General features: G+C 66.7%; 59 protein-coding genes and 3 tRNA genes (1 of these 62 only partly in view). 28 read left to right on the plus strand and 34 right to left on the minus strand.

Annotated features, from left to right (window positions below; all coding sequences use genetic code 11):
- Positions 1–82: 82 nt before the first annotated feature.
- The 4 genes from FM104_RS00010 to galU all read right to left on the minus strand — a co-directional run bounded on the left by FM104_RS00010 (position 83) and on the right by galU (position 2,642).
- Positions 83–158, minus strand: a tRNA-Ala gene (locus FM104_RS00010).
- A gap of 26 nt (positions 159–184) precedes the next feature.
- Positions 185–1,057 (minus strand): hypothetical protein, encoded by an 873-nt coding sequence (locus FM104_RS00015; RefSeq protein WP_087129415.1) that lies wholly within the window; start codon positions 1,055–1,057, stop codon positions 185–187.
- Between the two features lie 62 nt (positions 1,058–1,119).
- Complete coding sequence (locus FM104_RS00020) at positions 1,120–1,755, minus strand: GNAT family N-acetyltransferase (RefSeq protein ID WP_179206609.1); 636 nt, start codon at positions 1,753–1,755, stop codon at positions 1,120–1,122.
- Between the two features lie 14 nt (positions 1,756–1,769).
- Positions 1,770–2,642, minus strand: coding sequence for a UTP--glucose-1-phosphate uridylyltransferase GalU (gene galU, locus FM104_RS00025; protein WP_256971446.1), 873 nt, complete (start codon positions 2,640–2,642; stop codon positions 1,770–1,772).
- A gap of 73 nt (positions 2,643–2,715) precedes the next feature.
- On the opposite strand from galU, the gene FM104_RS00030 reads away from it, so the two are divergent.
- From FM104_RS00030 to mscL, 3 genes are read left to right on the plus strand one after another with little or no spacing between them, the layout of a single operon-like run.
- Positions 2,716–3,312 carry a 5-formyltetrahydrofolate cyclo-ligase gene (locus FM104_RS00030; RefSeq protein WP_087129417.1) on the plus strand — a complete coding sequence of 199 codons (597 nt, stop codon included), beginning with the start codon at positions 2,716–2,718 and terminating at the stop codon, positions 3,310–3,312.
- A 16-nt stretch (positions 3,313–3,328) separates the two neighbouring features.
- On the plus strand, positions 3,329–3,601 hold the full coding sequence (locus FM104_RS00035; protein WP_087129418.1) for an FmdB family zinc ribbon protein: 273 nt from the start codon (positions 3,329–3,331) through the stop codon (positions 3,599–3,601).
- A gap of 26 nt (positions 3,602–3,627) precedes the next feature.
- Positions 3,628–4,035 carry a large conductance mechanosensitive channel protein MscL gene (mscL, locus tag FM104_RS00040; RefSeq protein WP_087129419.1) on the plus strand — a complete coding sequence of 136 codons (408 nt, stop codon included), beginning with the start codon at positions 3,628–3,630 and terminating at the stop codon, positions 4,033–4,035.
- Positions 4,036–4,117: 82 nt separating this feature from the next.
- Here the strand turns inward: mscL and FM104_RS00045 are convergent, their stop codons facing one another.
- Both FM104_RS00045 and FM104_RS00050 read right to left on the minus strand, forming a co-directional pair.
- Positions 4,118–4,297 carry a hypothetical protein gene (locus FM104_RS00045; protein WP_087129553.1) on the minus strand — a complete coding sequence of 60 codons (180 nt, stop codon included), beginning with the start codon at positions 4,295–4,297 and terminating at the stop codon, positions 4,118–4,120.
- Entirely contained in the window at positions 4,290–7,946 is a 3,657-nt protein-coding gene (locus FM104_RS00050; protein ID WP_087129552.1) for an ATP-binding protein, read from the minus strand. The genes FM104_RS00045 and FM104_RS00050 overlap by 8 nt, the downstream gene beginning before the upstream one ends.
- Positions 7,947–8,184: 238 nt before the next feature.
- On the opposite strand from FM104_RS00050, the gene FM104_RS00055 reads away from it, so the two are divergent.
- From FM104_RS00055 to FM104_RS00070, 4 genes are all read left to right on the plus strand, one after another.
- The gene (locus tag FM104_RS00055) at positions 8,185–8,706 is read left to right on the plus strand and encodes a methylated-DNA--[protein]-cysteine S-methyltransferase (RefSeq protein WP_087129420.1); all 522 of its coding nucleotides are present in this window, start codon (positions 8,185–8,187) and stop codon (positions 8,704–8,706) included.
- Between the two features lie 170 nt (positions 8,707–8,876).
- Entirely contained in the window at positions 8,877–9,698 is an 822-nt protein-coding gene (locus FM104_RS00060) for a LuxR C-terminal-related transcriptional regulator (protein WP_087129421.1), read from the plus strand.
- 143 nt (positions 9,699–9,841) lie between these two features.
- Positions 9,842–10,183 (plus strand): histone-like nucleoid-structuring protein Lsr2, encoded by a 342-nt coding sequence (locus FM104_RS00065; protein WP_087129422.1) that lies wholly within the window; start codon positions 9,842–9,844, stop codon positions 10,181–10,183.
- 77 nt (positions 10,184–10,260) lie between these two features.
- Positions 10,261–10,334: transfer RNA gene (locus FM104_RS00070), tRNA-Arg, on the plus strand.
- Positions 10,335–10,349: 15 nt separating this feature from the next.
- Here FM104_RS00070 and FM104_RS00075 read toward each other — a convergent pair.
- The 3 genes from FM104_RS00075 to FM104_RS00085 form a co-directional block, all read right to left on the minus strand.
- A complete protein-coding gene (locus tag FM104_RS00075; protein WP_087129423.1) occupies positions 10,350–10,850 on the minus strand; it encodes an HNH endonuclease in 501 nt (166 codons plus the stop codon).
- Between the two features lie 326 nt (positions 10,851–11,176).
- Entirely contained in the window at positions 11,177–12,007 is an 831-nt protein-coding gene (locus FM104_RS00080; protein ID WP_256971429.1) for a M23 family metallopeptidase, read from the minus strand.
- 246 nt (positions 12,008–12,253) lie between these two features.
- Entirely contained in the window at positions 12,254–12,955 is a 702-nt protein-coding gene (locus FM104_RS00085) for a metal-dependent transcriptional regulator (RefSeq protein ID WP_087129424.1), read from the minus strand.
- A 101-nt stretch (positions 12,956–13,056) separates the two neighbouring features.
- Between FM104_RS00085 and serC the strand changes: the two genes are divergently transcribed.
- Positions 13,057–14,166, plus strand: coding sequence for a phosphoserine transaminase (gene serC, locus FM104_RS00090; protein WP_087129425.1), 1,110 nt, complete (start codon positions 13,057–13,059; stop codon positions 14,164–14,166).
- Positions 14,167–14,198: 32 nt separating this feature from the next.
- Here the strand turns inward: serC and FM104_RS00095 are convergent, their stop codons facing one another.
- Positions 14,199–14,753 (minus strand): DUF3027 domain-containing protein, encoded by a 555-nt coding sequence (locus FM104_RS00095; protein ID WP_087129426.1) that lies wholly within the window; start codon positions 14,751–14,753, stop codon positions 14,199–14,201.
- Positions 14,737–15,117: a cold-shock protein gene (locus FM104_RS00100; RefSeq protein ID WP_087129427.1), complete on the minus strand. Its 381-nt coding sequence runs from the start codon at positions 15,115–15,117 to the stop codon at positions 14,737–14,739. The genes FM104_RS00095 and FM104_RS00100 overlap by 17 nt, the downstream gene beginning before the upstream one ends.
- 101 nt (positions 15,118–15,218) lie before the next feature.
- Here FM104_RS00100 and FM104_RS00105 point away from each other — a divergent pair, with 101 nt between their 5' ends.
- Genes FM104_RS00105 through FM104_RS00115 form a run of 3 tightly spaced genes read left to right on the plus strand, consistent with a single transcriptional unit; the run spans position 15,219 to position 18,863 of the window.
- Complete coding sequence (locus tag FM104_RS00105; protein WP_087129555.1) at positions 15,219–15,497, plus strand: multidrug ABC transporter ATPase; 279 nt, start codon at positions 15,219–15,221, stop codon at positions 15,495–15,497.
- Between the two features lie 5 nt (positions 15,498–15,502).
- Positions 15,503–17,188, plus strand: coding sequence for a helicase-associated domain-containing protein (locus tag FM104_RS00110; protein WP_087129428.1), 1,686 nt, complete (start codon positions 15,503–15,505; stop codon positions 17,186–17,188).
- A 31-nt stretch (positions 17,189–17,219) separates the two neighbouring features.
- The gene (locus FM104_RS00115; protein WP_087129429.1) at positions 17,220–18,863 is read left to right on the plus strand and encodes a DNA repair helicase XPB; all 1,644 of its coding nucleotides are present in this window, start codon (positions 17,220–17,222) and stop codon (positions 18,861–18,863) included.
- Positions 18,864–18,875: 12 nt separating this feature from the next.
- Here the strand turns inward: FM104_RS00115 and FM104_RS16390 are convergent, their stop codons facing one another.
- Positions 18,876–19,031, minus strand: coding sequence for a hypothetical protein (locus tag FM104_RS16390; RefSeq protein ID WP_179206610.1), 156 nt, complete (start codon positions 19,029–19,031; stop codon positions 18,876–18,878).
- Positions 19,032–19,176: 145 nt separating this feature from the next.
- Here FM104_RS16390 and FM104_RS00120 point away from each other — a divergent pair, with 145 nt between their 5' ends.
- From FM104_RS00120 to FM104_RS00130, 3 genes are all read left to right on the plus strand, one after another.
- Positions 19,177–19,869, plus strand: a complete 693-nt coding sequence (locus FM104_RS00120) for a response regulator transcription factor (RefSeq protein WP_087129430.1) — start codon at positions 19,177–19,179, stop codon at positions 19,867–19,869.
- Between the two features lie 17 nt (positions 19,870–19,886).
- Positions 19,887–21,617, plus strand: coding sequence for a sensor histidine kinase (locus FM104_RS00125; protein WP_087129431.1), 1,731 nt, complete (start codon positions 19,887–19,889; stop codon positions 21,615–21,617).
- Between the two features lie 116 nt (positions 21,618–21,733).
- The gene (locus tag FM104_RS00130; protein WP_087129432.1) at positions 21,734–22,021 is read left to right on the plus strand and encodes a WXG100 family type VII secretion target; all 288 of its coding nucleotides are present in this window, start codon (positions 21,734–21,736) and stop codon (positions 22,019–22,021) included.
- 74 nt (positions 22,022–22,095) lie between these two features.
- Here the strand turns inward: FM104_RS00130 and groL are convergent, their stop codons facing one another.
- From groL to FM104_RS00150, 4 genes are all read right to left on the minus strand, one after another.
- Positions 22,096–23,712 (minus strand): chaperonin GroEL, encoded by a 1,617-nt coding sequence (gene groL, locus FM104_RS00135; RefSeq protein WP_087129433.1) that lies wholly within the window; start codon positions 23,710–23,712, stop codon positions 22,096–22,098.
- A 125-nt stretch (positions 23,713–23,837) separates the two neighbouring features.
- Positions 23,838–24,425, minus strand: a complete 588-nt coding sequence (locus tag FM104_RS00140; protein ID WP_256971430.1) for a LytR C-terminal domain-containing protein — start codon at positions 24,423–24,425, stop codon at positions 23,838–23,840.
- Between the two features lie 73 nt (positions 24,426–24,498).
- A complete protein-coding gene (locus FM104_RS00145; protein WP_087129435.1) occupies positions 24,499–24,756 on the minus strand; it encodes a DUF3263 domain-containing protein in 258 nt (85 codons plus the stop codon).
- A 9-nt stretch (positions 24,757–24,765) separates the two neighbouring features.
- Complete coding sequence (locus tag FM104_RS00150) at positions 24,766–25,761, minus strand: DUF2332 domain-containing protein (protein WP_087129436.1); 996 nt, start codon at positions 25,759–25,761, stop codon at positions 24,766–24,768.
- A 65-nt stretch (positions 25,762–25,826) separates the two neighbouring features.
- Between FM104_RS00150 and msrB the strand changes: the two genes are divergently transcribed.
- Entirely contained in the window at positions 25,827–26,231 is a 405-nt protein-coding gene (msrB, locus tag FM104_RS00155; RefSeq protein ID WP_087129556.1) for a peptide-methionine (R)-S-oxide reductase MsrB, read from the plus strand.
- Positions 26,228–26,776: a nitroreductase family protein gene (locus FM104_RS00160; RefSeq protein WP_256971431.1), complete on the plus strand. Its 549-nt coding sequence runs from the start codon at positions 26,228–26,230 to the stop codon at positions 26,774–26,776. Before msrB ends, FM104_RS00160 begins: the two co-directional genes overlap by 4 nt.
- A gap of 15 nt (positions 26,777–26,791) precedes the next feature.
- On the opposite strand, the gene FM104_RS00165 is transcribed toward FM104_RS00160, so the two are convergent.
- Complete coding sequence (locus FM104_RS00165; protein ID WP_179206611.1) at positions 26,792–27,730, minus strand: DMT family transporter; 939 nt, start codon at positions 27,728–27,730, stop codon at positions 26,792–26,794.
- 61 nt (positions 27,731–27,791) lie between these two features.
- Between FM104_RS00165 and FM104_RS00170 the strand changes: the two genes are divergently transcribed.
- Positions 27,792–28,457 carry an SOS response-associated peptidase family protein gene (locus FM104_RS00170; protein ID WP_087129558.1) on the plus strand — a complete coding sequence of 222 codons (666 nt, stop codon included), beginning with the start codon at positions 27,792–27,794 and terminating at the stop codon, positions 28,455–28,457.
- Between the two features lie 3 nt (positions 28,458–28,460).
- Here the strand turns inward: FM104_RS00170 and FM104_RS16395 are convergent, their stop codons facing one another.
- From FM104_RS16395 to FM104_RS00185, 3 genes are all read right to left on the minus strand, one after another.
- Entirely contained in the window at positions 28,461–28,619 is a 159-nt protein-coding gene (locus tag FM104_RS16395; protein WP_087129438.1) for a hypothetical protein, read from the minus strand.
- Positions 28,620–28,669: 50 nt separating this feature from the next.
- Positions 28,670–28,742, minus strand: a tRNA-Thr gene (locus FM104_RS00180).
- 57 nt (positions 28,743–28,799) lie between these two features.
- Positions 28,800–29,795, minus strand: coding sequence for a DsbA family protein (locus tag FM104_RS00185; RefSeq protein WP_087129439.1), 996 nt, complete (start codon positions 29,793–29,795; stop codon positions 28,800–28,802).
- A 212-nt stretch (positions 29,796–30,007) separates the two neighbouring features.
- On the opposite strand from FM104_RS00185, the gene FM104_RS00190 reads away from it, so the two are divergent.
- Together FM104_RS00190 and FM104_RS00195 are read left to right on the plus strand one after the other, a co-directional pair.
- Positions 30,008–31,111, plus strand: coding sequence for an ABC transporter ATP-binding protein (locus FM104_RS00190; RefSeq protein ID WP_087129440.1), 1,104 nt, complete (start codon positions 30,008–30,010; stop codon positions 31,109–31,111).
- Positions 31,112–31,209: 98 nt separating this feature from the next.
- Positions 31,210–32,517, plus strand: coding sequence for a DUF4032 domain-containing protein (locus FM104_RS00195; RefSeq protein ID WP_087129441.1), 1,308 nt, complete (start codon positions 31,210–31,212; stop codon positions 32,515–32,517).
- Positions 32,518–32,592: 75 nt separating this feature from the next.
- On the opposite strand, the gene rlmB is transcribed toward FM104_RS00195, so the two are convergent.
- The 4 genes from rlmB to FM104_RS00215 all read right to left on the minus strand — a co-directional run bounded on the left by rlmB (position 32,593) and on the right by FM104_RS00215 (position 36,931).
- The gene (rlmB, locus tag FM104_RS00200; RefSeq protein WP_087129442.1) at positions 32,593–33,606 is read right to left on the minus strand and encodes a 23S rRNA (guanosine(2251)-2'-O)-methyltransferase RlmB; all 1,014 of its coding nucleotides are present in this window, start codon (positions 33,604–33,606) and stop codon (positions 32,593–32,595) included.
- Positions 33,599–35,083, minus strand: coding sequence for a cysteine--tRNA ligase (gene cysS / locus FM104_RS00205; RefSeq protein WP_087129443.1), 1,485 nt, complete (start codon positions 35,081–35,083; stop codon positions 33,599–33,601). The genes rlmB and cysS overlap by 8 nt, the downstream gene beginning before the upstream one ends.
- 79 nt (positions 35,084–35,162) lie before the next feature.
- Positions 35,163–36,347 carry a 2-C-methyl-D-erythritol 4-phosphate cytidylyltransferase gene (gene ispD, locus FM104_RS00210; protein ID WP_087129444.1) on the minus strand — a complete coding sequence of 395 codons (1,185 nt, stop codon included), beginning with the start codon at positions 36,345–36,347 and terminating at the stop codon, positions 35,163–35,165.
- Positions 36,348–36,448: 101 nt separating this feature from the next.
- Positions 36,449–36,931: a CarD family transcriptional regulator gene (locus FM104_RS00215; RefSeq protein WP_087129445.1), complete on the minus strand. Its 483-nt coding sequence runs from the start codon at positions 36,929–36,931 to the stop codon at positions 36,449–36,451.
- 134 nt (positions 36,932–37,065) lie between these two features.
- On the opposite strand from FM104_RS00215, the gene FM104_RS00220 reads away from it, so the two are divergent.
- On the plus strand, positions 37,066–37,572 hold the full coding sequence (locus FM104_RS00220) for a hypothetical protein (protein ID WP_087129446.1): 507 nt from the start codon (positions 37,066–37,068) through the stop codon (positions 37,570–37,572).
- Positions 37,573–37,640: 68 nt separating this feature from the next.
- Here the strand turns inward: FM104_RS00220 and FM104_RS00225 are convergent, their stop codons facing one another.
- The gene (locus FM104_RS00225) at positions 37,641–38,324 is read right to left on the minus strand and encodes a response regulator transcription factor (RefSeq protein ID WP_087129447.1); all 684 of its coding nucleotides are present in this window, start codon (positions 38,322–38,324) and stop codon (positions 37,641–37,643) included.
- Positions 38,321–39,541 carry a sensor histidine kinase gene (locus FM104_RS00230; protein WP_087129448.1) on the minus strand — a complete coding sequence of 407 codons (1,221 nt, stop codon included), beginning with the start codon at positions 39,539–39,541 and terminating at the stop codon, positions 38,321–38,323. The genes FM104_RS00225 and FM104_RS00230 overlap by 4 nt, the downstream gene beginning before the upstream one ends.
- A gap of 187 nt (positions 39,542–39,728) precedes the next feature.
- On the opposite strand from FM104_RS00230, the gene phoU reads away from it, so the two are divergent.
- Positions 39,729–40,430 carry a phosphate signaling complex protein PhoU gene (phoU, locus tag FM104_RS00235; protein ID WP_087129449.1) on the plus strand — a complete coding sequence of 234 codons (702 nt, stop codon included), beginning with the start codon at positions 39,729–39,731 and terminating at the stop codon, positions 40,428–40,430.
- Positions 40,431–40,559: 129 nt separating this feature from the next.
- On the opposite strand, the gene FM104_RS00240 is transcribed toward phoU, so the two are convergent.
- The 4 genes from FM104_RS00240 to FM104_RS00255 form a co-directional block, all read right to left on the minus strand.
- Positions 40,560–41,303 (minus strand): phosphoglyceromutase, encoded by a 744-nt coding sequence (locus FM104_RS00240; RefSeq protein ID WP_087129450.1) that lies wholly within the window; start codon positions 41,301–41,303, stop codon positions 40,560–40,562.
- A gap of 189 nt (positions 41,304–41,492) precedes the next feature.
- Positions 41,493–42,587 (minus strand): CAF17-like 4Fe-4S cluster assembly/insertion protein YgfZ, encoded by a 1,095-nt coding sequence (gene ygfZ, locus FM104_RS00245; RefSeq protein WP_087129451.1) that lies wholly within the window; start codon positions 42,585–42,587, stop codon positions 41,493–41,495.
- Between the two features lies 1 nt (position 42,588).
- A complete protein-coding gene (locus FM104_RS00250) occupies positions 42,589–43,191 on the minus strand; it encodes an FABP family protein (RefSeq protein ID WP_087129452.1) in 603 nt (200 codons plus the stop codon).
- 168 nt (positions 43,192–43,359) lie between these two features.
- Entirely contained in the window at positions 43,360–43,653 is a 294-nt protein-coding gene (locus FM104_RS00255) for a hypothetical protein (RefSeq protein ID WP_087129559.1), read from the minus strand.
- Positions 43,654–43,710: 57 nt separating this feature from the next.
- Here FM104_RS00255 and FM104_RS00260 point away from each other — a divergent pair, with 57 nt between their 5' ends.
- The 7 genes from FM104_RS00260 to pstB all read left to right on the plus strand — a co-directional run bounded on the left by FM104_RS00260 (position 43,711) and on the right by pstB (position 51,774).
- The gene (locus tag FM104_RS00260) at positions 43,711–44,388 is read left to right on the plus strand and encodes a winged helix-turn-helix transcriptional regulator (RefSeq protein ID WP_087129453.1); all 678 of its coding nucleotides are present in this window, start codon (positions 43,711–43,713) and stop codon (positions 44,386–44,388) included.
- 40 nt (positions 44,389–44,428) lie between these two features.
- Positions 44,429–46,591 (plus strand): RNA degradosome polyphosphate kinase, encoded by a 2,163-nt coding sequence (locus FM104_RS00265; protein ID WP_087129454.1) that lies wholly within the window; start codon positions 44,429–44,431, stop codon positions 46,589–46,591.
- The gene (locus tag FM104_RS00270) at positions 46,588–47,526 is read left to right on the plus strand and encodes an NUDIX hydrolase (RefSeq protein ID WP_087129455.1); all 939 of its coding nucleotides are present in this window, start codon (positions 46,588–46,590) and stop codon (positions 47,524–47,526) included. The genes FM104_RS00265 and FM104_RS00270 overlap by 4 nt, the downstream gene beginning before the upstream one ends.
- A gap of 166 nt (positions 47,527–47,692) precedes the next feature.
- On the plus strand, positions 47,693–48,799 hold the full coding sequence (locus tag FM104_RS00275; protein WP_087129456.1) for a phosphate ABC transporter substrate-binding protein PstS: 1,107 nt from the start codon (positions 47,693–47,695) through the stop codon (positions 48,797–48,799).
- 93 nt (positions 48,800–48,892) lie between these two features.
- A complete protein-coding gene (pstC, locus tag FM104_RS00280) occupies positions 48,893–49,858 on the plus strand; it encodes a phosphate ABC transporter permease subunit PstC (protein WP_087129457.1) in 966 nt (321 codons plus the stop codon).
- Position 49,859: 1 nt separating this feature from the next.
- The gene (pstA, locus tag FM104_RS00285; RefSeq protein ID WP_087129458.1) at positions 49,860–50,960 is read left to right on the plus strand and encodes a phosphate ABC transporter permease PstA; all 1,101 of its coding nucleotides are present in this window, start codon (positions 49,860–49,862) and stop codon (positions 50,958–50,960) included.
- A gap of 34 nt (positions 50,961–50,994) precedes the next feature.
- The gene (gene pstB, locus FM104_RS00290) at positions 50,995–51,774 is read left to right on the plus strand and encodes a phosphate ABC transporter ATP-binding protein PstB (RefSeq protein ID WP_087129459.1); all 780 of its coding nucleotides are present in this window, start codon (positions 50,995–50,997) and stop codon (positions 51,772–51,774) included.
- A 12-nt stretch (positions 51,775–51,786) separates the two neighbouring features.
- On the opposite strand, the gene FM104_RS00295 is transcribed toward pstB, so the two are convergent.
- The 4 genes from FM104_RS00295 to sigK all read right to left on the minus strand — a co-directional run.
- Entirely contained in the window at positions 51,787–52,668 is an 882-nt protein-coding gene (locus FM104_RS00295) for an aminotransferase class IV (protein ID WP_087129460.1), read from the minus strand.
- Positions 52,669–52,857: 189 nt separating this feature from the next.
- Positions 52,858–53,487, minus strand: a complete 630-nt coding sequence (locus tag FM104_RS00300; RefSeq protein WP_087129461.1) for a DNA-directed RNA polymerase subunit beta — start codon at positions 53,485–53,487, stop codon at positions 52,858–52,860.
- A gap of 29 nt (positions 53,488–53,516) precedes the next feature.
- Positions 53,517–54,260 (minus strand): anti-sigma factor, encoded by a 744-nt coding sequence (locus tag FM104_RS00305; RefSeq protein ID WP_087129462.1) that lies wholly within the window; start codon positions 54,258–54,260, stop codon positions 53,517–53,519.
- A protein-coding gene (sigK, locus tag FM104_RS00310) for an ECF RNA polymerase sigma factor SigK (RefSeq protein WP_179206612.1) crosses the window boundary here: on the minus strand, positions 54,257–54,315 show its 3' portion. 541 nt of this gene lie beyond the right edge of the window; 59 of the gene's 600 nt are visible here — the last part of the coding sequence; its start codon lies off the right edge, out of view; its stop codon occupies positions 54,257–54,259. The genes FM104_RS00305 and sigK overlap by 4 nt, the downstream gene beginning before the upstream one ends.

The raw sequence follows: 54,315 nt of genomic DNA on the forward strand, positions 1-54,315 counted from the left end.
CCCCGTCAGCCGTCAACACATCAGACAACAAAAAAGCCCTGAGCCGCGACAAGTTCGTAAACTATGTCGCGACTCAGGACATTGGTGGACCCAGGGGGATTCGAACCCCCGACCTCTTCATTGCGAACGAAGCGCGCTACCAACTGCGCCATGGGCCCGTGAACTCAGCTAGATTATCACGCGCTCAGCCCACTGCTCGACGTGCGAGCAGCTCTCGCACGTGAGATTCGATCTCGGCGTCGTCGACGATGCCCATGCGCGCATAGGGAGATTCCGCCTCGGATGCTGCAGCTGCGGGGCGCGCCGGAAGCACGGTGGGCGCAGGTGGCGCGAGTTCTTCCGCGCGGCGTCGCAGTTCTGCGAGTTGCGCTGCCCGGCGCCGCTCGCCCTGGGCATCGATCTCTGCCTGCGCGGCCTGCGCGCGCGAACCGGAGACCGTGACCATCGGCTGCGGGAGCGAACGAGGGGTCCACGGCGCCCGGCCCTGATCGTGCAGCGGCGGAGAGACCCGCGCGGTTGTCGGTGTCGCGACCTTACGAGCAGCACGTCGCACGCTGTGCTGCGCGACGTGGGCCATTCGCGTCAAGACGGTGATGCCGGCGATAGCAAGCAGAGCACCGGCTGCGATCAGCATCCACCCGCCGACGGCGATGAGCTGCCACGTGCCCAGCCCCAGCATGCCGATCGCCAGGATGAATGCCGAACTCGCGGTGAAGCGCACCCTTCGGCGCGCTCGCGCCTGGCGCACCACCGGATCCAAGCGCGTCGCCGCGAGCTCCTGCCGCAGCTGCTCAAGCTCGACGTTCTCCTTCTCGGCCTGCATGCGCTTCGCCAGACGCTGCTGTGCGAGCGCATGCCGAGCGGTCAGCTCCAGTCGCACCTCTTCGGGCGTCTCACTGGTCTCTGCGAGTACCCGCAGTGCCTGGTTCAGACGAACCGCATTGCGCTCGGCCGAATAGTACTGATGGCGGCCGCGCCAGCTGGGCAGAAAGTACAGCGCCCAGAGCAGCACGGCGACGACGACGATCACGCCCCCGCTCAGCACCGGCCCATTCATAAGTCCACGGTAAGCGAGAAGAACACGCCATTCGAAACATCCGGCGCGTGTCGCGCTGAGATTCAGCCGTGCAGCAGGTCCGAGGGCGGAATCGCCGCTGCGCTCTCGGGCGCAGCGCCATGCAGCCAGCGCAGCAGTACACCCCGGGGAACGTCCTCGCGCGTGAGCGCGAACGCGTAATGGTCTCGCCAATCCCCGTCGATGTGGATGTAGCGGCGCCGCAGGCCCTCGTATCGGAAGCCGAGCTTCTGCACGACCCGCAGGCTGGCGTGGTTCTCCGGCCGGATGCAGATCTCCATGCGGTGCAGACCGAACTGCTCGAAGCTGGCGTCGGTCGCCATCGCGACTGCCGTCGGGGTGATCGCCTTTCCGGCGAACCGCTCGCTCACCCAGTAGCCGATCGTCGCCGAGCTGAGCGAACCGCGGGCCACTCCCCAGATGTTGAGCTGCCCGGCGATCTCGCCGTCGTACTCCATGATGAAGGGATAGCCGCCGCCGTCACGATACTGCTGCAGCAGCCGGCGGATGCTCACGCGCATGTCGAACGACGCCGTGCCGCCGGGAATCGTCGCCTCCCACTGCTGCAGCCAGCTGCGATTCAAAAGCAGCTCTCTCTGCAGCGTCCGCGCATCCCGGGTGCGCGCGAGGCGCACCGAGATCGGCCCGTACTGCAGCGGGGCCGGGGCGTCGAGCTGCATGTCTGCTCCCGCGCCTAGAGGCGCTCGGCGAAGTCTTTCAGCCACGGACGCAGGTCCGTGCCGAGATCGTCGCGGTCGACCGCGAGCTGGACGATCGCCTTGATGTAGTCGACCCGATCACCGGTGTCATAGCGGCGACCGCCGAAGATGACGCCGACGACGCCGGGCCCGTTCTCATCGGCAGCCATCTCCTGCAGCGCATCCGTCAGCTGGATCTCGCCGCCCTTGCCGGGTTCCGTGCGCTCGAGGATCTCGAAGATGCTCGATGGCAGGACGTACCGGCCGATCACCGCGAGATTCGACGGGGCATCCTCCGGGGCAGGCTTCTCCACAAGGCCCGTCACCTTCACGATGCCCGCGTCATCGGTCGTCTCCACCGCGGCCGCGCCATACATCTGGATCTGTGCCGGGTCGACCTCCATGAGGGCGATCACGGCGGCGCCGGTCTTCTCGTGCGCGTCGATCATGTCGGTGAGCAGAGTCTCGCGCTCGTCGATCAGATCATCTCCGAGCAGCACCGCGAAGGCGCTGTCGCCGACGTGGGTGCGGGCGCGCAGCACTGCGTGTCCGAGGCCCTTCGGTTCGCCCTGGCGGACGAAGTGGATGTCAGCGAGGTCACTCGACTTCATCACGCGCTCCAGGCGACCATGGTCGCCCTTCTGCTGCAGCCTGACCTCAAGCTCCGGCACGGAGTCGAAGTGGTCGGAGATCGCATTCTTGTTGCGTCCGATGATGACGAGGATGTCGTCGATGCCGGCTCCGACAGCCTCTTCAACCACGTACTGGATCGCGGGCTTGTCGACGACAGGGAGCATTTCCTTCGGCATCGCCTTGGTCGCCGGCAGGAATCGTGTCCCCAGGCCGGCTGCCGGGATGACCGCCTTCATCTTCTTCATGCCGCAAGCATAGCGGCGCGCCGCGCCCCGTCCGGTCCACGAGAACGCAACCTATGATCGAAGAATGCGAAGCGAAGCCGAACAGCAGAAGCGTGCGCTGCGCGCCGAACTTCGCGAGCGCAGGCAGCTCCTCTCCGAGCCGCAGCGCGATGACGCAGCATCCGGTATCGCAGAACAGCTCGATGCGCTGGTCGCGGCACACAATGCGCAGTCCGTTTCCTGTTTTCTCTCCACGACCACCGAACCGGATACGCGGGTTTTCCTGCGTGGAGCGATCGCCCGCGGCGTCCGAGTGCTCCTGCCGATCACCCGCGCCGACGGGCTGCTGGACTGGGCGGTCGCCGACGATGTCGACGACGTCGCAGAGGGACTGTTCGGCCTGCCCGAGCCGACCACCGAGGTTCTCGGTCCGATCGCCGTCAACGACGTCGACCTCATGATCATCCCGGCCGCCGCCATCGACAGCTCCGGAACACGGCTGGGCTGGGGCCGCGGCTACTTCGACAAGACCATCGGTTCGATGGAGAAATGTCCTCCGGTCTACGCGGTCATCTATGATTCGGAAGTACTCGATTCACTGCCGCGCGAGCTGCACGACCAGCCAGTGGACGGCGTCATCACTCCGACGCAGACCATCACGCTCTCGTCCGCACGGAACTGACCAGGGAGCCCTCCCCATGCCCACTTATGCCTATGCCTGCACGACGTGCGACCATCGCTTCGATATCGTGCAGAGCTTCTCCGAAGACTCGCTGACGGTGTGCCCGGAATGCAGCGGCCCGCTGCGCAAACAATACGGAACCGTCGGGGTGACCTTCAACGGTTCCGGTTTCTATCGAAACGACTCGCGTGCGAATGCTGGTGGTCAGAAGAAGGATCCGGCATCATCGAAAACGGATGCTTCAGCGAGTTCCACACCGGCGCCCGCGAAGACCCCGGCCTCATCCTGAGTCCGCACACGAAACAAGGGGTTTCCATGTTCAAGGGATTCAAAGAATTCATCGCGCAGGGCAATGTGATCGACCTCGCGGTCGCGGTCGTGATCGGCGGCGCGTTCACTGCCATCGTCAACGCCGTCGTCTCCAGCATCATCACCCCGCTCGTCGCACTCTTCTTCGAAGCTGACAAGGCCGGAAAGTTTGGTCCGACGATCACCGGCATCTACGGGCAGGACGTGACCTTCCCGCTCGGCGAGCTGATCTCTGCGATCATCAGCTTCATTGCGGTCGCGCTGGTGGTCTATTTCGTCTTCGTCGTTCCGATGAACAAGTTCAAGGAGCGCCAGGCCGCCAAGAACCCGGCCGTCGAAGAAGCCACCCTGCCGACCGAGCAGGAACTGCTCATCGAGATCCGCGACCAGCTGCGCAAGAACGCCCTCAGCTGAATCACTCTTCTTGAAGAGAACGCCCTGCCCTTCGGGTCGGGGCGTTCTTTCGTGCTCCCGCCCGTCTCAGGACGGCTCCGGCTCAATAGTGCGGCGGCACCTCGCGCAGCATCCGATCGTCGTTGGGTCCTGACTCGCTAGACGGTGCGTTCGGCGGTTCATCCGCGCGCCGGTCGGGCACTGGGGTGGTGCCGGGCATCGGGGTCAGCTGCGCCCGTCGCGCACCGGCGACGCGCACGACATGCTGGCGCTCGTCAGTCATCGAGATCGAGCGGCTGGGTGTCATGCTCGGCACGCACGGCGTCTTCTTCGATGCCGAGCACGGTCGCGATCCGGCGGGCCACGGTGGCCGGATCACTGTAGAGGTCGAAGGCGTGCACGCGCACATAGTGCCAGCCGAGACGGCGCAGCACCTGGGGTCGCAAGCGCAGCGTCTCCCGCAGCGATTCGCCGTGCGATTCCGGATCCGATTCGATGACGACGGCCCGGCCGCCGTGCTGCGCGACCAGCGGCAGCAATCCGCGGTAGTCGACGTCGACCGACGCGCCCAGGCGCCGCAGCTCCCGCGCGAGAGCGAGGGTGAGCGGGTCGGCAAGGTCTTCGAGCCGTGCATCGCGTGCGCGAGCGGCGAGTCCGCCGAGAATCGACATCAGCGTGGAGGCGCCGTGCTCGAGACGGCCCTCGTCGAACGCAGACGGACGGATGCAGGAGACGATCACCATCGACCTGCGCGCGCGCGTCATGCCGACCGTCAGCAGCCGCTCGCCGTCTTCCTGCGACAGGTCGCCGAAGTCGCTGAGCACGCGGCCGTGTTTGGTGAGACCGAAGCCCAGCGAGAAGATGACCCGGTCGCGGCTCTCGGCGACCGACTCCTCCAGCGTCAGCACCGCGAACGGCTCGGCGGTGTCGCGGCCGATGAAGTCCGCGACATCGGAGCGGCCGGCGAAGGCGGATGCTACGGCCGCGCGCACGCGCTCGGCGTGGCGCCTGCTGGCGGTGACGACCATGAGCGACTCGGCGGGCCTGTTGATCGCATGCTCCACCACGAGCGTGACCACGCGCGCGACCTCGGCATCCGGACTCTCGACAGCCCCCGATTCGGGGTCGGGTGCGCCCACACCGCGTTCGACGTAGTCGACGGTGAGGCTGCCTCGACCGAGATAGGAGCCGGCCCACGGCAGTGAGACGATCTCTCCGCCGTAGAAGGCGTCGTTGATCAGCTCGGCGAGATCTTCGCCCCCGGCGCGGTAGCTGCGGGTCAGCGTCATCACCGGAAGCAGATCAGCGAGTCGTTCGAACACGGAGACCTCGTCGAACGCGACCTCTGGTTCCCATTCCGCATCCGGCAGGGTCGCCACAGTGAACGGCGTGGGCTTCTGAGTGACCGGGTCGCCGAAGGCGACGATCTGGCGGGCGCGGCGAATGGCCGGCGCTGTCTCAGCGAGGTTCACCGCGGCGGCATCCACGAGGAGCACCGCGTCGAACTCGACGGAATCCGGGATCTCGGGCACCTCGTAAGGCGACGCGATCCAGACCGGGGCGAGCACACGGGTCAGATCCGGTGCTGCCGAGATGATCTCGGCAGTGGTCGTCTCGGCCTGCTTCAGCGCACGACGCAGGTGCGCGGCCTGATCCGGCTCGTCGACGATGGCGATGCGCCACTGGTTGGCGAGGTTCCAGGCGAGCAGCGGACCAGCCATCGCCGTGTGCGCTTCGTCCACAAGACGGTAATCGCGTTCGAGGCGATCGACGACGGCGGTGTTCGCGCCGAGCAGCGAGCGGTCGTCCTGCAGTGCGCGCTCGAGCAGCGACTGCCACCAGCAGAACTCCAGCTCATCCGATACGCGTTCCTCAGGAACATGGCGGACCGACAGATCGGCCAGCAGTGGTCGGAGGCCGAGCCCGGACAGCGCATCGCGGATCTCGGTGCGCTCGACGAGGTTCTCGAACACGGCAGAGCGAGCAGCGAGTCCGGAGAGCGTGCGCACCAGGCGCGCCACCGGAAGGGAGGACAGCGGCTCCTTGCGACCGAGCGCGACGTCGAGGGCTCCCAGATCAGCAGTCACACGCTGCCAGGCGACGTGCACGTCCGCCATTCCCAGCGGCACCTGCGGGGCGACCCCGGCATCGACGTACCGCTGCCACTGGGTGCGCTGCTGCTGGATGCGCAGCAGCGCTTCGTGCATCTCGGAGACGTGTGCACCCGGGCGAACATACTCTTTCGCCAGGCGCTTGAGGCGCCGTCGGTTCGCCGATGACATGCCCGGGGCATCACGGCGAGAGCCGTGAGCCTGAATCAGTTCGCCGAGCGGACGCTGGAAAACGGTGGGGCTGAAGCGGTCGAGCGAGTCGCGCATCCCCTGCAGCAGCTGCAGATAGTCGCCGAGCTCATCGATGGTGGAGAACGGACGCATGCTGGTCTGTGCGATCAGCTCGTAGCCGCGCTCCAGCAGCGCAGGAACCGCAGTTCCGTGCAGTTCTCCCGCGAGCGCGTGCGCACTCTGGGCTGCCTCGGTGCTGTCGAAGCTGACCCCGTACCAGGGCGAATCGTCGGGGCCGAAGCGGAATTCTCCCAGTTTCGCCGCGCGGGTGAGCGCCCGAGCAGCGTCCGTGCGGTCTCCCGCCAGCGCTTCGAGCGTCGTCATCGGCAGCCGTGCGCCGGTCGAGGGCGGAACCGACAGCGACGCGAGTCGGGTCAGCTGTCGCGTTGCCTGCAGAACGGATGCCCCGGTGCGACCCACCGGCTCAGCGAGAGCCTTTCGATAGTCGCGCAGCACGGCACGCAGGCGCACCAGCGCCTCGTCGACCTCGGTCGCCTTGGGCTGCGTGGCCTTCTCACTCCGGCCGATCGCCCGGATGAGGTCGCGACGGACCGTGGGCGGAGAAACAGCGAGTCCGTCCAGACCGATTCCGGCGAGGCGGTGCCGGACGCCTTCGAGGGTCGATCGGCGGGCGGATACCACGAGCACGCGTTTGCCCGCACGCACGAATGCCCCGAGAGCGTTGATCACCGTCTGGGTTCCGCCGGTTCCCGGCAGCGTCGAAACGACGAACGAATGTCCGGCATCGATGCGCGCGAGCACTTCCTCCTGCTCGTTGTCGGCATCCAGCAGCAGTCGCTCGGATGCCGGGGCGCGGTCATCCGGGCTGACGATCGTCGGAGCCGGACGACGGGCCGAGACCAGTTCGCGGTCGCTGGAATGACCGGCGAGCGCGTTGAGCACGGGGTGGTCGAGGTTCACCATGTCGCGCACCATCGCCGCGGCAACATCTGCGAACGTCGAGACGACCAGACGCGGATGCACGGCGAATGTGTCGATCGAGCTGGTGAGGGCGCGCAGCTGGTCGATGACGGGTTGCGGCTTGAATACCCCGCCGTCATACGCGAGGGCCGACAAACGGGCGGGGTCGAGACTGAGCCCGAAGTGGTCGTGGGCGACGCGCACGAGTTCGGGATTCACCTCGAATGCGCCTTGAAGCCTGAGCTCGAAGTCAGCGTGGTGGCGCCGGATCGCCAGTGGGCGAAGCAGCACCGGAGCGGCGAAGTCCGCTCCCCCAACTCGCCACCGGGCGATGCCGACGGCGAGATGCACGGCGTCGATGCCGCGCACGGTGCGCAGCTCGGTACTGCGTGCGGTGATCCGCTCGGCAGCCAGCCGCGCCGTGCGCAGCCCCACTTCATCGCGGAAGAGGTTCGACAGCAGCGTGGAGCGGCCGGTGATGAACTGCGGCAGGCTGCCCGGGTGCGCCTTGGAGATGTCGATGCTCGCATCGGGTGCATCTTCGAAGGTGATCAGCGGCGATGCGCCGCCGAGATCGGCTGCTTCTGCCCGCAGTTCTGTGCGGCGCGCCTCTGCCGCGTGGGCGATGTCGACCCCGGTGGATGAGTCGCTCAGGTCGCCGAGGATCATCGCGGCATCATCTCCCGCATCCTCCGCGTCCTTCGCCTCTCGTCGCCACACATATCAACCCTAGGCGCGCCACGCGCGGGCAGCGGTATCCCGGGCCGATCTGCGCGTATTCTCTGATGCCGCCTCGGAGGCAAGGCCGGAGCCGTTCCCCCCTGCACAGATGTCCCTCCAGCAAGAGTTGTCCCCGGATGCCGGGTTTCCGGAGCCGCGTCCGCGGATACGGCAGCAGGATAGGGGCATGAGCTTTCGATATGACTTCGCCCCGACACCGTTCGGTGATGCACTCGCGGTGTTCTCGGATGCTGGCATCGTCGGTCTCGACCTCTCCGAGGCCGCGGATCCGAGCGTGCCGTGGCTGTTGGAGAACTTCACCCGCCGCCTCGGTGCGGCCCCCGAATACGCGGCTGGCGCTGCGGACGAGCTCGCGCATCTGCTGGCCGACTACTTCGACGGTGCGCCGATCCGCTTCGATGAGCGCATCCGCTTCGATTGGCGGCTCATCGAGGGCTTCTCTCGAGATGCACTGCAGGCCGTATGCGATATCCCCTGGGGAGAGACGATGAGCTACGGCGAAGTGGCAGTCATTGCCGGAAGCCCCGGTGCTGCGCGAGCGGTGGGGTCGGCATGCCGTGTGACTCCCTTTTCGATCGTCGTTCCGGTGCACCGCGTCATTCGTTCGGACGGCACACCCGGTCACTACGGCGCGCATCCCGAGCGCAAACGCTTTCTGCTCGACCTCGAGCGTGGAACGGCGCAGTAGAGAACGAGCGGACCTCGGCGAGTAGGCCGCCGAGGTCCGCTGCATGCGATTCTCTTCGTTGGGCTGTGCCCACGGCCGCGGTGATAAAGTCGACGCTACGAAAGGGGCCCGCGGTGGCGTCACCTCGCACAACTCGACGGTCGGTGAATGCGCGCACTCCGATAGAGCCCATGGAGCAGCTCGTCGCCGAAGGCGTGCGCGAACTGGCGCAGCGCACTCGCTTTCCGGTGGCTTTCGGCGGCCTCATCGAAGACGGCGTCGTCACCGTGACCAGCATCTTCGGAAATCGAACTCCCAGCCTCGAGGGACTGCGCGTCCACCCGGAGCGCGGCCTCGGCGGACGCGCCATGACGGAGCTGCGCCCCCGCATGACGAACAACTATCGGACCTCGCAGCAGATCACGCACGATTACGACATGTTCGTGCTCGGTGAAGGGCTGCGCACACTTCTGGCACTGCCGATCGTCGTGGAGGGCCACCCGCGAGGCGTGCTGTACGCCGGCTCGTGGGAGGAGTCTCAGGTCGGCGGGGTGACGACGGCGCCGGCGATGAGCATCGCCCAGCGTCTCGGCACGGAACTCCGCATCCGTGACGAGGTCGCCCGGCGGGTGGAAGCCGTCGCACCGCCGCCGTCGTTCGATGCACCGCAGCGCGAAGACCTCCGTGAGAGCTTCGCCGAGTTGCGCAGCATCGCCGCCGAGATCACCGATGAAGACCTGTGCGAGCGCATCGCGGTGGTGCAGCGACGACTGCTCGGACTGACAGCGGCTGAGGCAAAGGCGCCATCAGACCCCGGCATCCGACTCTCACCCCGCGAGGTCGACGTATTGGCGTGCGCCGCGATAGGTTCCACGAACGCAGAAATCGCCGTGCGGCTCGGGCTCCGCGAGGGCACCATCAAGGCATATCTCAGTACCGCGATGGCGAAGCTCGATGCCTCTACGCGACATGCCGCCGTTGCACGGGCACGCCGCGCGGGCCTGCTCCCGTGATGGCGAACCGATATCACGAACAGATGATTTGAGGTTGCCTGAATCAGAGAATATCGCTCGATATATTGCAACCATTCTTCCCATTCATTCGGTTTGAATGAGCCGTTATTGCGAATGCCGCAATTCACGAATATCGTGGGCGCATGGCCAGAAAAATTGTGCACCAGCTCGTTGATGATATCGATGGCACGCTTCTAGAGAGTGGCGAGGGCGAGACAATTCATTTCTCGTTGAACGGCGCCGCTTATGAGATCGACCTGACGAGTGCTCACGCAAGTGAGCTGCGTGAGGCGCTCGCTCCCTATATATCCGCGGGACGTCGGGCAACCGCGACAAGCGGCAGCTCAGCCGCCGCACGTCGTCGCACGCCCGGCAATTCCGACACCAGCGCAATTCGCGCATGGGCGAAGCAGTCCGGAATGAAGGTCTCGGAGCGGGGCAGGATCCCCGCAGAGATCGTTGAGGCGTACCGCGCAGCGCACTGACCTCTCCATCACTTGTCGGTCGAGGCCCCATGGGCGTCGACCGACAAGTGTTTGGAGCGCCACTAGACTTGTCTGGCGCCTTCGTAGCTCAGCCGGATAGAGCGGCCCTCTCCTAAAGGGCAGGTCGCAGGTTCGAATCCTGTCGGGGGCACGATCGTGACTCGGCCTATGCCGCCAAGGCCAGATACGGCTCCCACCGCGGGTCTCGTCCGCGCTCAGCGCCACGCACGATCCAGGGGGCGCCACGCGGTGGCAGCGGCGCGTTCTGCAGCATCCACCCCATCTCCTGCGGTGTGCGGTCGCTTTTGATGTTGTTGCATCTCAGGCAGCAGGCGACGAGGTTCTCCCAACTGTAACCGCCCCCACGGGAGCGCGGCAGCACGTGGTCGATCGTCGCCGCCGCCTTGCCGCAGTACGCGCAGCGATGGGCGTCACGACGCAGCACGCCACGTCGGGTGACGGGAAGCCGTCTCGAAGACGGCATCCGAACGTATCGGGACAGAATGATCACGACCGGGCGCTCGTAGGCGCTGCGGCCGGCCCACACCGGATCACCCTCGACGTGTTCGATCACGCTGGCCTTGTCGTTCATGACGAGCACCATGGCTCTTTTGAACGAGACCACGGTGAGCGGTTCGTATCCCGCATTCAGAACGAGTGTGCGCATTGTCGTCATCCTCTCGATCCGTCCGGGATGGCTTCCCGGAGCTGTCGACTCACACGACGTCGCACAAGAAACAGAAGAGCGCAGAAACGAAAAAGGCGCTGTCGGATGACAGCGCCCATTCTGCTCGACCATGCCGAGCCTGTTTTGCGAGGAATGCCGGAGAACCATTCGTCCGAGCGCATCCATGGTGCGGATGCTCGGTACCGGTTCCATCGGCTTCTCCTGCCCGTACGACGACGCGTACAGGCTAGCTCATCCGCCTGTGCAGGCGGGGAACTCCGTTTGACACGCGGGAATCGCGTTCAAACGGATGCTGGAGGGAGAACTCAGCCCGCGTTGGCTCGCAGCCAGCCGATCGGCTCGACGAGGGATCCATTGATTTGGACCTCGAAGTGCAGGTGAGCCCCATAAGACCGGCCGGTATTGCCGACCTTGCCGATGAACTGACCCGCCTGAACAGTCTGCCCCGCGCTGACCGCTCGCGTTCCGTGGATCATATGCGCGTACGTGGTGGAAACACGCTGACCGCCCACGACCGAGTCGATGACGATGGCGACGCCGTAACCGTAGTAGCTCTCGGAGGAGATGCGGACCACGCCGCTGGTGGCGGCGAAGATGGGTGTGCCAGCGGGCGCGACCATGTCGGCGCCGTTGTGGCCGTTGCCGAGCGTGCGGCTGACGTAATAGGAGCCGCCGGGCAGTGGCGAACGGACTTCGCCTGAGCCGGCCGAGATCAGGCGCAGATCTGCGTCGCTGATGACCGATCCGCCACCGCTGCTGGCGACCCGGGCCGCAGCCGCTGCGGCGGCAGCGCGGGCCTTGGCTGCTTCTTCTGCCTTCTTCTTCGCGATCTCTTCTGGAGTGGTCGCGGAGTAGCTGCCGCGCTCCATCGGGGTCGTGGTCGCCTGCGACGCGACGACGAGCGATTGCGCATCGTCGACGGCCATCTGCTGCAGCGTTGCCGCCGCCTGGGCAGCAGGGGCCTTCGTGCCCGCATAGGCCGGAAGAGCGACAGCGGCGACAAGAGCGCCGACTGCGGCGAAGATGGCAACCGTCCGCATGGGCTTCACGCTGGAGCGGGAACGGGTGGTGGCACGGCGTCGCGTTGACTTCTTGATGTCTGCAACGGTGTCGGTCGTGACGATCTCTGCGGCCAAAAGGTATTCCTCCTGCGCCTCCGCGCTCTCGGGCGAGCGCTGACTCGTCAGCAATATCGATAATCGGGCACGTAATCATGCACAGTGTGCGAACTACACGTAAAGGCGACGAGCCAGGGAGGCAACCTTCACGATCGTTGTCGACGGGCTTCTCGCTGACAACTCAAATCACGCTACCGGAAGATAACGATTCTGTCACCCTCAGAACCTGGCAATCTGCCGGATCGTCGGATAAATCATCGCTGATCAGGAACTCTCTACGACCAGAAAGATGTGCGAAGCGAGCTCGATCGGCAACTCCAGACCCTCGTCACGCCCGTCCATCTCGATGAGCACGTAACCCTCGCTGTAGCTGTAATTTCCTCGCGCGCCGGGTACGACTCCCGCATCACGCAGCTGCTCGAGCAGTTCCGGATCGACCTGAGCTGGTTCGGCGAGGCGGCGCACCGTGCCCTGGATCGGCTCACCCGCGGCATCCAGCTTCTTCACCAGGCCGATCACGCCTTCGTCGAACGTGCGCGCAGGCATGTCCCCGAGCTGGTCGAGCCCGGGGATCGGGTTGCCGTACGGCGACTCGGTCGGGTGACCGAGCAGTTCGACGAGCCGACGTTCGACCTGCTCGCTCATCACGTGCTCCCACCGGCACGCCTCTTCATGCACATAGGCCCAGTCCAAGCCGATGACATCCGACAGCAGCCGCTCGGCGAGGCGGTGCTTGCGCATCACGTCGACCGCCTTGCGGCGCCCTGCGTCGGTGAGCTCCAGCCGGCGGTCTTCTGAGACGACGACCAGCCCATCGCGCTCCATGCGACCTACCGTCTGCGAAACAGTGGGACCGGAGTGGCCGAGGCGCTCGGAGATCCGCGCACGCAGCGGCACGATGTTCTCCTCTTCGAGCTCGAGGATCGTGCGAAGGTACATCTCGGTGGTGTCGATCAGATCAGTCATGCGGGCCCTCCGGAGGTTCTTAGGCAAGCCTACCTTCCTGGCGTGCGCCGCCGTCGGACATGCGGCGCGATGGACGCAGTCATTCCCCATACAATCGAGCCATGGCGATCGAGATCCCCCGCGAACTCCTGCCCGTCGACGGACGATTCGGCTGCGGCCCGTCCAAGGTGCGCCCCGCGCAGATCGAGGCTCTCGCTGCGGCGGGCTCGAGCCTGCTCGGCACGTCGCACCGCCAGCCCCCGGTGAAGAACCTCGTCGGCAGCGTGCGCGAGCGCCTCGCCACCCTCTTTCGACTCCCTGACGGCTACGAGATCCTGCTGGGCAACGGCGGCTCGACGGCCTTCTGGGACGCGGCCGCATTCGGTCTGATCGAGCATCGCAGCCAGAATCTCGTGTTCGGCGAGTTCGGCGGCAAGTTCGCCAAGGCCGCCGCCGCACCGTGGCTGGAGGCACCCGACGTCCGAAAGGCCGAACCCGGGTCGCTGAGCACCGCCGAGGTCACGGACGGCGTCGATGTATACGCCTGGCCGCACAACGAGACCTCGACGGGTGTAGCGGCTCCCGTGCAGCGCATCGCCGCCGACGGCGCGCTCACCGTCATCGATGCCACCAGCGCCGCCGGAGGCATCGACTTCGACGTGACGCAGGCCGACGTCTACTATTTCGCACCGCAGAAGAACCTCGGCTCGGATGGCGGATTGTGGCTGGCGGCTGTCTCCCCCGCCGCCATCGAGCGCATCGAGCGCATCGCCGCATCCGGACGCTACATTCCGGAGTTCCTCAGTCTGAAGAACGTCGTCGACAACTCACGGCTGAACCAGACGCTGAACACCCCCGCGCTGTCGACGCTGCATCTGCTCGACAGCCAGCTGGAGTGGATCCTCTCGAACGGCGGCTTGAACTGGGCGGGTGCCCGCACCACCGAGTCCTCCGGACTGCTCTATGACTGGGCCGAGAAATCGAAGGCGGCGACTCCCTTCGTGACAGATGCTGCGCAGCGCTCTCCCGTGGTGGCGACCATCGACTTCGATGACAGCGTGGATGCGGCAGCGGTCGCGAAGACGCTGCGCGCCAACGGGATCGTGGACACCGAGCCGTACCGCAAGCTCGGCCGCAATCAGTTGCGGATCGCGACTTTCGTCTCGATCGAGCCCGACGATGTGCGCCAGCTCATCCGCGTGATCGACTACGTCCTGACCCAGCGGGGCTGAGCCCCAGGGCGGGCCGCCGCCCGCTGGGACGGCTATTCGTCGTCGGACTCGTCGTTGTCGGACTCGTCGTTGTCGGACTCGTCGCTGTCGACGTCCGATTCATCGAGCTCGTCGATGTCGACGCCATCGAGGTCGCCCGCATGCAGCCGCCCTGATCCGTCATCGTCGTCATCATCGTCATCGTCATCGTCGTCGGAATCATCATCTGATTCGTCGTCGTCGGAATCATCATCGGGCGACTCGCCAGCGGCCGCGGCCTGCTCGGCGAGCTCGGCCTGGTGCGCGCGATACTCGGCGAGACGCTCTGCCCAAGGCACCCAATCGGGAGCAAGCAGCGCACCGTCGCCCGGCATCAGCTCGACCTCGAGCACAGTGGGCTCGGAATCCTCGACCTGTGCAACCGTGACTGTCCAGTACCAGCCCGGGTACCCCGGGAGGCGGTTCTCGAAGCGCAGCGAGACGGCACCGCTCTCCTCGCCAGAGTGACCCGCCGCCGGCCCCACGGTGGAGGCCGGGGTGATCTCGTACAGCGCGGCGAGCGCGAGCTCCCGCGTCGCCGAGGCTAGTTCGTCAGGCGTCGATGTCATCAGCAACCTTGCGCAGTACGGCGGCAACCTGGCGGCTGCGCCCCGAAGACGGGTATCGGCCCCGGCGCAGCTCGCCGCCCATGTCGTCGAGCAGCCGGACGAGGTCTTCGACGATGATCGCCATGTCATCAGCGTTCTTGCGCGTGGCCTTCGCAAGGCTCGGCGGCGCGTCGAGCACGCGAACCGACAGCGCCTGCGGGCCGCGGCGGCCGTCGGCCAGCCCGAACTCGACGCGTGAATTCTTCTTCACCGTGACGTCTGCGGGAAGGGCAGAGGCGTGCAGGAAGACGTCCTGGCCGTCATCGGAAGCGATGAAGCCGAACCCCTTCTCGTCGTCGTAGAACCTGACCTTGCCGGTTGGCATGGAGTACCTCGCTGAGTAGAACAACCGAAACGTCGCGCGGTGGCGCGACCCCTCCAGCCTACCGGTCTCGCCTGCGCGCGCAGACGATACGCTGAGACATGATGAGCAAGCGCGCGAGCAGTCCCGAAACCCCGATCGGCCGATTCGATCGAGTCCTGGCCTACACGGCGCTGACTCTCGCGGCAGCATCCATCATCTGCTTCTTCGCGATCATCATCGGCACCGCCAGCGGCATGAGCCAAGCCGCGTTCGGCGGTGGAGTGTGGCCGTTCGTCGCCGCTCTGCCCTTGTTCGGACTTCCCCTGGCGTTCGTCATGATCATCACACTGCTGATCATCAGCTTCGTGCGAAAGGGCCGCGCGGGCGGCACACGGTCCTGACGCCGATGAGCACCCACGCGCGCCCGCTGGCTGATCGGCTGGCCGCGACGAGCGACGCGCAGCTCGAGGAGCTGCTGCGGTTGCGCGCGGTGCCCGCGGACGTCGACTGGGATGACTTCTTCGACGCCGCGGAAGCACTGCTCGAGAGCGGATCGATCGAGCGCGCGCTCGTCGCGTTGACGCGCACGGAGGCGCAGCTGCTGCGTGCTGCCGCTCAGGGGAAGGCGGATGCTGCGGCGGTGAGCGCGCTGGCTTCCCTTGCGCTCGTCGACGGCGAGGGAAAGGTGCAACCGCCGGTCGCTGCGCTCGTCATGGCTCAGCCCGATGTTCCGCCCGTGGTCGGTGCCGATGCCGCATCCGCTTCTGCAACCTCTGCCGCTCGTGCCGCCGAACGTGCGTTCACGACGATCGGCAGTCTCGCCGACCTCGTGCTGGCCGCTCGCACGACCCCGCTCGTCCTCGTTTCGACAGGAGCGCTGAGCGCTACCGAAAAGCGTCGGTTCACCGATATCGGAGATCTGAACGATCTGCGAGAACTCGCGGAGATCGCCGGTCTCGCGCGTGCCCACGACCGCGAGTTGCGCGTCACTGATCTTGCCGACGACTGGCTCGCATCGTCGTTCCCCGAGCGCTGGTCGCATACCGTCGCCGCGTTCCGCCATGCGCTGCCCCGCGGCGTCCGCGCGGCAGCGGGCTGGGTGCCCATATCGGAGTGGGAGGGCGCGCATCCGTGGGACGCTTCCTGGCCTGCGCGCGCGGTCCGCTGGCGAGAACTGGCGACCCGGCTGGGACTGATGGCGGCCGATGGCACGGAACCGGAATGGACGGCGGTTCTGCGCAACGGCGGCGAGGTGGACACCTCTTCTCTGGAGTCGTTGCTGCCCACCGAGGTCGACCGACTGTTCCTGCAGAACGATCTCACCGCGATCGCCCCGGGTCCGTTGCAGCCCGCGCTCGATACCCGACTGCGCTCGATGACCGAGCATGAATCCGCGGTTCAGGCATCGTCATATCGCTTCACCGCGGATTCCATCTCGCGCGCCCTGGCCGATGGCGAGACAGCGCACAGCATCGTGCAGTTCCTGAGCGAGGTCTCACTGACGGGGCTGCCGCAGCCGTTGGAATACCTCGTGTCGCAGACGGCTGCGCGCCACGGACTCGTGCGCGTTCGCCCGGATGAGACCGACGGCACCGTCGTCTCCAGCACCGATCTGCACCTGCTCGACGCCATCGAGGTCGACCGCAACCTGCGACCGATGGGTCTCATTCGCAGCGGCGCGCACCTGGTCACCCGGGTGGGTGCGGAGACCGTCGCCTGGGCACTGTCGGATGCTCGCTATCCGGCGACCCTCGTCGACCGAGACGGCGTCATGGTCGCGACAAGCAGACGACGCGCTGCCCCCAGCGCGCCTGTCGAGCCGGTGTCATACGGTCCACTCATCGCGCGACTGCGGGCTCAACAGGGACCGGATTCGGATGCTGCCTGGCTGGACCGTGAACTCGAGGCGGCCGTGCGCGCCCGCGCGCTCGTGCTCGTGGAGGTGGCGATGCCCGATGGAACCAGCCGGGAGATGACGCTGGAGGCCTCTGGCATCGGTGGCGGCCGGCTGCGCGGACGAGACCGGGCAGCCGATGTCGAGCGCACGCTGCCGGTGCGCAGCATCCGCTCGGTCCGCGTGCTGGAGAGCTGACCCGCTCGCGAGGCCGCTAGACTGGTCTGCTATGTCAGATGGCCCTTTGATCGTCCAGAGCGACCGCACGGTGCTGCTGGAAGTCGCGCACGCCGATGCCGAATCCGCGCGCCACGAACTGGCGATCTTCGCCGAGCTCGAGCGCGCCCCCGAGCACATCCACACCTACCGCATCACGCGCCTGGGGCTGTGGAATGCGCGGGCCGCCGGGCACACCGCCGACGACATGCTCGAAACGCTCGAGCGCTGGTCCCGGTTCCCGGTGCCGCCTTCGGTGGCCGTCGATCTGCGCGAGACGGTGAACCGCTACGGACGCCTGGTCATCGAGCGCGACGACGAGGGCACGCTGGTTCTGCACTCCAGCGACCCCGCCGTGCTCGCGCAGGTGGCGAACAACAAGCGCATCCAGCCGCTGCTGATCGGCCATCCGACGCCTGAGAGCTACGTGGTCGATGCCTGGGCCCGCGGACAGATCAAGCAGGAGCTGCTGAAGATCGGCTGGCCCGCCGAGGATCTGGCCGGCTACACCCCCGGCACGCCGCACGAGATCGACCTCGATGAGAGCGGCTGGCACATGCGCCCTTACCAGCGTGAGGCCGTCGATGCGTTCACGAAAGACGGCTCCGGCGTCGTCGTGCTCCCCTGCGGGGCAGGCAAGACGATCGTCGGCGCGGCAGCCATGGCCGCGACTCGCACGACGACCCTGATCCTCGTCACCAACACGGTGTCGGCGCGGCAGTGGCGCGACGAACTCCTCAAGCGCACCTCGCTCACTCCCGACGAGATCGGCGAATACTCCGGGCAGGCTAAAGAGGTGAAGCCCGTCACGATCGCGACCTACCAGATCCTCACGGCCAAGCGGAAGGGCGAGTACGCGCATCTGTCGCTGCTCGACGAGATGGACTGGGGGCTCATCGTCTATGACGAGGTGCACCTGCTGCCCGCCCCGGTGTTCAAGCTGACCGCCGACCTGCAGGCGCGTCGTCGCATCGGTCTGACCGCGACTCTCGTCCGCGAGGACGGCCGCGAGGGCGACGTGTTCAGCCTGATCGGTCCGAAGCGCTTCGATGCACCCTGGAAGCAGATCGAGGCGCAGGGGTTCATCTCGCCTGCCGCCTGCTACGAAGTGCGCGTCGACCTGCCACCTGGCGATCGGATGGAATACGCAGCAGCATCCGACGATGAGCGGTATCGTCTTGCGGCATCCGCCCCCGCGAAGATCACCGCGGTGCGCGAGCTCATCGCGAACCATGTCGGCGAGCGCATCCTCGTGATCGGACAGTACCTCGACCAGCTCGAGACCCTGTCCGAGGCGCTGAACGCGCCGCAGATCACCGGCGCTACACCGGTCGATGAACGCGAAGAGCTCTACCGGCAGTTCCGCGAGGGCGAGATCTCGCTGCTGGTCGTGTCGAAGGTGGCGAACTTCTCGATCGATCTGCCCGAAGCATCCGTCGCGATCCAGGTCTCCGGATCATTCGGATCCCGACAGGAAGAGGCGCAGCGCTTAGGGCGCCTGCTGCGCCCCAAGCAGTCCAATCACACGGCCAGCTTCTACACGCTGATCGCGCGCGACACCATCGACCAGGACTACGCGCAGAACCGACAGCGGTTCCTGGCCGAACAGGGCTACAGCTACACGATCCTCGACGCCGACGAGCTGTCGGCAGCCTAACGCGCACTCTTTTCAGCGGGAGTCGGCCTGCTGGTCAGGCTTCAGACCGCAGCGCCAGCACGGCGCAGCGAGATCGTCGAGCAGCGCGCCGCATTCCGGACAGACCTGCGAGAGCCAGCAGGCAGGGTCGCCGCCCTGATCGTCTGGCGTATGGTCATGCTGGCTCATGCGGCCGAGGATACGCCGATATACACGTGATCGGGAGTCGGAAACAGCGTTTCATAGAGCGCCGGAGGGCGACCTCCCGCAGCTCAGATGCCGGATTTCCGAGGACAATCAGCCGCTGCAAGGGGGAAGTCACCATAATGGGGACATGACTGATGCGCGAATCCTGGTCGTCGATGACGAACCGAACATCCGCGACCTGCTCTCCCGGGGTCTCAGCTTCGCCGGTTTCAAGGTGAGGACCGTCGCAAACGGTGCGGCCACCATCTCTGCGGTTCTCGAAGAGGAACCCGATCTGATCATCCTCGATGTGATGCTGCCGGACATGAACGGCTTCAGCGTGACAAAGCGACTGCGCGGTGCCGGTTTCACCGCGCCGATCCTCTTCCTCACGGCGAAGGACGACACGCAGGACAAGATCGAGGGGCTGAATGCTGGCGGCGATGACTATGTCACCAAACCGTTCGCGCTCGACGAGATCGTCGCGCGGGCGCAGGCGATCCTGCGCCGGACGATGCAGACCGACGAGGAGTCGCTGATCCGCGCAGGCGAGCTTTCGATGGATCAGGACACCCACGACGTCTTCGTCGGCAGCGCACCGATCGAACTCAGCCCGACCGAGTTCAAACTGCTGAAGTACCTGATGCTCAACCCGAACCGTGTGCTGTCGAAGGCGCAGATCCTCGATCATGTCTGGGAGTACGACTTCAACGGCGACGCGGGGATCGTGGAGAGCTACATCTCCTACCTGCGGCGCAAGATCGATCCGCACACCGAGGAATCCGTGATCCAGACCAAGCGCGGCTTCGGCTATATGCTCAAGGTCGGCAAGACCGCCTGAGCGTCGAGACGGCGAACATGGCGAGTGGACCTGACTCCGTCACCCTGTGGTGGCGGCGCATCAGCCTGCGCGCCAAGGTCACCGGTGTCACTGTCGCCGTGCTCGCTCTGGGCTTGGTGATCGCGGGTATCGGCACGGTGCCCATCCTGCGCGGAGCGATGATCAACAACATCAACGCGCAGCTGCCAGCGCTGGCCAGCACGGGTCAGGCGGAGCGGTTCTTCGATGTGAGCTCGAACGACGGTCAGCTGGTCTTCGAACCGGCCAGCGATGCTCCCCGGGCAACGGATTTCGTCGTCGCGTTCTACAACAGCACCGACGGCTCGCCCATCGCTCAGGCGGGCGGGCAGTCCGCCGACCGTCGCCCGGTGTTCCCCGCGACATTCACGCTGCAGGCGGCGAAGGCGAAAGAAGACCAGGTGCTGCCGCTGGCCACGGCCGAGGGCCTGAGCTACAACGGTGCAGTGACGGTGCTGCCGTCCGAAAGCGCGCAGGGCTTCACCTATATTCAGGTCGTCGCTCTGCCGCTCGCCGAGGCGGATCGCATCGTCGGCACGTACTTCGCCGTGTACACGACGGTCGCTCTGGTGACGATTCTGCTGGCGGCTCTGCTGATCCGAGGGCTCGTGACGCTGACCTTCCGCAGACTCGGTCAGGTGGAGTCCACCGCCATGGCCATCGCCTCAGGCGACTTCAGCCAGCGGTTGACCGACCTCGAGCCGACCACTGAGGTGGGGCGGCTCAACACGGCGATCAACACGATGCTCGACAGGGTCGATCGTTCGCTGGCGCAACGCGATCGCACAGTGCGCAACATGCGCCGCTTCATCGGCGACGCCAGTCACGAACTGCGCACCCCACTCGTCAGCGTCCGCGGTTATGCCGAGCTCTACCGCATGGGTGCCATCCACGGTGAGGAAGACACGGCGCGCGCCATGGAGCGCATCGAGAAGGAAGCCATCCGGATGGGTGTGCTCGTCGAGGATCTCCTGGCACTTGCCCGGCTGGATGAGGAGCGGGAACGCCAACTTCAGATCACGCCACTGGATCTGCGTCCGATCGCGCGCGACGCCGCGCTCGATGTGCGCGTCGCCTCGCCCGGCCGGAAGATCACTGTGATCGACACGACCGCCGATGCACTGGGTGACGACGCAGAGCCCCCCACGGCGCGTCGTCCGCAACCACCCGCCGCGCCGACGGCCAGCGCGCGCACTGGCGCCTTGGCGAGGCTGCGACGGCGGTCACGGCCGACCGGACCCGGCACATCGACCGAGAGCATCCCCGCAATCGACTTCACCGAAGCGACGGATGCTCCTGTGCGCACGCCCCCCATCGTGCTCGGCGAAGACAATAAAGTGCGTCAGGTCGTGACGAACCTCCTCGGCAATGCCCGCCGCTTCTCCCCCGTAGAGGGACCGATCGAGATCGTCGTCGGCGTGGATCGTCGTCGCGGCGTCGGCACGATCGCGGTCGTCGATCATGGCGAGGGGATCCCCCCGCAGATCCGCGAGCACATCTTCGAGCGCTTCTGGCGCGCCGACACCTCGCGGGCGCGCGAGACCGGGGGCGCCGGGCTCGGACTGGCGATCGTGGCATCCATCGTCGAGACGCTCGAGGGCTCGGTGCGCGTCGATGAAACGCCGGGAGGAGGCGCGACGTTCACCGTCTCGCTGCCGCTCGCCCCCGCCCGGTCGACGCCGGCGCATCTGCTCGAGGAGACGCAGCCTATCGACCGCCTGGACATCTGAGAGCACTCGCCCTGCACACCTTCCGGTCGGGAAGAGTTGTGCACAGGCGTCGGGATTCCGGCCAGGCTCGCTACCGCCGCGCGTCTAGCGTCGTAATCCCAACGAGAGGAGATCTCATGTCCGTCTTCACCGTCGACACTGATGCGGTGCATGCCGCGAATGCGTCCACGCACGCCACCATCGAACGTCTGCAGGGCGAGTCAACCGCGCTGATGGCGCAGCTGACCCAGTTGCAGTCCTCGTGGACCGGTTCCGCATCGATCGCGTTCCAGCAGTGCAGCGAGCAGTGGCGCGGCGCCCAGATGCACGTCGAGCAGGTGCTGGCGTCGATCGGCGTCGCGCTCGGCTCCGCCGCGAAGCAGTACGCCGACGCCGACCTGTACTCAGCGAGCCTGTTCCGCTGAGCAGCCACCGCGGCACGCAGAAACGCCCCGGCCGAAGCCGGGGCGTTTCTGTATTCAGCTGGGTCTGATCAGGATCAGAAGTCCATGCCGCCCGACGGGTCAGCCGGCATGGCCGGAGACTTCTCGGGCTTGTCTGCGACGACGACCTCGGTGGTGAGGAACAGCGCCGCGATCGACGCTGCGTTCTGCAGTGCCGAACGGGTGACCTTCGCCGGGTCGATGATGCCCTGCGCGAACATGTCGCCGTATTCACCGGTCGCCGCGTTCAGGCCGTGGCCCGCGGGGAGCTCAGCAACCTTGTGCGACACAACGCCGGGCTCGAGTCCCGCGTTGAGGGCGATCTGCTTCAGCGGTGCTTCGAGAGCAACACGGACGATGTTCGCACCCGTTGCCTCGTCACCCTCGAGCGAAAGGCCCTCGAGAGCGCGTGCCGACTGGATCAGCGCGACGCCACCACCGGGGACGATGCCCTCTTCGACGGCAGCCTTCGCGTTGCGAACGGCGTCCTCGATGCGGTGCTTGCGCTCCTTGAGCTCGACCTCGGTCGCCGCGCCCGCCTTGATGACGGCGACGCCGCCCGCGAGCTTGGCGAGACGCTCCTGGAGCTTCTCCCGGTCGTAGTCGCTGTCGGTGTTCTCGATCTCGCGACGGATCTGGGTCACGCGACCCTCGATCGTCGATGCCTCGCCGGCACCTTCGACGATGGTGGTCTCGTCCTTGGTGACGATGACCTTGCGTGCGCGTCCCAGCAGGTCGAGAGTGGTGTTCTCGAGCTTCAGGCCGACCTCTTCGGTGATGACCTGGCCGCCGGTGAGGATCGCGATGTCCTGCAGCTGTGCCTTGCGACGGTCGCCGAAGCCTGGGGCCTTGACGGCGACGGACTTGAAGATGCCGCGGATCTTGTTCAGCACCAGGGTCGCGAGAGCTTCGCCCTCGACGTCCTCGGCGATGATGACGAGCTCCTTGCCGTCCTGGATCACCTTGTCGACGATCGGCAGCAGGTCCTTGATGTTGCCGATCTTCTGGTTGGCGATGAGGACGTACGGGTCCTCGAAGACCGCTTCCTGGCGCTCCGGGTCCGTCACGAAGTACGGGTTCAGGTAGCCCTTGTCGAAGCGCATGCCCTCGGTGAGCTCGAGCTCGGTGCCGAACGTCTGCGATTCCTCGACGGTGACGACGCCTTCCTTGCCGACCTTGTCGATCGCCTCGGCGATGAGCTGGCCGATCTCGGGGTCAGCGGCGGAGATGGATGCGGTGGCCGCGATCTGCTCCTTGGAGTCGATCTCCTTCGCGTGCTCGAGCAGGTCTGCGGTGATGGCCGCAACAGCCTTCTCGATGCCGCGCTTGAGCGAGATGGGGTCAGCGCCGGCTGCGACGTTGCGCAGGCCCTCGCGAACCAGTGCCTGAGCGAGAACGGTAGCGGTGGTGGTTCCGTCACCGGCGACGTCGTCGGTCTTCTTGGCGACCTCCTTGACGAGTTCCGCACCGATCTTCTCGTACGGGTCGTCGAGCTCGATCTCCTTGGCGATCGACACACCGTCGTTCGTGATCGTGGGGGCGCCCCACTTCTTCTCGAGCACGACGTTGCGACCGCGCGGGCCGAGGGTCACCTTGACGGCGTCAGCCAGAATGTTCAGGCCGCGCTCGAGGCCGCGACGGGCCTCCTCATCGAAAGCGATGATCTTTGCCATGAGTCTTTCGTCCCTCCCGGACGTAGAGGTGGATTAGCACTCTGCGTATGCGAGTGCTAACCCCAGTCTGGCACTCGACCCATGAGAGTGCAAGCCGCCCGAGTCGCTGATCCTGCCGCTGCGGATCAGTCGGCGGGAGTCTCTTCCGTGCTCTCCGGTTCCGGGACGTCATCTGACACCTTGTCCAGACCGATCACGACGGTCAGCTGTGGAAGCTCCGTGTCGTTGAGAGCGGCATAGAAATCACTCTGCTCGACCTCGGCGCCTCCGAGCACCTCGGCAAGCCCGAGGGCTGCGGACTCATCCCCTTTGTCGATATAGAACACGGTGGTCTTGTCGAACTGCTGGGTTGCGCCATCGCTGCCGAACACCGCATCCGCCGCCCATCCTTCTGCGAGCAGCTGTGTGCGCACGGACGCGACCAGCCCGCTCTGCGGCGTGGCATTCAGGATGAGCACCCGATAGGAGGTGTCGACCTCTGCGACGACTCCCGGCGTCTGCACCGAGGTGGGCTCCGCCTCGGGGAAGAGGTCGATGCGCCCCATCATCACCAGCGTGACGAAGATTCCGACCACGATCAGCACGAGCGCGACGGCGGCCGACCACAGCAGCACGACCAGGCCGTTCATTCCCGGCTGCTCGGCGCGATGCGCGCCGACGCGTCCGGAGGCACGGGGGACGTCATCGAATCTGTCGTGGGGGCGTTTTGACACCCCTCGATGCTAGCGGGGAGAACCAGGGAATCCGCACCGAGCGCCCGGGCGGCACCGCGAGCCGCGGACCCGATCAGCCGACGAAGCCGCGCATGCGGGCAGTGCGCTGCGTGCCGCGCGTATCGCGCAGCCGACGCAGTCGCCGCACCAGAAGCGGATCGAACTCGAGCGCCTGCGGTGTTTCGATGAGCCGACCGAGCAGCTGGTAGTAGCGCGCCGCACTCATCCCGAGCTGCGAGCGGATCTTCTCCTCTTTCACGCCACCGTGCCGCGGCCAGGCCGCCTCCAGCGCGAGGATCGCGCGATCGCGATCAGAGAGTTCACCGAGCATGGCCTCAGGCTACGCGGCATCCGTCGGCGCACTGCCGCGCCACTCCCACCATCGTCCCAACGGGTTGGCGTCGGCGCAGACGCGCCCGTCGACGGCCACCGCGCAGCCGCGGAATTCGCGGGCATCGATCGCCGGTTGCCAGGCGTCGTGCAGCTTCGGCTGATCGATCGTGATCCAACGTGCGTCCAGCGATCGGATGCGGTCGATCAGCGCGTGCCGCTGCATGCGCGGCAGGTAGACGAGCACCCCCGGTGTAGTGACCACGAGAGTCGCGTCGGCCGGGGCGCTTGCGGCGATTTCGTCGAGCCGCTCTGCCGCATCCCCGGCGCAGAGGAGCGGCGGATCCGCCGCGGCGATCTCGATCGCGCCGGCGATGCGGGCTGCACGGTCGTGCTCCCCCGGCCAGATCAGCGTCTCCAGCCAGCGTCGATCATCAGCATCCTGCACGTCGATCGGAGCGAGATCGATGCCCGCCCGCCAGACGATCTCCGGCATGCGCAGGCGCGGAAGATGCCCACCGACCGTGCTCGTCAGCACGACGCGCGACGGCCCATCGATCGGGTCGAGGCGAAGGCGCTCGGCTCCGTCGGCGCCGACGATGCGGAAGGAGTACCGGTCGGGGTACAGGCACAGGCCGGCCGCAGCCCCCAGCTCGAGCAGCGCGATCGGCCCGTCGATCTCGCTCAGAGCTGGCAGCAGGGGGCCCAGCCGCAGCGGTTCATTGGTCTGCACGGTGCGCCGCCCGCACTCGGCGATGACGTCGTCGGCGTGGCCCCAGACGAAGTCTCGCCAACGCGCATACGAGTCGGTCGGCGCCCCGAGCAGTCGCGTGACGGCGAACACCAGCGGCGGCTGCCGGTGCTGCTCGTCGATTCGCGCGAGCAGCTGCTGCATCTCGGCGTCGCCCGTGATACCGAGCGCCCATTCCAGATACACATCGCTGCGACCGGGCGCTTCTTCGCGGGCGAAGCGCTCGAAGCGCGCGCGCACAGCATCCGTGGTCATCTGCCCATTCTCACCGGATTGCGCGGGCAGACCCCGACGCCTCGCAGACGCGAGAGAATGGAGGCATGTCCTACAGCGTGAACAAGTCAGATGCAGAATGGCGCTCCGAGCTCGGCGACGAGGAGTATGCGGTGCTGCGCAACGCCGCGACCGAGCGGCCGTGGACCGGCGAGCTTCTCGATGAGAAGCGCGACGGACTCTACCGCTGCGGCGCCTGCCAGGCTGAGCTGTTTCAGAGCGGCACGAAGTTCGAGTCCGGATGCGGGTGGCCGAGCTTCTACGAGTCTGTGCGGCCGGAGGCTGTGCAGCTCATCGAGGATCGGACCCTCGGCATGGAGCGCACAGAGGTTCGATGCGCTGCCTGCGGCTCGCACCTGGGCCATGTGTTCCCGGACGGGTTCGGCACGCCCACCGGCGACCGGTACTGCATGAACTCGCTGGCGCTGTCGTTCACCCCGAACGAGCCGTGACCGCTCTCGACGCGGTCCGTCGCCGCGCCTCCTGGTCGAAGGTCACCGATGACGCGCCGACCCGCGAGCAGCTGCTGCCGCTGATCGAGGCGGCCGGTCGCGTGGCCGATCATTCCTCACTGCGGCCGTGGCGGCTCATCGAGCTGCGCGGAGACGACCGCCTGATCCTCGGGTCGGCGATGGCGAAGGCCGCAGATGACAGCAAGCCATCGTCCAAGCCGCTGCGCGCGCCGCTGCTCATCGCGATCGTCGCCTCGTTCCGCAAGAGCGACAAGGTGCCGCGCTGGGAGCAGGAGGCCGTGGCCTCCGGCGTGGCACACACGCTGAGCCTGCTGCTGGATGAGGCGGGCTGGGGCGTGCTCTGGCGCACGGGCGGGCTCACCCGGTCGAAGGCAGTCGCGAAAGCGCACGGCCTGTCGAAGAATGAAGAGCTGCTGGGCTGGCTCTACGTCGGCGGGAAGCCCGAGGGCAAGGACGCCGGACGCCGCAAGTTCGTGGATGCCGACGAGATGCTCACGCGGATGCCGGAGCCGAAGAAGCGCTGAGCGCCCGGCTCGGTCTCAGCGCTGTCGGCGCGGCATCGCGACGATGACGGATGCCACGGCGACGACGACCATTGCGACCAGCTGCCATATGGCGGGGCCTGCGTCGACCGGCCAGATCAGATCGATCGCGATCGAGGTCACCAGCTGGCCGAGCACACTGCCCAGACCCAGCAGCAGCACACCGGTGTGCACCACCAGGTATGCACCGAGCAGGATGTACGTGAAGCCGAGGAGCCCGCCCAGATACAGCCACGGCTCGGCAGGGAAGGCGCCGGGCATGCCGCGCACGGCGATGCTGATGACGGATGCCAGGATCAGCACTGTCGTACCGGAGATGAAGCTCATCAGCGTGGCTGACAGCGGCGAGGACACCGTGCGCGCAAGACGACCGTTGGCAGCGGCCTGCCAGGCGATTCCCGCCCCGGCGAAGAACGGCAGCAGCAGCAGCCACAGCGGCGCGTGGGCGAGCACGTCGCCGCCGAGCGAGATCGCGACGGCGGCGAGCGCAAGAAAGCCGCCGATGACCCGGCCCGGGGTGACCGCGACCACGCCGGAGGGGCCGAAGCCGATGCGGTCCAGCAGCAGACCGTGCAGGGTCTGACCGGCGACCACGCCGACGGTGAAGAGCGAGACGCCGAGGACTCCCGCGACGAAGCCCTGCGTCGACACGGTCAGCGCGCCGCAGGTGCCGCCCAGCAGCATCCAGAACGGAATGGTCCGGCGACGGATGCCGGAGAACATCCGCTTCGCGCCATCTCGAGCAGAGCGGATGCTGAGCATCAGCACCGCCAGGAAGACAAGGCCGACGCCGAATGAGACCAGCCCGGCGACGATACCGTCGTCGATGCGCACGCCGAGCACGCCATTGATGCGAGCCTGCACAGCCGTCATCGCGCCGATGGAGACCGCTCCGCCCAGCGCGATCCAGGTCGGCAGTGGGCGCGATTCGGTCATCAGCGCAACGTTACCCGAGATGCACTGCTCCGATGTCGGAGCGGATGCGTACGCTGTCTCCATGTGCGCGAGTTATGGGCTGGATCCGCGATTCGATGACCACGAGTATCGGGATGTCGTCGATGCTGCTGTGCTCGAGGGGCTTCGCTCGTGGGCCGTGGGCAATGACGGCGAGATCCTGCGACCGACGGGCAAGAATCTGCGCAATCTGAACCCGATTCTCACTGGATCCTCGGAGTTGGAACTCGCCTGGTGGGGCTACCTGGTCAATGGCGCTCCCGCGAGCTTCGCTTCGATCAACACCCGGTCAGAGCGACTCGCCAATGCCAAGGGCGACCTCCCTGCCCGCGCGATCGTGCCGGTCTCGTTCTGGCGAGAGATGGCCAAGCCCTCTCGCGTTTGGCACCACTTCACCGCTCCCGATGACGGGCTTCTGGGATTGGCCGCCGTGACCCGGCCCGGGCGCACCTCAGACGGCGTCGACTACACGTGTTACAGCATCGTGATGCAGCCGGCTGCCGCGCACCTGGCGCACGTCCACGATCGGATGCCCCTGCTGATCAGCCCGGGCTTCGCTGAGGACTGGCTCACGACGTCGAACGCACGAGGAGACCTGATCGATGCGGCGATCTCGGCATCCGCGCCAATCAACGAGACGGTCCGCGTCACTCCTGCTGAAGACGAGAAGGCAGCGCCCCGCAGCACCGGCGGCGAGCGGCTCTTCTGAGCCTCAGTCCGTCTTGTTGCGCGCGTGGAACACACCGAAGAGGATCGTCGCGACGAACAGCACGATTCCGATGACGGCGAGCCAGAACAGCCCCTTGATCAGGAAGCCGAGCACGGACAGGACCACCCAGATCACGAGCAGGAGAATCAGAAAACCGATCATGGCGCCACGCTACGCGGATTTTCCCGCCAAATGAAGATGCGTTATTTCAGAGCCGACTACGGGACTCGAACCCGTAACCCCCGTATTACAAGTACGGTGCGCTACCAATTGCGCCAAGTCGGCGGACCTACAGGACCGTGACAATCATAGCGATTGCGAAGACGCCGGTTGCACGTCGCGTCAGTCCTCGGGCGTCTCCGTCGGAGCCGGCGTCGACGGCGCGGTCGGTGACGTCGGGGTCGGCGTGGGGCTCGGGCTGGTCGTGCCGTAGTACTCGTCACTCGCCGTGGTCAGCACGAACTGCGAGAACTCGGCCGGGTCGCCCATCGCGCCGACGTATGCTTCACCGGCGACGATGACAAGAGCCTCGCTGTTGAGCTTGAGGTCCTTCGTGCCCGGCAGCGGTCCTTCGAGTGCACGCGTGGTCGCGTCCTTCGCCCATTTCACGAAGTCCTGATTCTCGATGCAGGAGCGCACCTTCTTGGCATGACTCACCCCGACCGCGACGGCCAGATCGGCAAGCTGCACGTTCGTGCGGCCATCGCTGTCGATCTCGGGCTGATCGGTGAGCAGCTCGTGGTTGTAGTCGTAGAAGCGCTCCTGAGAGTACGTCGCGACACACGCCGCAGCGGATGCTGCCCGCAGGGAGTACTTCGTGCCGTTCGAGCTGGCCGTCAGCAGCGCCACCGGGTGGTAGGTCACCGTGACGGCGCCTTCTTTGATCCACCCTGCGAGCTGGCGTGCGTTGGCACGCTCGAACTCGGCCGCTCCCGCCGACAGATAGTCGACGTAGACGTGGATCTCGGTCGGCTCCGCGGGCTGCTCGGTCGTCTTCGGCGAGGGCGTCGGAGTCGCGGTCGTGCCAACACCACCGGAGCTCGCCGTCGGCGCCGGCGTCGTCTCGGTCCCGCCGACGGTGATCGTGCTGTCTGTGACGATCACGCCGTCATCGACCATTCCGCTCGGGCTGAGCGCAGGCTTCGACATCGACGATCCCACTGCGAAGGCAACGGCGGCGCCGATCGCACCGACCGCTACGACAGCCACCACGCCGATGAGAATTCGTCGCATCACGCGCGCTCGGGACTGCTGTGCGTGCACCTGCTGTGCTTTCTCCCGCACCGCCTCACGCGAATTGCGGGCAGCGGGGACGTTCGGCGTTTCGTCGCTCGACATCGTTCCTCTTGAAGATCAGATGGGACGGGTGATCCCGCGGCCGCATAGGAAGCGGCACCTGTTCGATGCTAACCAGGCAGTCTGGGAAATACCCAGATGCGGCCAGCCGTGGCATACTGAACAGGGCCCAATGAAGGGCCACGGCGAAGCGACTTCGCCGCTCTATCACTACGGATCGTCCGGCACGTACCTGCCGGTGAAGGAGAAATGTCATGGCTTCTGTGACCTTTGATGACGCGACACGCGTCTACCCCGGCGGCACTCGTCCCGCCGTCGACAAGCTCAATCTCGAGGTCGCAGACGGCGAGTTCCTCGTTCTGGTCGGCCCTTCCGGCTGCGGAAAGTCGACGTCTCTCCGCATGCTCGCAGGTCTGGAAGAGGTCAACGCCGGCCGCATCATGATCGGTGACCGCGACGTCACCGACGTGCCGCCGAAGGATCGCGACATCGCGATGGTGTTCCAGAACTACGCGCTGTACCCGCACATGACGGTCGCCGAGAACATGGGCTTCGCCCTGAAGATCGCCGGCGTCAACAAGGAAGAGCGTGCCACTCGCGTGCTCGAGGCAGCCAAGCTCCTCGACCTCGAGGAGTACCTCAACCGCAAGCCGAAGGCCCTCTCGGGCGGCCAGCGTCAGCGTGTCGCCATGGGCCGCGCGATCGTTCGTCAGCCGCAGGTGTTCCTCATGGACGAGCCGCTGTCGAACCTCGACGCGAAGCTGCGCGTGCAGACGCGTACGCAGATCGCTTCGCTGCAGCGCCGCCTGGGCGTCACCACGGTCTACGTCACGCACGACCAGACCGAGGCCCTCACCATGGGTGACCGCATCGCGGTGCTCAAGGATGGCATCCTGCAGCAGGTCGGTTCGCCCCGCGACCTCTACGAGAAGCCCGAGAACGTCTTCGTCGCCGGCTTCATCGGCTCGCCGGCGATGAACCTGTTCACCACCGACCTCGTCGAGGGCGGCGTGCAGTTCGGTACCGAGGTTGTCCCGCTTGAGCGCGACACCGTGGGGCGCGCCAACGGCTCGCAGGTCACCGTGGGTGTGCGCCCCGAAGACATCGTCGTCAACCCGGCCGACGGCAAGGGCCTCACCGCCGTCGTCGACCTGGTCGAGGAGCTCGGCGCTGACGGCTACCTCTACGGTCACGCGGAGATCGGCGGCAAGCGTCAGGACATCGTCGCCCGCGTCGATGGCCGCAACCACGCCAACGCCGGTGAGACGGTCACGCTCGCCGCGACTGCAGGCCACGTGCACGCGTTCGACATCGAGTCGGGTCTGCGCCTGAACGACAAGCCGGTCGTCTCCGCCTGAGAACGGAACGACCCCACCGCGGCGCGGGCTGACTTCGGTCGCCCGCGCCGCGGCATTTTCACAAGAGATCGCATTCAGAAGATCGTCGTGGAGGAAGTATGAAGCAGGAGTCGCTGCGCATCACGGCCAGCACCGTCGACCCGGGGCTGCTCTCTCTGCCGTGGTCGACACCGCTGGGCAAGTGGCCGTCCGAGCACATCGTGTCGCTGCCGAAGGGGCTCTCGCGGCACCTGGTGCGGTTCGCGGATCTCTCCGGACGGGTAATCGCGGTCAAGGAGACCACCGCCGAGATGGCGCAGCGCGAGTACGAGATGCTCGGCAATCTCGCGAAGCTCGACGTGCCATGCGTCAGTCGCGTCGCAGTGATCGCCGGGCGAGCGGATGCTGAAGGAAAGGCCCTGCCAGCGGCCCTTGTCACCTCGCATCTGCGCTTCTCGATGCCCTACCGCGCGCTGTTCACGCAGGTGCTGCGTCCAGACACCGCCAATCGCCTCGTCGATGCTCTGGCGCTGCTGCTGGTGCGGTTGCACAATGTCGGCTTCTACTGGGGCGATGTCTCGCTGTCGAACACCCTGTTCCGCCGCGACGCGGGCGCCTTCGCGGCGTACCTGGTGGATGCCGAGACCGGTGAGCTCCACGAAGAGGGCCTCACCGACGGACAGCGCGCGTACGATCTAGACCTCGCGCGCACCAATATCGCCGGCGAGATCATGGACCTGGCCGCCGGTGGCCGTCTTGAGCACGGAGTGGACGCTCTGGAGATCGCCGACGGCATCGTGTCGTCGTACCGGTCGCTGTGGGCGGCGCTCACCGACGAGGAGTCCTTCTCGACAGGTGAGACCTGGCGCATCACCGAGCGCGTCGAGAAGCTCAATGCCCTCGGCTTCGACATCGACGAGATGACGCTCGTGACAACGACCGACGGCACGGCTGTTCGCATTCAGCCGAAGGTGGTCGATGCCGGACACCATCAGCGGCGCCTCATCCGACTCACCGGCCTCGACGTCGAAGAGAATCAGGCGAGGCGCCTGCTGAACGACCTCGACGAGTTCCAGGCTCGGTCGACCCGGCATCAGGGCGACGAAGAGCTGCACGCCCACGAGTGGCTCACGCGCGTGTTCGAACCCGTCGTCCGGGCGATCCCCTACGACCTGCGCGCGAAGCTCGAGCCGGCGGAGGTCTACCACCAGGTGCTCGAGCACCGTTGGTATCTCTCACAGGCGCAGGGCCGCGCCGTGCCGCTGGCTGAAGTGCTCACCAGCTACATCAACGACGTCCTGCGCCACCGCCGCGATGAGGCGACGATCATGGGGCCGCCGACCGAGACGATGAGTCTGCCGGTGGTCACCGGAGCCGTCGAAGTGTCACCGGAGACCGCTGCGATCGACTGGCGCGATCTGGTCTGACTGGCCGACGGCCGACCCTGAGCGCGCTGCGGATCATTCCGGTGCCCCGCTAGCGGCTCGAAACGTCCCGCGCCGTCAGGCTTTAGCCGCCCGCACGGTCGAGACCTGGTACAGCGCGACGGATGCGGCGATGCCCGCGTTCAGCGACTCTGTCGCCGCGGAGATCGGGATCGAGACGATCTGGTCGCAGGTCTCGGTGACCAGGCGCGACAGCCCCTTGCCCTCGGAGCCGATGACGATCACCACGGGCCGATCGGCGAGTTCGAGAGCAGGCAGCGCCACGTCTCCTCCGCCGTCCAGTCCCAGCACGAAGACGCCCTGCTTCTTGAACTCCTTCAGCTGCGTGGTCAGGTTCGACGCCAGCGCGACGGGGAGGCGTGCGGCCGCACCTGCGCTGGTCTTCCAGGCAGCGGAGTTGACGCTGGCCGAGCGACGCTGCGGCAGGATGATGCCGTGCCCGCCGAAGGCGGCGGTGGAGCGGATGATCGCACCGAGGTTGCGCGGGTCGGTGATGCCGTCCAGCGCGATGAACAGCGGCGTCTCACCGCGATCGATGACCTGCTCGAGCAGATCCTGCGGGTGCGCGTACGTGTACGGCGGCACCTTCAGCGCGACGCCCTGGTGCACGCCGTCGAATCCGGCCATCCGGTCGAGCTCCTGACGGGTGACCTCGAGCACGGGGATATCGCGGTGCCGCGCGATGGAGAGCATCTCCTTCACACGGTCGTCCATCTCGACGCGCTGGGCGATGTAGAGGGTCGTCGCGGGGATCTTGGTGCGCAGCGCCTCGAGCACCGAGTTGCGGCCGGTGACGGTCTCGGTATCGCTGTTCTGCGAAGAGCCGGACGAGCCCCGAGAGCCCTGCTTGCCGCGGTTTCCGCCGGAGTTGCCACCGGGGCGCCCCTTGCCGCCTGCCGCGGCGAAGCGCTCCTGTGCAGCCTTCCGCTTGCCGGCGACGTGCCAGCTGCGGTCTTCCGCCTTAGGCGTCGGGCCCCTGCCCTCGAGGGACTTGCGACCCAATCCGCCGGTGCCCTTGGTCGCACCCTTCTTCTTGCTGTTGCCCGCTCCGGGGCGGCCGATCTTAGCCATCGATACTCCAATGTGTTCCGTCTGAAGTGTCCTCCAGAATGATGCCTGCCGCCGCGATCGCATCGCGGATGCGATCGGCTGCGGCCCAGTCCTTGTCCGCGCGCGCCTGAGCGCGCTGGGAGATCATCGTCTGCACGAGTCCGTCAAGAGCGGATGCTGTCGTGCTGTCGTCGGCGCGTCGCCATTGCGGATCGAGCGGGTTGAGACCGAGGACATCCAGCATCGCCGTCGCCTCGTTCAGGGCGCGCTCAGCGCCCGCGGCGTCATCGTCATCCATCGCTCGGTTCCCGCGCCGCACCGTATCGTGGACGACCGCCAGGGCCTGCGGCACACCGAGGTCGCCATCCATCGCATCCGCGAAGGATCCGGGAATGGATGCTGTCGCAGCCCCGTCCAAATCGGCGGCATGCGACGACAGCAGCGTTCCCCTGGCATCCGCCTGCGCTTCGTGCTGGGCTCGTGCGATGTCGTTCTGCTCGGGCAGGTGCTGCGCCCGCTCGAGGAAGCTTCTGATGCGCCCGAGTGCCGCTTCGGCCTCCGTCCAGGAGGATTCCGAGAGGTCGAGGCTGGAGCGATAGTGCGCTGCGGCGAGCGCGTAGCGCACCACCAGCGGATCGTGCTCGTCGAGGACGTCGCTCGCGAGGGTGAAGTTGCCGAGCGACTTCGCCATCTTCTGTCCGCCGACGGTCACGAGGCCGTTGTGCACCCAGTAGCGGGCGAAGCCGTCGCCGGCAGCGGTCGACTGCGCGAGCTCGTTCTCGTGGTGCGGGAAGCGCAGGTCGAGTCCCCCGCCGTGAATGTCGAATTCCGCACCGAGGTAGCGCTTCGCCATCGCCGAGCACTCGATGTGCCACCCGGGCCGCCCGCTGCCCCAGGGAGAATCCCACGCGGCATCCGCTTGCTCTCCTGGCTTGGCGGCCTTCCACAGGGCGAAGTCCTGCGGGTTGCGCTTGCCGCGCGGATCAGCATCCACCGCCGCCTCCATGGCGTCCACGGACTGGCGGGTCAGCTCGCCGTAGGCCGGCCACGAGCGCACGTCGAAATAGACGTCGCCGGAGCCATCGGCGGCCGGGTAGGCGTGGCCGCGCTCGATGAGTTGCGCGATGAGCTCCTGCATCTGCGGAATGAAGCCGGTTGCTCGCGGTTCGCACGTCGGCGACAGGATGCCGACGGCGGCATACGCCTGCGAGAACTCCTGCTCGATCCGATAGGCGAGCGCCCACCACGGCTCGCCATCAGTGGCATTGTCGAGCACCTTGTCGTCGATGTCAGTGACGTTGCGCACGAAGGTGACACGGCCGAAGCGGCGCTGCAGCCAGCGACGCAGCAGATCGAAGCTGAGTGCCGCGCGCACATGCCCGATATGGGGGCCTGACTGCACCGTGGGTCCGCACACGTACATCGTCACGTTCGAGGGGTCGATCGGGACGAAATCGCGCAGCTGCTGCGCGCGCGTGTCATGGAGCCGAAGTGTCACTGTCATAGCGTACCGGGGCGTGGCCGAGCAGAACCGGTGTACGCCGCACTGTTGCGGATGTGCGCAGAAGGAGAGTGCGTCAGCCGCGCGGAACCACCAGTGCCATCGCTGTCGCGGCGATCCCCTCATCGCGCCCGGTGAACCCGAGGCCGTCGGTAGTGGTCGCGGCCAGGCTCACCGGCACTCCCCCGAGCGCCGTCGACAGCACCTGCTCCGCCTCGTGGCGACGGGAGCTGAAACGGGGGCGGCTGCCCTGGAACTGAGCGGACACATTGCCGATGGCGAAGCCTGCGTCGGCGAGCAGCTGCGCGGTGCGGGCGAGGAACACATCGGCGTGCGCTCCGGCGTACTCGGGGTGGGCGGTGCCGAAGTGCTCGCCGATGTCGCCGAGTCCGGCCGCGGAAAGCAGCGCGTCGACGATCGCATGCGCCACGGCATCCCCATCGGAGTGTCCGGATAGCGCCGGCTCACCTGGCCACTCCAAGCCCGCGAGCCAGAGGTGGCCCTCGCCGCCGAAGGCGTGCACATCCGTGCCGATTCCGACACGGGGAAGGCTCAATGATGTTCGCGTGTCCATGAGCAGCACCCGCGCCCTCTCCAGATCGGCGGGCGTGGTGATCTTGAAGGCTCGTGCTGAGCCGGGGATGCTGCGAACCGCGCCGCCGGCCGCAGCGAACAGAGCGGCATCGTCAGTGTGCTCCTCGCCTGCGGCGACCGCCCGCGCATAAGCTGATTCGAGCGCCGCCCGGGGAAAGCCCTGCGGCGTCTGCGCGGCCGCGAGCACCGACCGGTCGACCGCCGCGACGACGGCATCGCCCTCGACGCGCTTGAGCGTATCGATGACGGGCAGCGACGGGATGACCCCGCTCAGGTCGACGGCCTCGGCAACAGCATCGATCAGTGCGGAGGGTGTGAGAGCCCGTGCGGCATCGTGCACGAGCACCGTGTCGATATCGCCCCACAGCGCATCTAGCCCTGCCGCCACCGACTGCTGCCGGCTGGCGCCCCCTGTGACCACGGTCGCGAGATCTCGCCGGTCACCCGCCGCTGCACGCACCTCGGTCTCGACGGTGCCCTCGAAGCCGGTGGGAGCGACCACGATCACCTGCATAGGCTGGGCGGCGAAGACACCTTCGAGCGCGTGGCGGAGAACCGAGCGCGAATCGATGCCGACGAGGGCCTTCGGCGCCCCCGCCTCGAGGCGTGTTCCGGAGCCGGCGGCGACGACGACGATCGCCGTGCGAGGGACGGGAAGGATGGTCACACGCTCACGTTACCGATTTCCGCGTCTGCAGACGAGAAGAGGGTGGATGCCGCAGCATCCACCCTCTTCTGCACTCCGGTCAGGGAGCGAATCACATCGACTCAGGAGGCAAGCACCTTGTCGAGGATCTCGCCCGCCTTCTCTTCATCGGTCTTCTCTGCGAGCGCGAGCTCGGAGACGAGAATCTGGCGAGCCTTCGCCAGCATCCGCTTCTCTCCGGCAGAGAGCCCCCGATCCTGATCACGGCGCCAGAGGTCGCGCACGACCTCGCTCACCTTGATGACGTCACCCGACGCGAGCTTCTCCAGGTTCGCCTTGTAGCGGCGCGACCAGTTGGTGGGCTCTTCGGTGAACGGAGCGCGAAGCACCTCGAACACATGGTCGAGGCCCTCCTGCCCGATCACATCGCGAACGCCGACCAGGTCGACATTCTCAGCGGGGACCTCGATGATAAGGTCGCCCTGGGTGACATTGAGCTTCAGATACTTCTTCGTCTCGCCCTTGATCACGCGGTCCTTGACCTCGATGATCGTCGCGGCTCCGTGGTGCGGATAGACGACGGTTTCGCCAACCTCAAAAAGCATAAAAACGTGTCCTTTCGGCAATCTCCAGGATACCACAGCACTTATGCACTAAGGTTCGCGCCGATCGCGTCCCGGGCGGTGCCCCTTGACCCACTAGACTTGTCCAGGACACCCGTCGCACCTCAGGAGGATCCGTGAACTCGCGCTCTGTTGCGTCTCTCGCTTCGCGTCTCGTTGCCGTTGTCGCTCTGGGCGCCGCTGTCGCGCTCGGCACCACCGGCTGCACTTTCATCACGCACCAGGCCACGTTGAACCAGTACCCCGCATCTGACGGCGTGAACATCGAATCGACCGGTGGCCCCATCGTCGTTCGCAACGCGCTGATCATCGCCAACGAAGACGGCTCGGCCGGCAACCTCGTCGCAGCCTTCATCAATGAGAGCGACAAGAGCGCCAATCTGAACATCGATATCGATGGCGAGCGCCTCAACATGCGCGTTCCGGCCGGCGAGCGCGTCAGCCTCGGCGCTGACGCCGACCCGCTGCTCATCGAGAACCTCGGGGTCAAGCCGGGGGCCACGGTGGAGATCCTCTTCGTCTCCGGCGATGGCGATGCCACGCCGTCGCAGGTCCCGGTGCTCGATGGCACCCTCAAGCAGTACGCCGATCTGGTCCCGATGGACGCTGAGGACGCAGGCTGAGCGACTTTCGCAGCATCCGCTGCACGTGAGAGAGGCCGGTTCCCGAGGGAACCGGCCTCTCTCACGTTTCAGCCCTCGAAGCGGTAGCCGAGACCTCGCACGGTGACGAGCATGACCGGCTCGCTGGGGCTCTCCTCGATGCGGGAGCGGATGCGCTTGATGTGCACGTCGAGCGTCTTCGTGTCGCCGAAGTAGTCGCTGCCCCAGACGCGATCGATCAGCTGACCGCGGGTGAGCACCCGGCCGGCGTTGCGCATCAGCACCTCGAGAAGCTCGAACTCCTTCAGGGGCATGTTGATCTCCGTGCCCGCTACGGCCACGGTGTGCCGGTCGATGTCGAGCACGACGCGACCGCCTTCGAGCACACGCTCGTCGAGTTCGGTCTCATCCTGCACGGCGCGGCGCAGCACCGCGCGCATGCGGGCGAGCAGTTCGCGCGATGAATAGGGCTTGGTGATGTAGTCGTCTGCACCCAGCTCCAGGCCGACGACGATATCCACCTCGGAGTCCTTGGCCGTGAGCATGATGATCGGCACGCCAGAGGTCTGCCGGATCTGCCGGCACACCTCGGTGCCTGGCATGCCGGGCAGCATCAGATCGAGCAGGATGATGTCGGCGCCGCGTTCGCGGAAGGCGGTCAGCGAACCCGGGCCGTCTTCGCAGATCTCGACCTCATATCCCTCCCGTCGCAGCAGATAGGCGAGCGGGTCGGCGAGGTCTGGCTCATCCTCGACGAGCAGGATGCGAGTCATGCGGTGTCTCCGTTTCGAATGCGCTGCGGGTGACCGTCAGTCGGTCGCGCGCGCTTCTTCTTTGTCTTCTTGGACTTCTTGTGCGAGCTGGCCGCAGGCGGATCGATGCGCGGCAGTCGCATGGTGAACGTCGAACCGCGTCCCGGCCGCGACCACAACCGCACCTCTCCGCCGTGGCGCTGTGTCGCGTGCTTGACGATCGACAGTCCGAGCCCCGTGCCTCCGGTGCGCCGTGAGCGCGCATCATCGGCGCGGTAGAACCGCTCGAAGATGCGCTCGCGATCAGCATCCGAAATGCCGATTCCCTGATCCGACACGGCGATCTCGACGACATCGCCGTCGACCTTGACGCCGACCCCCACGTGCGACCCCTTCGGCGAGTACACGATGGCGTTCGCCAGCAGATTGCCGACGGCCTCGACGAGGATCTGCACGTCGCCGCGCACCCACGCATCGCGATCGCCACCGCGGGTGAGGTCGACACTGGCGGAGTCTGCCTGCACGGCGTGCGCAGCGATCGAGGCGGTCACCACCTCGTCGATCGAGACCGGCTCGACCTGCGCGAGACTCTCAGCGGACTGCAGCCGCGACAGGCTCATGATGCGGCCGGTGAGCTGACCGAGACGACTGGCCTCCGCCGTGATGCGGGAAGCGAAGTAGCGCACTTGCTCGGGGTCATCCGCTGCCGACTCGATGGCTTCCGCCAGCAGGCTGACCGATGCCACCGGAGTTTTCAGCTCATGGCTCGTATTCGACACGAAATCGGTGCGCATCTGATCGAGCCGCTCGCGCTCGGTGACATCGCGGATGATCAGCAGCGTCAGGTTCGCTCCCAGAACGCTGGAGCGCGCGGACACCGCGCGCGGATCGAGCGTGCTGCCGCCGGTGAGTCGCAGGTCGGCGGTTTCGCTGCGACCGCTGGAGCGCGTGCCGCGGACGAGGTTGCGCAGATCAGAGTTCTCGAGCACGGTGCCCGCCCGGATGCTGAAGCGCCCGGCCGACTTCGACGTTGCGACGACCAGGCCCGAGGCATCGAGCACGCAGGCCGCGTCGTCCATGCTCGCGAGGACTTCGGTGATCCCCTCGGGGACCGATCTCGAGATCTCCTGCGCGGCGATTGAGCGGACGCGATACGCCCACACCACCAGCAGAACGGTGCCGGCGCCGATGATCGCACCGATCGCGAGCGCGAACATCGCGAGTTGAGGCGAGGGCATGCTCCCAGCGTAGGGCTCACGCACCCTGTCACCCGCCGTTCAGCGCCCCGACCCCGCCCCGTAGAGATAGAGTTCACGTTCCGGGCACCGTTCGTTAACCTTCGGTGGCGACAATCGACTCTGGTTCGCGCCAGCGCGTGCCCGTCCGGCAGCAGCATGCCGACCCCGACGAAAGGTTGCGCCCACCATGCGCGAAGTCTTCCACCGCTCCCTTGAGGATCTCCAGGCGCGTCTCGTAGAGATCGCAGACCTGGTCACCGTCTCCATCGACAAGGCCACGCATGCGTTCGCGACGAGTGATGTGGCCCTGGCCGAGGAGGTCATCGCAAACGACGCGAAGATCGATGAACTGGCCGTCACGCTCGACGAGCAGGCCATCGAGATTCTCGCCCGCCAGCAGCCGGTCGCCCGCGACCTGCGCATCGTGGTGTTCGCGCTTCGCGTCAGCGCCTCGCTGGAGCGCATGGGCGACATGGCCGAGCACATCGCTCAGCTCGCCCGGCTGCGTTTTCCGGAGCGCGCCATCCCGAAGGGGCTGAAGGGCACGTTCACGAGGATGGGCGAACTCGACGTCGAGATCTCGCGCACGCTGTCAGAGCTGCTGCGCACCCAGGACCTGCGCCTCGCGGACACCATCCGCAATGCCGACGACGATGTCGACGAACTGCACGCCAGTGTGTTCGAGAAGGTGCTCAGCGACACCTGGAAGGGCGAAGCCGGCGCCACTGTCGACGCGACCCTGGCCAGCCGGTACCACGAGCGCTTCGCCGATCACGCGGTCGCCATCGCCAAGAAGGTCGTGTACCTCGCCACCGGCGACTGGGCTGTCGAGGAAGAGGACATCGCGCTCGCCGCTGAAGCGCAGGGGTCCGCTGCCCCGGAGGCCTGACCGGCTCCCGGCATCCGCTCTGCCGCCCCGCTCTGCCTTCCCACTTTCGCCCGCCGAGACCCCGCACTGCTTACGTCAGCAGTGCGGGGTCTCGGTGCGAAAACGGGGTGTCGGCGCGGTGGCGGGGTGTTACTTCTTGCCCTGCGCAGCGACTGCAGCGGCGCCGGCGGCAGCGGCCTCGGGGTCGAGATAGCGGCCCGCCGCGGTGGGCGTGTTGTTGTCGTCGAGCTCGTAGACCAGCGGGATGCCGGTGGGGATGTTCAGCTCGGCGATGTCGTCATCGCTGATCCCATCGAGGTGCTTCACGAGACCACGCAGCGAATTGCCGTGCGCGGTGACGAGAACGGTCTTGCCCGCGTCGAGATCGGGAACGATCGCGCTCTCCCAGTAGGGCAGCAGGCGGTCGATGACGAGCTTGAGCGACTCGGTGCGAGGCACCTCGCCGTCGATGCCGGCGTAACGCGGATCATTCACCTGGCTGAACTCGCTGGCGTCATCGAGCAGGGGCGGCGGCACGTCGAACGAGCGGCGCCAGAGCTGGAACTGCTCGGGCCCGAACTCTTCCAGCGTCTGTGCCTTGTCCTTGCCCTGCAGAGCACCGTAGTGGCGCTCGTTGAGGCGCCATGAACGGGTCACGGGGATCCACGAGCGGTCAGCGGCATCGAGCGCGATGTTCGCGGTCTGGATCGCACGGCTGAGCAGCGAGGTGTGCAGCACGTCGGGCAGGATGCCGGCCTCGGCGAGCATCTCGCCGCCCCGGTGTGCCTCCTGCTTGCCCTGCTCGGTCAGGCGGACATCCACCCAACCGGTAAACAGGTTCAGCTGGTTCCATTCGCTCTGCCCGTGGCGGAGCAGGATCAGTGTGCGCGTCATGACTCCAGCCTAACCGCGCACACCCACGCCCTCCGCCTCGTGACATCCACAGCGACCGCGCCGAGAGCACGGGAAGTCGCCGAGTGCACGGGCTCTTCGCGAGCATAAGTCGTGCACTCGACGGCAAGTGGTGCACTCGGCGAAAGTCGGGCGCGGCGCACACCACGAAAATCGAGCGCGGCCGGGAAACTAGCCGGCGTTGCGGGGGTCGACGCCTTCGGGGCGGCGAGACAGGCGGGTGAGGCGCGGCACACCGGCGGTGGCACCGGCATCAGCGGGAACGATGACCTGCTGCGCGGCAGCGATCCGGGTGCCCTCGGTGTGCACGATGAGGTCGCCCACGGGAGCTCGCCGAGACAGGATCGCGAGCGCGATCGGGCCGTCTTCGTAGTGCAGGGCAGCCGAGGTGATCTGGCCGACCTCGTCGTCTCCGGCGAAGACGGCATCTCCCCGGGCGGGCAGCACCACTTCGGTGCCGTCGAGGTGCAGCGCAGTGAGTCGACGCGGCGGATGCCCGAGATTGTGCACCTTGGCGACGGTCTCCTGACCGCGATAGCAGCCCTTGCTCATGTGCACAGCGCTGCGAATCCAGTCGGACTCGTGCGGGATCGAGCGTTCATCGACCTCGTGCGACCAGCGCGGCCGCCATGCGGCGATGCGCAGCGCCTCGGCGGCGAGCGCACCGGCGAACGGGCCCTTCAGCCGAGCCGCGTCGTCGACGACCGCAATGCTCCAGGAGAATTCGGCCGCGGGATGCCCCTCAGCCGCGGCATACTGATGGCCGCCGGGCTGCGTGTGCGTCCATGGGTCGCGCCAGATGAGCGGCACGCCGTTCGGAGTGGATGCTGCGATGCGCGCCTCGGCCGCACCGCCCGCGAAGAAACCGACCAGCAGCGCATCCGCGCGCAGGGTGACGGTGACGCGCGAGCGGAAGACCATGCGCTGCAGCCAGGCAGCGAGCTTCTCGGCATCGGCGGCATCGGCGATCAGCCACACGGTCGTGCCGTCTTCGAGCACGCCGGCCGCGTGCTCGACGCGACCCTGCGGGTCGAGCACCAGGAGTTCGGTGCTGTCTCCCGGCGCGAGCTGGGCGACGAACTGCGAAGTGATCGAGTCGAGCCAGGTGAGGCGATCTTCGCCCGTGATCTCGACGAGCGCGCGGTCGGCGAGGGGAGAGAGCGCCTGGCCGGCAGCGAGTTGACGCTGCTCGATCAGGGGGTTGCCGAAGTGCGTGACGACGTCACCGTCGTGCACAGCGTCGGGAAGAGCACCGAAACGTGCCATGTCAGATCTTGGCCAATCGTGCGGAGGCGTGTGATTTCAGAGTCTCGCCGAGGGCGGTGATGTCCCATGCCCAGAGCAGGTGGCCGTCGACGAGGCCGTACATGCGCGTGGCCGCGGTGTACTGCTTGGTGCCGGCGGCGCGCACGACGGCATCCGTCGAGAGATCGATGCGGGGCCCGGCGATTCGGCCGAGGTACAGCTCGAGGGTGCCGTCGGAATGCGCGACCGATACCTCGAGCGGAAAACCGTCGTCGCCGCGCAGCTCTTCGACGTCGTCGACGGTGCGGGCGGCAGCGATCTGTACGGGTGGCAGCAGCGCGGGGCCCGGATCGGCGTCGGTGCGCGGGCGCGCCAACCGCCAGAAACCGCTCTCTGCGAGCAGCGGAACGGGTTCGTCGTTTTCCTCAGAACCGAGGAAGGATGCCGTTGCGGCATAGTTCAGGAATGGACCACCGTCGTGGCTGAAGCTCACGCGATGCGAGAACTCCCCTTGGAAGCGGTGGTCGCCCGCGGTGTATTCGATGACACCCGTGCCCTCCCAGACACCCAGCAGCCAGGAAAGCGGCGCGAGGTCGGCGGGCAGGTCGGTGGGCAGCTCGATCACGACAGAAGTCGGATCAGCGCTGACCGCGGAACAGGTTGACGAGCACGACGCCGGAAACGAAGGCGATCGCGAGGCTCGCCAGTCCCAGCAGGCCGAGGAAGAAGAATTCGAGCGCGACGAGGTCCATGCCTGCAGTCTAGTCGCTCGCGCGGGCAGCCGGCGCGGGACTCAGAGTGCGGGCACGAGCGCGGACAGACCGAAGACGGCCGAGACCAGCCCCATCAGCACGAGGGCTCCGATCACGCTGGCGGCGACACGCACGATGAATCCCTGCGCGCGGCCGTAGGCGAGCTGCACGGCGAACGACAGCAGCAGCGCGCCGCCGAAAGCGAGGAGAAGCCATTGCACGCGCACTTCTTCAGGAAGCAGAATGCCCAGCACGATCGCCGCGACCAGGGAGACCGCCCACACGGCGATGACCCCATGGAAGGCGTTGCGCGGAGCGAGTGCCGGTTCTGACATGACGCCCATGCTACTTGCCGAACCCTGATGCGGGCCGTGCACCACTAGCATTATCGCGTGGTCCTGCTGCTGACGCTCAGCTCGGCTCCCGACGCGGAGTCGGTACTGCCCGCGCTCGCACTGCTGTCGCACAGCTCCCGTCAGCATCCGCTGGATACAGTCCACCTGCTGTCGCTCCCGGAGAGCGACGCGATCCTCATCGATGCCCGTACCGACCTGGTCGGCGCGAAGGCCGCCTGTCGGCTGCTGCGCACTGCCGGCAGCGAGACGCCCATCCTGCTGGTCGTGAGCGAGGGCGGCTTGAGCGCGGTCTCAGCGGAGTGGGGCTTCGCCGATGTGCTGCTCACCACCGCCGGGCCTGCTGAGATCGATGCCCGCATCCGCCTCGCCGTCTCGCGCGCACAGGCGGATGAACCCGTGCGCGTGAGCGCTTCCGGCATCACCATCGATGAGCAGTCGTACGCGGCGAAGCTGCGCGGACGCCCGCTGGATCTGACCTACAAGGAGTTCCAGCTGCTGCATTTTCTCGCCACGCACCCGTCTCGGGTGTTCACGCGCGAGCAACTCCTGACCGACGTCTGGGGATACGACTACTTCGGCGGCACGCGCACCGTCGACGTGCACGTGCGGCGGCTTCGCGCCAAGCTCGGCGACTCCGATCAGATCATCGGCACAGTGCGCAACGTCGGCTATCGCTTCAATCTGCATCCTGAGGGTCAGACCGACCCGGAATGAGTTCACCCAACCGTCCGCCTTGGGTGCAAGGATGTACCCCATGATGGAACCTGCTCTTGCCGACGCTGGTCTCGGAGACGCGGAGGACGACGACTTCGACGCGTTGGAGACGCCGGATGCTGTGCTGCCCGACCACCGCTTCCACGACCGCGAGCTGAGCTGGCTGGCGTTCAACCAGCGCGTGTTGGAACTCGCCGAGGATCCGAACGTCCCTGAGCTCGAGCGCGCGAACTTTCTGGCGATCTTCGCCAGCAACCTCGACGAGTTCTTCATGGTGCGCGTGGCCGGGCTCAAGCGCCGCATCCTCACCGGGCTCGCTCTGCCGACCAACGTCGGCCGCTCGGCGAGCGACGTTCTGGCCGACATCTCCGCTGAGGCTCACGAGCTGCAGCTGCGCCATGCCGACACCTGGACGCAGCAGATTCGCCCCGCCCTGTCCGACGCAGGCATCGAGATCGCCGACTGGGCCGAACTGACCGATGCTGAGCGCGCCTCCCTCAGCGAGTATTTCCAGGCGCAGGTGTTCCCCGTGCTGATGCCGCTCGCCGTCGACCCCGCCCACCCGTTCCCGTACATCTCCGGGCTGTCGCTGAACCTCGCGATCCGCATCCGCAATGCGCGCACCGGACGCCAGGATTTCGCGCGGTTGAAGGTGCCGCCGATGCTCCCCCGCTTCGTCGACGTGCCGCGCTCCGGCGAGATCGTGCGCTTCATCCGCCTGGAAGAACTGATCGCCAACCACCTCGGCGACCTCTTCCCCGGCATGGAGGTTCTCGACCACCACGCGTTCCGGCTGACCCGCAACGAGGATGTCGAGATCGAAGAGGACGAGAGCGAGAATCTCATCCAGGCACTCGAAGCCGAGTTGCTCCGGCGACGCTTCGGACCGCCCATCCGTCTCGAGATCACGGACGACATGGATGACGTGACGCTCGAGCTGCTGATCAAAGAGCTCGACATCACCGATCAAGAGGTGTACCGCCTGCCCGGGCCACTCGATCTGCGCGGGCTGTTCGACCTCTCTCGCATCGATCGCCCCGATCTGCGGTATCCGCCGCACCTGCCCACGACCGCCGTCGCGTTCCAGCCGGGCGACAGCAATGAGCGGCCGGATGTATTCAAGGCCATCAGCAAAGCCGATGTGCTCGTGCACCATCCGTATGAGTCCTTCGCCACGAGCGTGCAGGCCTTCCTCGAGCAGGCTGCCCGCGACCCGCATGTGCTCGCCATCAAGCAGACGCTGTATCGCACATCCGGTGACAGCCCCATCGTCCAGGCTCTCATCGACGCCGCCGAGGCCGGCAAGTCGGTGCTCGCACTGGTCGAGGTGAAGGCGCGCTTCGACGAGGCCAACAACATCGTCTGGGCCCGCAAGCTGGAGAAGGCCGGCGTGCACGTCGTCTACGGCCTGGTGGGGCTGAAGACGCACTGCAAGCTGGCGCTGGTGATCCGCGAAGAAGACGGCGTGCTGCGCCACTACTCGCACGTCGGCACCGGAAACTACAACCCGAAGACCAGCCGCATCTACGAGGACTTCGGTCTGTTCACCACCGACCCGCAGATCGGCAAGGACCTCACCCGGCTCTTCAACGAACTCAGCGGCTATGCGATCGAGAAGAAGTTCAAGCGCCTGCTGGTCGCTCCGCTGCACCTGCGCAAGGGATTGCTGCGGCACATCAACAACGAGCGCAAGAACGCCGAAGCGGGCCGGCCCGCTCGCATCCGCATCAAGGTCAACTCGATGGTGGACGAGCAGATCATCGATGCCCTCTACCGGGCGAGCATGGCCGGGGTCGCCGTCGAGGTGTGGGTGCGCGGCATCTGCAGCCTCCGCGTCGACCTGCCCGGTGTCAGCGACAACATCATCGTCCGCAGCATCCTGGGCCGCTATCTCGAGCACTCGCGCATCTTCACCTTCGAGAACGACGGCGACCCGATCTCCTACATCGGCAGCGCCGACATGATGCACCGCAACCTCGACCGTCGCGTCGAGGCACTGGTTCGGCTCTCCGAACCCGCGCATATTCAGGAGCTGCACGACCTGTTCGATCTGGCGATGAGCCCGCAGACGAAGTCGTGGCATCTCGGAGAGGGCGGTGTGTGGACCCGCGCCCCGGAGGCCGACGACGATCTGCTGATCGATCTGCAGGACCGAACGATGGCCAACGTGCAGCGCCGGCGTCGCAAGCGGTCAGTGCGATGACCGACCTCGCCGTCTACGCCGCCGGCGCAGTCGTCTGGCGACTGGTCGAAGACAAGCTGCGCATCCTGCTGATCCATCGCACCAAGTATCAGGACGTCACGCTCCCCAAGGGCAAGGTCGACCCTGGCGAGATGCTCGCCGAGACGGCCGTGCGAGAAGTGCATGAGGAGACCGGCATCCGCGTCGCCCTCGGCGTGCCCGTCGGCGTCAGCAAGTACTGGATGCGGCCGAAGCGACAGAAGGTCGTGCACTACTGGGCTGCGGAGGCGACCGACGACGCGATCCGCGCGTCGACCTTTCTGCCGAACAGCGAGATCGCCGCGCTCGAATGGGTGAGCGTGAAGAAGGCGCGGAAACGTCTGAGCTATCCGGTGGATATCGAGATTCTCGAGAACTTCGCACAGCTCGTCGACGATGGCGTGCTGCACACCTTTCCGCTGATCGCGCTGCGGCACGCCAAGGCGGTCGGCCGCTCGGACTGGGACGGCTCGGATGCTGCCAGACCGCTGACCGAGAAGGGCCAGCGCCAGGCGAAGTCGATCACGTCACCGCTGCGCGCGTTCGGCGTGCGGCGGATCGTGACCAGCGACGCGGTGCGCTGCCTGCAGACCGTCGCCCCGCTGGAGAAGAAGCTCGGACGGGACGCCCACGCGACGTCGAAGATCAGTCAGGATGCGTGGGAGGACGGCAACGACGACATCCGCTCGGTCGTCGGACGGCGCGTCCGCGCGCGCAAGGCGGCTGTGCTGTGCAGCCACGGTCCCGTGCTGCCCGGCATCCTCTCCGAGATCGCGCTGGCCACCGGCACCGTGCACGGGTCGTATGTCAGCAGCGCCAGCGCTCTCAACGTCGCCGGGTTCTCGGTGGTGCACCTCTCCGCCACCAATCCCGGCTCGGGCATCATCGCGATCGAGACGCACGAGCCGAAGATCTGATCCCGCCCTTGCCGGGGGCCGCGCTGCGCGCGGAGCAACTTCTGCGCGCCCTGATCCGTTCACCTTCCGTTCACCGCCGTGGGACAGTCTCGTTAACCGTCGCTCATACCGTCATTGTGTGCCCTGCACCGGGCAGCAATCATTCCCTGATCGAACGGATCCCACAGTGAAGATCACCCGCATCGCACGCATCAGCGCTATCGGCGCCATCGCCGCACTCGCGCTTTCCGGCTGCGCAGCGAACGAAGCCGCATCCGCTGGCTCCGACCAGCCCGCCGAAGGCGCAACCGCGCTCGAAGGCACCCTCAAGGCCACCGGCGCGTCGTCGCAGAGCGCCGCCCAGGAGGCCTGGGTCGCCGCGTTCCAGACCGCGAACACCGGCGTCACGATCAACTACGAGCCCACCGGCTCCGGCGCCGGCCGCGAGAACTTCCTCGCCGGTGCGAGCGACTTCATCGGCTCGGATCGCGCGTTCAAGTCCGACGAGTTCGCTGCCGGCGGCTTCCAGATGTGCACCAGCGACGCGATCGTCGAGGTGCCGATGTACATCTCGCCCGTCGCCGTCGCCTTCAACCTGGAGGGCATCGACTCGCTGAACCTCGACGCGGCCTCCATCGCCGGCATCTTCGCCGGCAAGATCACCAACTGGAACGACAAGGCGATCGCCGATCAGAACGAGGGCGTCGACCTGCCCGATCTGGCGATCTCGCCGGTGCACCGCTCCGACCCGTCGGGCACGCAGGAGACGTTCACGAAGTACCTCAGCGCGACCGCGGGAGACGTCTGGACCTTCGAGCCGGCCGACGTCTGGCCGATCACCAGCGGTGAGGCGGCCCAGGGCACCTCCGGTGTGGTGCAGGCCATCAAGGCCGGCAACGGAGCCATCGGCTTCGCCGATGCCTCGCAGACGAAGGACCTCGGTCAGGTGCACGTCGGCGTTGACGGCGAGTACGTTCCGTACTCCGCCGACGCCGCCGCGGCGCTCGTGGAGAACTCGCCACTGGCTGAAGGCCGTGGCGCAGGCGACCTCGTCTTCGAGGTCGACCCGGCCGCCGCTCCTGCCGGCGCCTACCCGATCGCCCTGGTCAGCTACCTGATCGCGTGCGAGCAGTACGAGGACACGAACAAGGCCGCCCTGGTGAAGTCGTACTTCCAGTACATGGCCAGCGAAGAGGGCCAGAAGGCCGCCGAGGACAACGCAGGAAGCGCTCCGATCTCGGCCGGGCTGCGCGACAAGGTTCTCGCCGCCATCGACACCATCAAGGTCGACTGATCCACACCATCGGCTGACTCAGATGCTCTCGTGTCCGTTGCGGCGCGAGAGCATCTGAGGTTCGCCCCATCCGTCCCCCGAAATCAGGAGATCATGAGCACGACGACCAGGCCGGCGCGACCAGCGCCACCTGCACCGATCAAGGCGAAGCAGCGCCTGGGCGACCGGGTCTTCTCGAGCACGGCGCTCGGCGCCGGCATCACCATCCTGGTGGTGCTCGCAGCCGTGGCCGCGTTCCTGATCGTCCAGAGCCTGCCCGCGTTCGCGCCGGACACGACCGACAACCACGTGCTCAAGGGCGGTTCCTTCTGGACCTATGTCGGACCTCTCGTCTTCGGCACGGTCTGGGCGTCTTTCATCGCGCTGCTGATCGCGACGCCGATCTCGATCGGCATCGCGCTGTTCATCTCGCACTACGCACCGCGCAGGCTCGCCGGGGCGCTCGGGTACATCATCGACCTTCTCGCCGCCGTGCCGTCTGTCGTCTTCGGCCTGTGGGGCGGCCTGGTGCTCGCGCCGCTGCTCCAGCCGATCTACGCCTGGCTGAACGCGCACGCCGGCTGGGTGCCGTTCTTCGGCGGCCAGGTCTCCTCCACGGGCAAGACGATCATGACGGCTTCGCTGGTGCTGGCGGTCATGGTCACCCCCATCATCACCGCGATCTGCCGGGAGATCTTCCTGCAGACGCCGAAGCTGCACGAGGAGGCGGCGCTCGCCCTGGGTGCCACGCGCTGGGAAATGGTGCGCATGGCGGTGCTGCCCTTCGCCCGCGGCGGCATGATCTCCGCGATCATGCTGGCACTCGGTCGCGCGCTCGGCGAGACGATGGCGGTCACCATGGTGCTCTCCCCCGCGGCCGTCTACAGCTTCCTGGTGCTGACGGCGACGAACCCCACACCGATCCCGGCGAACATCGCGCTCGCCTTCCCCGAGGCGCACGGCACCGGCGTGAACACCCTGATCGCGACCGGACTCATCCTCTTCGTCGTCACCTTCGCGGTGAACGCGCTGGCGCGCTGGATCATCTCGCGCCGCGCCGAATTCTCTGGAGCGAACTGACATGACTCTGCTCACCGCCCCCGCAGAGCCGATCGTCGCTCACACCGCCCCCGGCCTCACGTCAGGCCGTCTGCCCCGTTGGGCCCCGTGGGCGCTGCTGGCGGCATCCCTCGTGATGTCCATCGCCGTGTTCGGGGTGACCTCCGGCGGCACGGACCTCGTCGATTTCAACATCGCGGGTGCGGTGATCGTGGGCGTGCTGCTGTACATGGTGCTCATCACCGTGGTCTCGGCGATCGCCGAGAGCCGCCGCAAGGCCACCGATCGCCTGATGACCGCACTGGTGTCCGCAGCGTTCACGATCGCGCTGCTGCCGCTGATCTCGCTGCTGTGGACGGTCGTGGTGAACGGCGTCGTCCGCTTCGATGCGGAGTTCTTCACCTTCTCGATGCGCAACGTCGTCGGAGACGGCGGCGGCATCGTGCATGCCATCTGGGGCACTGTGCTGATCACGCTGATGGCCGCTCTCATCGCCGTGCCGGTGGGCCTGATGACCTCGATCTACCTCGTCGAGTACGGCCGCGGTCGGATCGCGAAGGGCATCACCTTCTTCGTCGACGTGATGACCGGCATCCCCTCGATCGTCGCCGGCCTGTTCATCTACTCCGTATTCGCACTGTTCGTGCGACCCGGCATCTCGATGGGCTTCATGGGCTCGCTCGCTCTCGCGGTGCTGATGGTTCCGGTCGTGGTCAGAGGCAGCGAAGAACTGCTGAAGATCGTGCCGAACGAGCTGCGTGAGGCCGCCTACGCGCTCGGCGTGCCGAAGTGGCTGACCATCCTGAAGGTGGTGCTGCCGACCTCGATCGCCGGAATCACCACCTCGATCATGCTCGCCATCGCCCGCGTGATCGGCGAGACCGCACCGCTGCTGCTCACGGCCGGATTCACCGCGAGCCTGAACACGAACCTGTTCAGTGGGCAGATGATGACTCTGCCGGTGTTCGCCTACAACTCGTACATGAACCAGGGGACAAGCGCCGACGCCTCGGTCGCCCGCGCATGGGCCTCCGCGCTCACGCTGATCCTGATCGTCATGCTCCTGAACCTGCTGGCGCGCCTGATCGCCAAATGGTTCGCTCCCAAGATGACCGGCCGCTGAGCCGCACCCGAAAGCCCGATAGAAGGATCTGCACGTGTCCAAGAGCATCGAAGTCAATGACCTCCACGTCTACTACGGCGATTTCCTCGCCGTCGAAGGGGTCTCCCTTGAGATCCCGCCGCGCAGCGTCACCGCGTTCATCGGCCCCTCGGGCTGCGGAAAGTCGACATTTCTGCGAACCCTGAACCGCATGCACGAGGTCATCCCGGGCGCGCGCGTCGAGGGCGAGGTCCTGCTGGATGGCAAGGACCTGTACGGTCCCGGTGTCGACCCGGTGCTCGTGCGCCGTCAGGTCGGGATGGTCTTCCAGCGCCCCAACCCGTTCCCGACGATGTCGATCAAGGAGAACGTGCTGGCCGGGGTCAAGCTGAACAACAAGCGCATGGCGAAGAGCGATGAGGATGCTCTGCTGGAGAAGTCGCTCACAAGCGCGAACCTCTGGAACGAGGTCAAGGATCGCCTCGACAAGCCCGGCTCCGGGCTCTCCGGCGGTCAGCAGCAGCGGCTGTGCATCGCCCGCGCGATCGCCGTGTCGCCGGAGGTGATCCTGATGGACGAGCCGTGCTCGGCACTCGACCCGATCTCGACCTACGCGATCGAGGAGCTGATCGGCGAGCTGAAGAACGAGTACACCGTCGTCATCGTCACGCACAACATGCAGCAGGCCTCGCGCGTGAGCGAGCGGACGGCGTTCTTCAACATCGCCGGCACCGGCAAGCCGGGCAAACTCATCGAATTCGATGACACCAAGACGATCTTCACCACCCCATCCGTACAGGCCACCGAGGACTACGTCTCCGGTCGCTTCGGCTGAGGTCTCCGCCGCTCAGCGCGGCGAGAGCAGGAAGCGGTTCAGCTCGGCGGTGAGTGCGGGGTCGGATGCCAGGGGCGTGCCGTCGACCGCGGTGATCGCAACAGCAAGGCGGATGCTGGAGACCAGCCACGCAGCATCCGCCGTCATCACGTCTTCGATGGTCAGAGTCGCATACCCGGTGGTGAGCCCGCGCGATTCCAGATACTCGTAGACGCTCAGCTGGGTGGTGCCGTGCAGGATGCCACCGGAGGGCGCGGGCGTGACGAACTCGCCGCCTCTGTGCAGGATGAGCGACGCCGTGGGGGCCTCGAGCACATAGCCATCGCGCGTGACGTAGAGCGCATCGTCGGCACCGCGTCGGCGGGCCTCGCGCAGCGTCGCCATGTTCACCGCGTACGAGAGCGTCTTCGCTCCGAGCAGCAGCCAGGGCGCCCTCTCCCCCGCACCCAGGTCGTAGCCGCGGTCGAGCGTGACGACGCGCACACCGTCGCGTCGGACGGTCGAGAAGTCCGTGGCTGCAGCTGCCGTCGCCCATGCGGTCGGCGTCGGCCCGTGTTCCACCCCACGACTCAGGATCAGCTTGACCACGGCTTCGCCGGCCGGAGCGTGCGCCGCCGCGACCGCGACGGCCTGCCGCCACTGCGCGAGATTCGGGGCGGGCAGGTCGCAGAGCTCGGCAGAATGCGCGAGCCGCTGCACATGCGCTTCGACCTCGTTCGCATGCCCGTCGACCACGCCGATCGATTCGAAGACGCCGTCTCCACGCTGTGTGCTGAGCTCGCCGACACTGAGCGCGGGAGCCGTCACGTCGATCGGGGTGAAGGTGTCGGCGAAGTCCTCGCGGGGGTCCGCGGCGTCGGCGGGCGCGATGATGAGAGCGTAGCGCTGAGGCATGTCCACAGCTTAGAGCCGTCGGGAATACCCTCCGCTGCGACGCGTTACACTTGAACGGCCGGGCCGCATAACCCCGGGCTCCAAATTCTGCCGCTTCGAGCGGCCTTCCGCCGAGAGGCGTTCTTGCGGTCCGGCCTTTTCATGCCCAGACGGCGCGGGCAGCGCATTCGCCGGAGATTCCCGCGCCGATCAGGTCAGCGATCCGCGCCGCCAGGCTCTGGCGGACACCGTCAGCTCGTCAGCGTAGGTGCTCAGCCGCAGAGCGCGACGGGTGAGTTCCGTCGCACGTTCCGGCGCCGTGCTTTCCTGATCATCTGCAGTATGCGTGGCCCCAGACGCCTGCACCCGGCAGTAGGCGGCTGCGCGCTCCAGGGCGACCGCGAAGTCGCCGCGGAACACTCCGCGCAGAATGGTGTCGACGAGTGCGACGAGTTCACCGGGGTCCGTCGGCGCGGGCGCCCCTGCGACCGCGGCGTCCACCGTCCGCAGCTCCACGCGACCGCGTTCGTACAGCAAGGCGGTCATCGCCGGGTCGGAGCGGATCGCCACCTGCAGCAGGTAGAGCCGCCACAGGGTGCCAGGCAGCGAGGTGGCCGCCGCATCCGCCCACAGCTCGGCGATCTCGTCGACGCCGTGCTCGGCGGCGAAGCCGATCAGCCGCTCGGCGACGGCACCGGTCTCGTCCTGACGTGCGCGCTCGAGCAGAGCGGATGCTGTCGCATGCGCGACCCGGGTCTGCTCGACCGGGTCATCGGCTGCGACGAGCTTGTCGAAGGCATGGCCGGGTCGACGAACGGGTCGGTGGAAGTGCGAGGGCATCATTCCAGGGTACGCGCGCGGGCTGGCGCTCAGGCCGTGGGGATGACGATCACCGGCGTCGTGGTCGGCAGTCCGGTGGGCGAGCCGCCGTCCTGCTCGACGGTCACCGCGATGACATCGCCGGTCTGCATCTGACCATCCAGCTGCGTGGTCGCCGCTCCTGCATCGACGGAGAAGACACCGGCGGGGATCGGAGTCTCACCGCGGACGAACCACAGCTCGTAGGTCTTACCGGGGTCGGGTTCGGCGACGCCGTCGGTGACGAGCACAACCGATCCGAGCGACGGCGACCAGTGGGCCGTTGCCGTGCCGCCGCTTTCGAGATCCACACTCGCCTGCTGCGCATCGGCGGCGGATTCGATCTGCTGCAGCGCGACGACACTGGCGGGCGGTGAGAGGATGCCGCTCATCGCGACTGCACCGAAGCCGAGGCCTCCCAGCACGACCAGGCAGGCAGCGAGTGCGAAGAGCATGCGCATGCGGTGCGGTCGCGGAGCCCCACCCGAACGGGTCTCGCCACCGGATTGCTCTGGTGCGGTCGTCGTCTGCGGTGTCCGAGTGATCTCGTCGAGCAGAGCGGCGCGGATGCTGGCGGGCGGCGCCACCTCGGGCGCACCCGCGGCGAGCAGCGCCGCGACGTCTGCATCATCGTCGGCGATCGCCTGCCATTGCGGGTTCTCCGCAAGGGCGCGAAGGTATCGCTGTTCGTCTTCGGCAGAGAGTGCATGCACGGCGGCGCCGGCTGCAAGCTCTGCGAACTCCCGTTCGTTCATGCCGTCACCCCCATGACTGTACGCAGGCGGGTGAGTCCATCCCGCATCCGTGTTT

Source organism: Microbacterium esteraromaticum, assembly GCF_900163815.1.
Lineage (GTDB): Bacteria > Actinomycetota > Actinomycetes > Actinomycetales > Microbacteriaceae > Microbacterium > Microbacterium esteraromaticum_B.

Excerpts from the sequence above, each read along its gene's own strand:
- FM104_RS00055 (WP_087129420.1), top strand. The coding sequence starts at position 8,185 with ATGAGCTTTCGATATGACTTCGCCCCGACACCGTTCGGTGATGCACTC.
- FM104_RS00265 (WP_087129454.1), top strand. The coding sequence starts at position 44,429 with ATGATGGAACCTGCTCTTGCCGACGCTGGTCTCGGAGACGCGGAGGAC.
- FM104_RS00185 (WP_087129439.1), bottom strand. The coding sequence starts at position 29,795 with ATGTCGAGCGACGAAACGCCGAACGTCCCCGCTGCCCGCAATTCGCGT.
- serC (WP_087129425.1), top strand. The coding sequence starts at position 13,057 with ATGGCGATCGAGATCCCCCGCGAACTCCTGCCCGTCGACGGACGATTC.
- mscL (WP_087129419.1), top strand. The coding sequence starts at position 3,628 with ATGTTCAAGGGATTCAAAGAATTCATCGCGCAGGGCAATGTGATCGAC.
- FM104_RS00035 (WP_087129418.1), top strand. The coding sequence starts at position 3,329 with ATGCCCACTTATGCCTATGCCTGCACGACGTGCGACCATCGCTTCGAT.
- FM104_RS00170 (WP_087129558.1), top strand. The coding sequence starts at position 27,792 with ATGTGCGCGAGTTATGGGCTGGATCCGCGATTCGATGACCACGAGTAT.
- FM104_RS00050 (WP_087129552.1), bottom strand. The coding sequence starts at position 7,946 with ATGATCCTCGGCGACCTGAGCGACTCATCCACCGGGGTCGACATCGCC.
- FM104_RS00195 (WP_087129441.1), top strand. The coding sequence starts at position 31,210 with ATGAAGCAGGAGTCGCTGCGCATCACGGCCAGCACCGTCGACCCGGGG.
- pstA (WP_087129458.1), top strand. The coding sequence starts at position 49,860 with ATGACTCTGCTCACCGCCCCCGCAGAGCCGATCGTCGCTCACACCGCC.
- FM104_RS00190 (WP_087129440.1), top strand. The coding sequence starts at position 30,008 with ATGGCTTCTGTGACCTTTGATGACGCGACACGCGTCTACCCCGGCGGC.
- FM104_RS00255 (WP_087129559.1), bottom strand. The coding sequence starts at position 43,653 with ATGTCAGAACCGGCACTCGCTCCGCGCAACGCCTTCCATGGGGTCATC.
- groL (WP_087129433.1), bottom strand. The coding sequence starts at position 23,712 with ATGGCAAAGATCATCGCTTTCGATGAGGAGGCCCGTCGCGGCCTCGAG.
- FM104_RS00225 (WP_087129447.1), bottom strand. The coding sequence starts at position 38,324 with ATGACTCGCATCCTGCTCGTCGAGGATGAGCCAGACCTCGCCGACCCG.
- FM104_RS00230 (WP_087129448.1), bottom strand. The coding sequence starts at position 39,541 with ATGCCCTCGCCTCAACTCGCGATGTTCGCGCTCGCGATCGGTGCGATC.
- FM104_RS00150 (WP_087129436.1), bottom strand. The coding sequence starts at position 25,761 with ATGACCACGGATGCTGTGCGCGCGCGCTTCGAGCGCTTCGCCCGCGAA.
- FM104_RS00165 (WP_179206611.1), bottom strand. The coding sequence starts at position 27,730 with ATGACCGAATCGCGCCCACTGCCGACCTGGATCGCGCTGGGCGGAGCG.
- FM104_RS00145 (WP_087129435.1), bottom strand. The coding sequence starts at position 24,756 with ATGCTCGGTGAACTCTCTGATCGCGATCGCGCGATCCTCGCGCTGGAG.
- FM104_RS00295 (WP_087129460.1), bottom strand. The coding sequence starts at position 52,668 with ATGCCTCAGCGCTACGCTCTCATCATCGCGCCCGCCGACGCCGCGGAC.
- FM104_RS00120 (WP_087129430.1), top strand. The coding sequence starts at position 19,177 with ATGACTGATGCGCGAATCCTGGTCGTCGATGACGAACCGAACATCCGC.
- FM104_RS00075 (WP_087129423.1), bottom strand. The coding sequence starts at position 10,850 with ATGCGCACACTCGTTCTGAATGCGGGATACGAACCGCTCACCGTGGTC.
- FM104_RS00110 (WP_087129428.1), top strand. The coding sequence starts at position 15,503 with ATGAGCACCCACGCGCGCCCGCTGGCTGATCGGCTGGCCGCGACGAGC.
- FM104_RS00240 (WP_087129450.1), bottom strand. The coding sequence starts at position 41,303 with ATGACGCGCACACTGATCCTGCTCCGCCACGGGCAGAGCGAATGGAAC.
- FM104_RS00030 (WP_087129417.1), top strand. The coding sequence starts at position 2,716 with ATGCGAAGCGAAGCCGAACAGCAGAAGCGTGCGCTGCGCGCCGAACTT.
- FM104_RS16390 (WP_179206610.1), bottom strand. The coding sequence starts at position 19,031 with ATGAGCCAGCATGACCATACGCCAGACGATCAGGGCGGCGACCCTGCC.
- FM104_RS00045 (WP_087129553.1), bottom strand. The coding sequence starts at position 4,297 with ATGACTGACGAGCGCCAGCATGTCGTGCGCGTCGCCGGTGCGCGACGG.
- FM104_RS00060 (WP_087129421.1), top strand. The coding sequence starts at position 8,877 with ATGGAGCAGCTCGTCGCCGAAGGCGTGCGCGAACTGGCGCAGCGCACT.
- phoU (WP_087129449.1), top strand. The coding sequence starts at position 39,729 with ATGCGCGAAGTCTTCCACCGCTCCCTTGAGGATCTCCAGGCGCGTCTC.
- FM104_RS00100 (WP_087129427.1), bottom strand. The coding sequence starts at position 15,117 with ATGCCAACCGGCAAGGTCAGGTTCTACGACGACGAGAAGGGGTTCGGC.
- FM104_RS00065 (WP_087129422.1), top strand. The coding sequence starts at position 9,842 with ATGGCCAGAAAAATTGTGCACCAGCTCGTTGATGATATCGATGGCACG.
- FM104_RS00105 (WP_087129555.1), top strand. The coding sequence starts at position 15,219 with ATGAGCAAGCGCGCGAGCAGTCCCGAAACCCCGATCGGCCGATTCGAT.
- FM104_RS00125 (WP_087129431.1), top strand. The coding sequence starts at position 19,887 with ATGGCGAGTGGACCTGACTCCGTCACCCTGTGGTGGCGGCGCATCAGC.
- ygfZ (WP_087129451.1), bottom strand. The coding sequence starts at position 42,587 with ATGGCACGTTTCGGTGCTCTTCCCGACGCTGTGCACGACGGTGACGTC.
- FM104_RS00300 (WP_087129461.1), bottom strand. The coding sequence starts at position 53,487 with ATGCCCTCGCACTTCCACCGACCCGTTCGTCGACCCGGCCATGCCTTC.
- FM104_RS00085 (WP_087129424.1), bottom strand. The coding sequence starts at position 12,955 with ATGACTGATCTGATCGACACCACCGAGATGTACCTTCGCACGATCCTC.
- FM104_RS00115 (WP_087129429.1), top strand. The coding sequence starts at position 17,220 with ATGTCAGATGGCCCTTTGATCGTCCAGAGCGACCGCACGGTGCTGCTG.
- rlmB (WP_087129442.1), bottom strand. The coding sequence starts at position 33,606 with ATGGCTAAGATCGGCCGCCCCGGAGCGGGCAACAGCAAGAAGAAGGGT.
- FM104_RS00015 (WP_087129415.1), bottom strand. The coding sequence starts at position 1,057 with ATGAATGGGCCGGTGCTGAGCGGGGGCGTGATCGTCGTCGTCGCCGTG.
- pstC (WP_087129457.1), top strand. The coding sequence starts at position 48,893 with ATGAGCACGACGACCAGGCCGGCGCGACCAGCGCCACCTGCACCGATC.
- FM104_RS16395 (WP_087129438.1), bottom strand. The coding sequence starts at position 28,619 with ATGATCGGTTTTCTGATTCTCCTGCTCGTGATCTGGGTGGTCCTGTCC.
- FM104_RS00130 (WP_087129432.1), top strand. The coding sequence starts at position 21,734 with ATGTCCGTCTTCACCGTCGACACTGATGCGGTGCATGCCGCGAATGCG.
- FM104_RS00305 (WP_087129462.1), bottom strand. The coding sequence starts at position 54,260 with ATGAACGAACGGGAGTTCGCAGAGCTTGCAGCCGGCGCCGCCGTGCAT.
- galU (WP_256971446.1), bottom strand. The coding sequence starts at position 2,642 with ATGAAGGCGGTCATCCCGGCAGCCGGCCTGGGGACACGATTCCTGCCG.
- FM104_RS00215 (WP_087129445.1), bottom strand. The coding sequence starts at position 36,931 with ATGCTTTTTGAGGTTGGCGAAACCGTCGTCTATCCGCACCACGGAGCC.
- FM104_RS00270 (WP_087129455.1), top strand. The coding sequence starts at position 46,588 with ATGACCGACCTCGCCGTCTACGCCGCCGGCGCAGTCGTCTGGCGACTG.
- FM104_RS00095 (WP_087129426.1), bottom strand. The coding sequence starts at position 14,753 with ATGACATCGACGCCTGACGAACTAGCCTCGGCGACGCGGGAGCTCGCG.
- msrB (WP_087129556.1), top strand. The coding sequence starts at position 25,827 with ATGTCCTACAGCGTGAACAAGTCAGATGCAGAATGGCGCTCCGAGCTC.
- FM104_RS00020 (WP_179206609.1), bottom strand. The coding sequence starts at position 1,755 with ATGCAGCTCGACGCCCCGGCCCCGCTGCAGTACGGGCCGATCTCGGTG.